This window comes from Streptomyces sp. QH1-20, assembly GCF_041283565.1.
GTDB lineage: Bacteria > Actinomycetota > Actinomycetes > Streptomycetales > Streptomycetaceae > Streptomyces > Streptomyces syringius.
The window spans coordinates 7544825-7602495 of record NZ_CP166299.1 but is presented as its reverse complement, the minus strand read 5'-3'; the positions used below and the strand labels follow the sequence as shown (position 1 = coordinate 7602495).

The window sequence follows — 57671 nt, the reverse complement described above, 5'->3', positions numbered from 1 at the left end:
CTGGACGGCGTCGGTGATCTCCAGCTCGCCCCGGTGGCTGGGTTCGATGGCGGCCACGGCCTCGTGGATCGCGGGGGTGAAGAAGTACACGCCGATCAACGCGAGGTCGCTGCGCGGTTCCGCGGGCTTCTCCACGAGACGGACGACCTCGCCGGCCGGCCCGAGTTCGGCCACCCCGAAGGCACGCGGGTCCGCGACCTTGCGGACGACGACCTGGGCGGCGGGACGGTGCTCGGCGAACTCCGCGGCGAGTTCGGTGATGCCGTCGGGAAGCATGTTGTCCCCGAGATACATCACGAAGTCGTCGGCACCGAGGAACGGCCGGGCCACCGAGACGGTGTGGGCGAGGCCGAGCGGCTCCTTCTGTTCGATGAAGGTCAGCCGCACGCCGAAGCGGGAACCGTCGCCGAGGACGGCCGCTATGTGCGGCCCCCGGTCGCCGACGATCACTCCCACCTCGGTGACGCCCAGCTCACGGATGGTCTCCAGCACATGCTCGAGCACGGGCTTGTTGGCGATGGGTATGAGCTGTTTCGGCATGGAGTAGCTGAACGGTCGCAGACGGGTTCCCGCCCCGCCCGACAACACCAGAGCCTTCACGGAGGATCCTTTCCTTGCGATGTTGAAGGGCTTCAGGCCTTGACCGCATTTCGACCGCACCGAACACCTCGGCAGCCGGCGCGAGCCCGGTGATGGCTTCGGACATCTCGCGACCGCCCACCGTGCGGCGCCCGGGGACGGCACCGCGTTCCGTTGATTTCCCGGTGGTGATCGTCATCGTGTCGTCCCTTCTTTCGACGGCTCTGGGCCACCGGGTCACATCGGCGCGACGGCCACCCCATTTCAGAGGATCGGGAGTGGGAAATTTGCTAGTTTCCGCGCCCGGCGGTCACGGATCCGCATACGGCCCGCCCGGCCGGGGGGTGCCCCCGGCCGGGCGGGCCGGCCACCGGATCACGGTGGCCGGCAGCGGGACCGACGGGACGTCAGGACAGGCCGAGCTCGTCGTCGAGGAGCGCGAACACCTCGTCGTCCGAGGCCGAGTCGATGTCGAACTCCTCCTCCTCGGCCCGTGCTTCGCCACGCAGGGACTCCCACTTGGCCCGGAGCACTTCAAGGCGCCCGGACACCTGCTGGTGGACCTGCGCGTCGACGTCCAGCTCCGCGATCGCCTTCTCCAGCGTGTCGAGCGCGCCGAGGATCGACGGTCCGGCGTCCCCTTCCGCCGCGAGCCGGGTGTGGAGGTAGCCCACGAGTTCGGCCGGGGTCGGGTAGTCGAACAGCAGCGTGGCCGGAAGCCGCAGCCCCGTGGCCTTGTTCATGCGGTTGCGGAACTCCACGGATGTGAGGGAGTCGAATCCCAGGTCCTGGAATTGGCGGGTGGAGGCGATCGCCTGCCCGTCCGCGTGTCCGAGGACCGCCGCGGCCTGGTCGCGGACCAGGTCCAGGAGGACGTCGCGGCGTTCGTCGTCGCTCAGTCCGCTCAGCCGCCGCGCGATCCCCCCGGCGGGGTCGGACACGGCCGTCACGGTCCTGCGCGCGGGGGTGTGGATCAGCCCGCGCAGCAGCGCCGGCGTCTCCCCCAGGGCACGCAGCGCCGGAAGGTCGAGCCGTACCGGCACCACCACGGGCTCCCCCGCGGCCAGTGCCTCGTCGAACAGCCCCACGCCCTGCTCGACCGACAGCGCCGGCATGCCGGAGCGGGCCAGTCGCCGCAGATCGGCGTCGTCGAGGGTGCCGGTCATGCCACCGGACTGTTCCCACGGGCCCCACACCAGCGACAGACCGGCCAGGCCCTCTTCACGGCGCCGCTGTACGAGCGCGTCGAGGAAGGCATTACCGGCCGCGTAGTTGCCCTGCCCCGCACCGCCGAACGTACCGGCGACCGAGGAGAACACCACGAAGGCGGCCAGATCCAGGTCACGGGTCAGCTCGTGCAGATTCCACACCGCGTCCACCTTCGGACGCAGCACCGCGGACACACGCTCGGGAGTCAGCGAGCCGATCACACCGTCGTCGAGCACACCCGCCGTGTGGACCACGGCCCGCAGCGGGTGGTCGCCGTCGACCGAGGCCAGCGCCCCGACCAGCGCGTCCCGGTCCGCCACGTCGCACGCGGCGACCGAGACGCTCGCACCCAGTCCTTCCAGCTCCGTGACCAGGTCCGTGGCGCCCTCGGCCCCCAGGCCCCGGCGGCTGACCAGCAGGAGCCGTCGTACGCCGTGCTCGGTCACCAGGTGGCGGGCCGTCACCGCGCCGAGACCGCCGGTACCACCGGTGATCATCACGGTGCCGTCCGTGTCCCACACGGCCTCGGGGGCCGTGTCCGACGCGGGCACGCGGGCCAGTCGCGCGGCCGTGACCTCACCCTCGCGCATGGCCAGCTGCGGCTCGTCGGAGGCCAATGCCTCCGCCAGCGGCAGGGACGCCACGTCCTCGGTGCCGAGGTCCAGCAGACCGAAGCAACCAGGGTTCTCCGACTGCGCCGAACGCACCAGTCCCCACACCGAAGCGGCGGCCAAGTCGGCACCGTTCACCGCACCACGCGTCACGAACACCAGACGCGAGCCCGCGAACCGCTCCTCCTCCAACCACCCCTGCAACTGACCCAACGTCCGGGCCACCAAATCGTGCACCGCGCCCACCGTGTCGTCGCCGACCACGGGGATCAGGACCACATCCGGCAGCGCCAGGCCGGAGGCCGTCAAGGACTCCAGGTCCGGGTGCAGGACGATGTCCGGCAGGGCCTGGCCCAGCCCGAACGTGTCCGGGCCGATCAGCGCCACCGTGTCCTTGCCCGTCGGCTCGGCCGCCCGTACCGGCGTCCAGTCGACCCGGAACATCGAGTCGCCGACCGGCTTTTCGGGGCCGCTCAGCTGCTCGGGCGTCACGGCACGGACCAGCAGTGAATCCACCGTCGCGACGGGGGCGCCCGAGGTGTCGGCGAGCGCGATGGAGATCGCGTTGTCGCCGGTCGGGGTCAACCGCACCCGGACGTCGGAGGCGCCGGTGGCGTGCAGGGACACGCCTTCCCATGAGAACGGCAGCCCGCCGCCGCCTTGCGTACCGCCGTCGGCGAGCAGGGAGGCGTGCATCGCGGCGTCGAGCAGCGCGGGGTGCAGACCGAACGTTCCCGCGTCGGCGGCCGCTGCCTCAGGGAGGCTCACCTCGGCGAAGACGTCACCATCACGTCGCCAGGCCGCCCGCAGCCCCTGGAATCCGGGACCGTACGCGAAGCCGATCTCGGCGAACCGGTTGTAGCAGCCTGTGAGTTCCACGGGCTCGGCGCCGGTCGGAGGCCATTCCGTGGCGTCGAAGCCGGCTCCGGTGGTGTCCGCGCCGGCGGTCAGCACACCCGTCGCGTGCCGTGTCCACGGCAGTTCCTCGCCGCTGTCGGGGCGGGAGTGGATGCCGAGCGTGCGGTTGCCGGACTCGTCGGGCCCGCCGACCCACAGCTGCAGCTGGACGCCACCCTGCTCGGGCAGGACCAGCGGTGCGGCCAGGGTCAGCTCGTCGATCCAGTCACAGCCGACCTCGTCACCGGCACGGATCGCCAGTTCCACCAACGCGGTACCAGGCAACAGAACCCTGCCCATCACCACATGATCCGCCAACCACGGATGCGACTGCACCGACAGACGACCGGTGAACAACACACCCTCACCACCAGCCAACTCCACCGCAGCACCCAACAACGGATGCCCGGCAGACCCCAGACCCACCGCACGCATATCACCCGGCGCACTCAACACACCCGCCGGCCAGAACCACTGGTGCTGGAAGGCGTAGGTGGGCAGATCCACCCGCTCGGCGCCGGTCCCGGCGAAGTACGCCGTCCAGTCGACCGGGACACCCTGGACATGCAGCCTGGCCAGGGCGGTGACGGCGGCCGTCTCCTCCGGACGGTCCTTGCGCAGAATGGGAACCGTCACGGTCTCCTCGGTCACCGATTCGGCGGCCATGGCGGACAGCACACCGTCCGGCCCCAGCTCCAGAAGCGTTCCGACACCCTCACCGACCAGGGTCCGTATCCCGTCGGCGAAGCGCACCGCCTCGCGGACGTGCCGCACCCAGTACTCCGGCGAGCACAGTTCGTCGGAGGTGGCGAGCCTGCCGGTGAGGTTGGAAACCACCGGCACCGACGGCGCGTTGAACGTCAGACCGTCGGCCACCGCACGGAAGTCGTCCAGCATCGGCCGCATCAGCGGCGAGTGGAAGGCGTGCGAGACCGGCAGCCGATGCGTCTTGCGGCCCTCGGCCGTCAGCTTGCCCGCGATGTCCAGCACCGCGTCCTCGGTACCCGAGACGACCACCGACGACGGGCCGTTGACCGCCGCGATCGACACCTCGTCGGTGAGAAGCGGCAGCACCTCGGCCTCGGTCGCCTGGACGGCCACCATCGCACCACCGGCGGGCAGCGCCTGCATCAAGCCGGCCCGTGCCGCGACCAGTCGGCCTGCGTCCTCCAGCGAGAACACCCCCGCGACATGCGCCGCGGCGATCTCACCGATGGAGTGACCGGCCACGAAGTCCGGGGTGATCCCGAGGGACTCCACCAGCCGGAACAGCGCCACCTCGACCGCGAACAACGCGGGCTGCGTGTAACCGGTGCGGTTCAGCTCGTCGGGGTCATCACCCCACATCACGTCCCGCAGAGGCCGGTCCAGGTGCCCGTCGAGCACCGACAGGGCCTTGTCCAGGGCGTCCGCGAAGACCGGGAACCGGGCGTACAGCTCACGCCCCATACCGATCCGCTGGCTGCCCTGTCCGGAGAACAGCACCGCCAGCGACCCCTCACCGGCCGCCGTGCCCCGGGCCGCCTCGATCACCTGGTCGTCGGTGGCCAGCAGCACCGTTCGGTGCTCGAACACCGAACGGGCGGTCACCAGCGAGAACCCGACGTCGACCGAAGCCGCCGCCGTGCCCTCCGCCACGAAGGACCGCAGCCGGTCCACCTGGGCGTCGAGCGCGGCCTCGGTCCTGGCGGACACGACCCACGGCACCACACCCGGCGAAACCACCGGCTCCCGCTTCGACACCTCGGCCGACGGGGCCTGCTCGACGATGACGTGCGCGTTGGTGCCGCTGATACCGAAGGACGAGATGCCCGCGCGGCGTGCGTGACCGGACTGCGGCCAGGCCGTGTTCTCCCGGAGCAGCTCCACCGCGCCGGCTTCCCAGTCCACGTGCGACGAAGGCTCCGTCACATGGAGGGTCTGCGGGAGGACACCCTCCCGCATCGCCATGACCATCTTGATGACACCGGCGACACCGGCCGCGGCCTGCGTGTGACCGATGTTGGACTTCACCGAACCGAGCAGCAGCGGACGCTCCTCGTCACGGTCCCGCCCGTACGTCGCCAGCAGCGCCTGCGCCTCGATCGGGTCACCCAGCGTCGTACCCGTACCGTGCGCCTCGACCGCGTCCACGTCCTCCGGGGACAGACCGCCGCTCGCGAGCGCCTGACGGATCACGCGCTGCTGCGAGGGACCGTTGGGAGCCGTCAGACCGTTCGACGCACCGTCCTGGTTGATGGCGCTACCGCGTACGACCGCGAGGATCTGGTGGCCGTTGCGCCGGGCGTCGGAGAGACGCTCCAGCACCAGCATGCCGACACCCTCGGACCAGCCGACACCATCGGCCGAGTCGGAGAACGCCTTGCACCGGCCGTCCGCCGACAGACCACGCTGACGCGAGAACTCGACGAACACCGACGGCGTCGACATGACCGTCACACCACCGGCCAGCGCCAACGAGCACTCACCACTGCGCAGAGCCTGCGCGGCGAGGTGAAGGGACACCAGCGACGACGAGCACGCCGTGTCGACCGTCACCGCCGGGCCTTCCAGCCCGAAGGTGTACGAGACGCGGCCCGAGGCCACACTGCCCGCGCTGCCCTGGCCCTGGTGGCCCTCGAACTCCTTGCCGTTCAGCGTGCTGCCGTAGTCGCTGTACATCACACCGGCGAACACACCGGTCTGGCTGCCGCGCAGCGACGCCGGATCGATACCGGCCCGCTCGAACGCCTCCCACGACGCCTCCAACAGCAACCGCTGCTGCGAGTCGGTGGCAAGCGCCTCACGCGGACTCATCCCGAAGAACTCCGGATCGAACTCACCCGCATCGTGCAGGAACCCGCCCGAGCGGGTGTACGACGTACCCGCGTGTCCCGGGTCCGCGTTGTAGAGACCGTCGACGTCCCACCCACGGTTGGTCGGGAAGCCGGACACCGCGTCGGCACCTTCGGAGACGAGCCGCCACAGGTCCTCCGGCGAGCTCACCCCACCCGGGTACCGGCACGCCATCCCCACGATCACCACGGGGTCGTCGCCCGCTGTCGTGCGCGACGGGACCGGTACGGCGACTGCCGCGTCCGAACCCAGCAGTTCGTCCTCGACGAAGGACGCCAGGGCCTGGACGCTCGGGTAGTCGAAGACCAGCGTCGCCGGCAGCCGGAGCCCGGTCACGGTGTTCAGCCGGTTGCGCAGCTCGACCGCCGTCAGCGAGTCGAAGCCGAGAGCACGGAACGCCCGCGACGGGTCGATCTCATGGCCACTGACATGCCCCAGCACGAGAGCCACCTGGCTCCGGACCAGGTCCAGCAGTGCCTCACGGCGCTCCTCGCCGCCCAGCCCGGACAGCCGCTGCACCAGACCGGTCGCCGTGCTCGAACCGGCCACCGCGGCCCGGCGGGAACGCACCCGCACCAGGCCCCGCAGCAGGGACGGCACCTCGCCCGAGGCACGCAGCACCGGCAGGTCGAGCCGCACCGGCACCACCACCGGGTCCGCACCGGCCAGAGCCGCGTCGAACAGCGCCAGGCCCTGCTCCACGGGCAACGCCGGCATCCCCGAGCGGGTCATGCGCTGGAGATCGGCCTCCGTGAGCGTGCCGGTCATACCACCGGACTGGTCCCACGGACCCCAGACCAGCGACAGCCCGGTCAGGCCCTCTTCGCGGCGCCGCTGTACGAGCGCGTCGAGGAAGGCGTTTCCGGCCGCGTAGTTGCCCTGACCCGCGCCACCGAACGTACCGGCGACGGACGAGAACACCACGAAGGCTGCCAGGTCGAGGTCGCGGGTCAGCTCGTGCAGATTCCATGCCGCGTCGACCTTCGGGCGCAGCACCGCGGACACACGCTCGGGAGTGAGCGAGCCGATCACACCGTCGTCCAGCACACCCGCCGCGTGCACCACAGCACTGATCGGGTGCTGAGCCAGAAGCTCGGCCACACCATCACGGTCAGCGATGTCACACGCCGCCACCACGGCCTCGGCACCCAACTCCGCCAGCTCCGCGACCAGACCCTCGACACCATCGGCGCCAAGTCCCCGACGGCTCACCAACAGCAGTCGCCGCACACCGTGTTCAGTCACGAGATGCCGCGCCACCAACGCGCCCAGACCTCCCGTACCACCCGTGACGAGCACCCGGCCCTCGGCGTCCCAGACCACCGTCTCGGAACCTGGCCCCGGCACCCGCGCCAGACGCGCGGCCGTGACCCCGCCCTCGCGCATGGCCAGCTGCGGCTCGTCGGAGGCCAATGCCTCCGCCAGCGGCAGGGACGCCACGTCCTCGGTGCCGAGGTCCAGCAGACCGAAGCAACCGGGGTTCTCCGACTGCGCCGAACGCACCAGGCCCCACACCGAAGCGGCGGCCAAGTCGGCACCGTTCACCGCGCCACGCGTCACGAACACCAGACGCGAGCCCGCGAACCGCTCCTCCTCCAACCACCCCTGCAACTGACCCAACGTCCGGGCCACCAAATCGTGGACCGCGCCCACCGTGTCGTCGCCGACCACGGGGATCAGGACCACATCCGGCAGCACCGTGGCGTCAGCCAACGACGCCAGGTCCGCATACAGAGCCACGTCCGGCAGGGCATCAGCCAGTCCGAACGCGTCCGGGCCCACCAGCGCCACCGACTCGACGGCCGGCGAAGCGGCTCCCCGCACCGGCGACCAGTCCACCCGGAACATCGCGTCCCCGACCGGCACCTCCGGGCCGCCCATCTGCTCGGCCGACACGGCACGGACCAGCAGCGAATCCACCGACGCGACCGGAGCACCCGCGGCGTCGGCGAGCGCGATGGACACCGCGCTCGCACCGGCCCGGGACAAGCGCACCCGTACGGCAGAGGCACCGGACGCGTGGAGCGAGACACCTTCCCACGAGAAGGGCAGGCCACCACGCTCGTCGGAATCGAGGCCGGTGAACACCGAAGCGTGCAGCGCGGCATCGAGCAGGGCGGGGTTCATGCCGAACCCGTCGGCCTCCCGGCTGTCCGCTTCCGGCAGCGCCACCTCGGCGAACACCTCGCCGTCACGCCGCCATGCCGCCCGCAGCCCCTGGAACTCCGGCCCGTACACGAAGCCGTCCTCGGCGCGGGCCTCGTAGAAGCCGGTCAGGTCCACCGGCTCGGCCCCGGCCGGGGGCCACACAGCGGCGTCGAAACCGATGTCGGCGGCCGTGTCCACGCCGGGGACCAGCACACCCATCGCATGCTGCGACCACGGCAGTTCCTCGCCGCCGTCAGGGCGGGAATGGACCGTGACCGCGCGCCGACCGGCTTCGTCGGCGACGCCCACGCGGACCTGCACCTGTACGGCGCCCGACTCGGGCAGGACCAGCGGTGCGGCCAGGGTCAGTTCGTCGATCCGGTCACAGCCGACCTCGTCACCGGCACGGATCGCCAGTTCCACCAACGCGGTACCGGGCAACAGAACCCTGCCCATCACCACATGATCCGCCAACCACGGATGCGACTGCACCGACAGACGACCGGTGAACAACACACCCTCACCACCGGCCAACTCCACCGCAGCACCCAACAACGGATGCCCGGCAGACCCCAGACCCACCGCACGCATATCACCCGGCGCACTCAACACACCCGCCGGCCAGAACCACTGACGCTGGAACGCGTACGTCGGCAGGTCGACCCGTCGGGCGCCCTCGAACACGGTCTCCCAGCTCACCGGGGTCCCGGTCACGTGGATGTGTGCGAGTGCCGTCATGGCCGCGAGCTCTTCGGGCCGGTCCTTGCGCAGGACCGGAACCGTGACCGTGCCGTCCGGCACCGAGTTCTGGGCCATGGCGGACAGCACACCGTCCGACCCCAGCTCCAGAAGCGTTCCGACACCCTCACCGACCAAGGTCCGCACCCCGTCGGCGAAACGCACCGCCTCGCGGACGTGCCGCACCCAGTACTCCGGCGAGCGCAGTTCTTCCGAAGTGGCCACCCGACCGGTCAGGTTCGAGACCACCGGCACCTCGGGGGCCTCGAACCGCAGGCCTTCGACCACCGCGCGGAAGTCGTCCAGCATCGGCTCCATCAGCGGCGAATGGAACGCGTGCGACACCGCCAGCCGGGACGTCTTACGACCGTCGGCGGACAGACGGCCCGCGATCTCCAGCACCGCGTTCTCGGCACCGGCGATGACCAGTGCGTTCGGACCGTTGACCGCCGCGATGGACACCTCGTCGGTCAGCAGCGGCAACACCTCCGCCTCGGTCGCCTGCACGGCCACCATCGCACCGCCCGCGGGCAGTGCCTGCATCAAACGGCCCCGCGCGGCGATGAGTCGGCAGGCATCCGGCAGCGACAGCACACCCGCCACATGGGCAGCGGCCACCTCACCAATGGAGTGGCCCGCCAGGAAGTCCGGCTTCACACCCCACGACCGCACCAGCCGGAACAACGCCACCTCGACCGCGAACAACGCCGGCTGGGTGAAACCGGTCTCGTTCAGCAGACGGGCGTCGTCACCCCACATCACCTCACGCAGCGAACCGTCCACCAGCGGCTCCAGCTCCGCGAGGACCTCGTCGAACGCCGCCGCGAACACCGGGAAACGCTCGTACAGCCCCCGGCCCATCCCCAGCCGCTGCGCACCCTGACCGGAGAACAGCAGCGCTGTCTTCCCGCCGGTGGGCGAACCTTCCAGCACCGCGGGGTCCGGTGCGCCGGCCGACAGGGCCGCCAGACCGCGTACCGCCTGCTCGTGGTCACCGGCGAGCACAACAGCCCGGTGCTCGAACACCGACCGGCTGGTGGCCAGCGAGAACCCGACGTCCACGGACCGGATCCCGCCGTCCCGCACAGCCGACAGCAAGCGATCGGCCTGTGCCCGCAGCGCCTCGGCCGTCCGTCCCGACAGGACCCACGGCACCACGCCGGACTCCGTCGTCGGCGACTCGTCCGGCCCGGCCTGAGGGGCGCCCGCCACGGGAGCCTGCTCCAGGACGACGTGCGCGTTGGTGCCGCTGATGCCGAACGACGACACAGCGGCCCGGCGCACCCGGCCGGACTCCGGCCATGCGGTGTTCTCCGTGAGGAGCTCGACCGCGCCTGCCTCCCACTCCACGTGCGAGGACGGGGTGTCGACGTGCAGGGTCTGTGGCAGAACACCCTGGCGCATGGCCATGACCATCTTGATGACACCGGCGACACCGGCTGCGGCCTGCGTGTGCCCGATGTTGGACTTCACCGAACCGAGCAGCAGCGGACGCTCCTCGTCACGGTCCCGGCCGTACGTCGCCAGCAGGGCCTGGGCCTCGATCGGGTCGCCCAGCGTCGTACCCGTACCGTGCGCCTCGACCGCGTCGACGTCGGCGGGCGAAAGACCACCGCTCGCGAGCGCCTGACGGATCACGCGCTGCTGCGAGGGACCGTTGGGAGCCGTCAGACCGTTCGACGCACCGTCCTGGTTGACCGCGCTGCCGCGTACGACCGCGAGGACCTGGTGGCCGTTGCGCTGGGCGTCGGAGAGACGCTCCAGCACCAGCATGCCGACACCCTCGGACCAGCCGACACCGTCGGCCGAGTCGGAGAAAGCCTTGCACCGGCCGTCCGCCGACAGACCGCGCTGACGCGAGAACTCGACGAACACCGACGGCGTCGACATGACCGTCACACCACCGGCCAGCGCCAACGAGCACTCACCACTGCGCAGAGCCTGCATCGCCCAGTGCATCGCGACCAGCGACGACGAGCACGCCGTGTCGACGGTCACCGCCGGGCCCTCAAGGCCCAGGGTGTACGACACGCGGCCGGAGGCCACGCTCGGCGAGGTGCCGCTGCCCTTGAAGCCCTCGAACTCGTCTCCGCCGAGAACGACGTTGTAGTCGTTGTACATGAGGCCGGCGAACACACCGGTCTGGCTGCCGCGCAGCGACGCCGGGTCGATACCGGCCCGCTCGAACGCCTCCCACGACGCCTCCAGCAGCAACCGCTGCTGCGAGTCCGTGGCCAGCGCCTCACGCGGACTCATCCCGAAGAACTCCGGATCGAACTCGCCCGCGTCATGCAGGAAACCACCGGAGCGCGTGTACGCGGTCCCCTGGTGATCCGGGTCCGGGTTGTACAGACCGTCGATGTTCCAGCCACGGTTGGTCGGGAAGCCGGACACCGCGTCGGCACCTTCGGAGACGAGCCGCCACAGGTCCTCCGGCGAGCTCACCCCACCCGGGTACCGGCACGCCATCCCGACGATGACCACCGGGTCGTCGGCCACCGGCGGCAGCGCCCGCACCGGCACCGCTGCCTCGGCGACGGCGCCGAACAGCTCGTCGAGCAGGTAGTCCGCCAGCACATCCGGCGTCGGGTAGTCGAACACCAGCGTGGCCGGCAGCCGCAGACCCGAGACCGTGCTCAAGCGGTTGCGCAGCTCGACCGCCGTCAGCGAGTCGAAGCCGAGGGCGCGGAACGCCCGTGCCGGATCGATCTCGTCGCCGCCGGCATGCCCCAGAACCAGGGCCACCTGGCTACGGACCAGGTCCAGCAGCACCTCACGCCGATCGGCTTCGTCGAGCCGACCCAGCCGCTGCACGAGACCCGCGGCGGCGCTCGAACCCGTCACCGCGGCCCGGCGGGAACGCACCCGCACCAGACCGCGCAGCAGGGACGGCACCTCGCCCAGGGCGCGCAGCACCGGCAGGTCGAGCCGCACCGGCACCACGACGGGCTCGTCGGCTGCCAGAGCGGTGTCGAACAGCGCCAGCCCCTGCTCGGCCGACAGTGCGGGCATACCCGCACGGGCCATGCGCTGGAGATCGGCCTCCGTGAGCGTGCCGGTCATACCGCCGGACTGGTCCCACGGACCCCACACCAACGAGACGCCCGGCAGGCCTTCCTGGCGGCGCCGCTGTACGAGCGCGTCGAGGAAAGCGTTTCCGGCGGCGTAGTTGGCCTGACCCGCGCCACCGAACGTACCGGCGACGGACGAGAACACCACGAAGGCGGCCAGATCCAGGTTGCGGGTCAGCTCGTGCAGATTCCATGCCGCGTCCGCCTTCGGACGCAGCACCGCCGACATCCGCTCCGGCGTCAGCGAGCCGATCACACCGTCGTCCAGCACACCCGCCGCGTGCACCACGGCACTGACCGGGTGCTGAGCGAGAAGCTCGGCCACACCATCACGGTCGGCGATGTCACACGCCGCCACCACGGCCTCGGCGCCCAACTCCGCCAGCTCCGCGACCAACTCCTCGACACCATCGGCGCCAAGTCCCCGACGGCTCACCAACAGCAGTCGCCGCACACCGTGTTCAGTCACGAGATGCCGCGCCACCAGCGCGCCCAGACCACCGGTACCACCGGTGACGAGCACCCGGCCCTCGGCGTCCCAGACCACCGCTTCGGAGCCCGTGCCCGGCACCCGCGCCAGACGCGCGGCCGTGACCTCACCCTCGCGAAGGGCCAACTGCGGCTCATCCACTCCAAGGGCTCGCGGCAGTGCGGCCAGGGACGCGTCGGCCGTGTCCAGGTCCACCAGGCCGAAGCGGCCCGGGTTCTCCGTCTGCGCCGAACGGACCAGGCCCCACACCGAGGCGGCGGCCAGGTCGGCACCGTTCACCGCGCCACGCGTCACGAACACCAGACGCGAGCCCGCGAACCGCTCCTCCTCCAGCCACCCCTGCAACTGACCCAACGTCCGGGCCACCAAATCGTGGACCGCGCCCACCGTGTCGTCGCCGACCACGGGGCTCAGGACCACATCCGGCAGCACCGTGGCGTCAGCCAACGACGCCAGGTCCGCATACAGAGCCACGTCCGGCAGGGCATCAACCAGTCCGAACGCGTCCGGGCCCACCAACGCCACCGATTCGACGGCCGGCGAAGCGGCTCCCCGCACCGGCGACCAGTCCACCCGGAACATCGAGTCCCGGGCCGGTGCCTGCGGGCCGCCCAACTGCTCGGCCGACACCGCGCGGACCAGCAGCGAATCCACCGACGCGACCGGAGCACCCGCAGCGTCGGCCATTGTGATCGCGAGAGCGTTCTCACCGGCCGGGGACAGCCGGACCCGCAGCGCCGAGGCACCGGAGGCGTACAGCGAGACGCCCTCCCACGAGAACGGCAGCCCGCCGCTCTCCGTGCCGGCGGCGGCCGGCAGTGCGGCGTGCAGGGCCGCGTCGAGCAGGGCGGGGTGCAGACCGAACCCGTCGGCGTCGCTCTCGACGCTCTCGGGCAGCCGCACCTCGGCGAAGATGTCCTCGCCCCGGCGCCATGCCGCCTCCAGGCCCTGGAAGGCCGGGCCGTACTGGAAGCCCTCCTCGGCGAACTGCTCGTAGCAGCCCGCCAGTTCCACCGGCTCGGCACCGGTCGGCGGCCACACCTCGGCGGCGAAACCGGCGTCGGCGACAGCCGGCCCGTCGGTCAGCACACCGGTGGCGTGCTGTGCCCAGGGCGCGTCGACCGCACCCTCGGGCCGCGAGTGGACCTCCACGACGCGCCTGCCCGACTCGTCGGGTGCGCCCACCGAGACCTGCACCTGCACCGCGCCCTGCTCGGGCAGGACCAGCGGGGCGGCCAGGGTCAGGTCCTCGATCCGGTCGCAGCCGACCTCGTCACCGGCACGGATCGCGAGCTCGACGAAGGCCGTACCCGGGAGCAGCACGCGTCCCATCACGGCGTGGTCGGCCAGCCACGGGTGCGACCGCACCGACAGGCGGCTGGTGAACAGCACCCCTTCGCCGACCGCGAGCTCCACCGAGCCGTTGAGCAGCGGGTGCCCGGCGGGCGTGAGGCCCACCGCGGTCGCGTCCACGACCGAGGTCACCGTGCCGGCCGGCCAGAACCACTGACGCTGGAAGGCGTACGTGGGCAGGTCGACCCGTCGGGCACCGGTTCCGGCGAAGAACGCCGACCAGTCGACCTGGACACCATGGACGTGCAGCCTGGCCAGAGCGGTGAGGGCGGTCGTCTCCTCCGGCCGTCCCTTGCGCAGGACCGGCACGACGGCAGTACTGTCCGGTACCGACTCGGCGGCCATCGCGGACAGCACACCGTCCGGACCCAACTCCAGAAGCGTGCCCACACCCTCAGCGACCAGGGTCCGCACACCGTCAGCGAAGCGGACCCCTTCACGGACGTGCCGCACCCAGTACTCCGGCGAGCAGATCTCCTCCGCAGCAGCCACCCGACCGGTGAGGTTCGAGACCACCGGCACCGACGGAGCGTTGAACGTCAGGCCGTCGACCACCGCCCGGAAGTCATCCAGCATCGGCTCCATCAGCGGCGAATGGAACGCGTGCGACACCGACAGCCGGGACGTCTTGCGCCCCTCGGCCGACAGACGACTGGCAATCTCCAGCACCGCGCCCTCGGCACCCGAGACGACCACCGACGACGGGCCGTTGACCGCCGCGATCGACACCTCGTCCGTGAGGAGCGGCAGCACCTCCGCCTCGGTCGCCTGGACAGCGACCATCGCACCGCCCGCAGGCAGCGCCTGCATCAAACGGCCCCGCGCCGCCACCAGTCGGCAGGCGTCCGGCAGCGAGAACACACCCGCCACGTGCGCGGCCGCCACCTCACCGATGGAGTGACCGGCCACGAACTCCGGGGTGATCCCCAGCGACTCCACCAGGCGGAACAGCGCCACCTCGATCGCGAACAACGCGGGCTGGGTGTGACCGGTTTCGTTCAGCGGACCGGCGTCGTCACCCCACATCACCTCCCGCAGCGAGCCCTCCACCAGCGGCTCCAGCTCGGCCAGGACGGCGTCCAGGGCCTCCGCGAACACCGGGAAACGCTCGTACAGTTCCCGGCCCATGCCCAGCCGCTGCGCGCCCTGTCCGGAGAACAGCACCGCCAGCGGCCCTTCGCCGGTGGCAACGCCGCGTGCCGTTTCGGTCAGGCCGCCCTCGTCCGAGGCCAGCAGCACCGCGCGGTGGTCGAACAGCGACCGGCCCGTGGCCAGCGAGAGCCCGACGTCGACCGGAGTCGCCGCCGTGTCGCCCGCCGCGAAGGTCCGCAGCCGGTCCAGCTGGGCGTCGAGCGCGGCCTCGGTCCTGGCGGACACGACCCACGGCACCACACCCGGCGCAACCGCCGGCGCCTCGCTCGGTTCCTTCACCGAGGGGGCCTGCTCGACGATGACGTGCGCGTTGGTACCGCTGATGCCGAACGACGACACACCCGCCCGGCGCACTCGATTCGCCTCGGGCCAGGCGGTGTTCTCCGTGAGGAGCTCGACCGCGCCCGCCTCCCAGTCCACGTGCGAGGACGGGGTGTCGGCGTACAGGGTCTGCGGCAGAACACCCTGCCGCATCGCCATGACCATTTTGATGACACCGGCGACGCCGGCCGCGGCCTGCGTGTGACCGATGTTGGACTTCACCGAACCGAGCAGCAGCGGACGCTCCTCGTCACGGTCCCGCCCGTACGTCGCCAGCAGCGCCTGCGCTTCGATCGGGTCACCCAGCGTCGTACCCGTACCGTGCGCTTCGACCGCGTCGACATCCTCCGGGGACAGCCCGCCGCTCGCGAGCGCCTGACGGATCACGCGCTGCTGCGAGGGACCGTTGGGAGCCGTCAGACCGTTGGACGCGCCGTCCTGGTTGACGGCCGAGCCGCGCAGCACGGCCAGCACGGGGTGGCCGTTGCGCCGGGCGTCGGACAGACGCTCAAGCACCAGCATGCCCACACCCTCCGACCAGCCCACACCATCGGCCGAGTCGGAGAAGGCCTTGCACCGGCCGTCGGCCGACAGACCACGCTGACGTGAGAACTCCACGAACGTGGTGGGCGTCGACATGACCGTCACACCGCCGGCCAGCGCCAGCGAGCACTCGCCGCCACGCAGGGCCTGCGCGGCCCAGTGCATCGCGACCAGCGACGACGAGCATGCCGTGTCGACCGTGACCGCCGGCCCCTCTAGGCCCAGGGTGTACGACACCCGGCCCGAGGCGACGCTCGCGGCGCTGCCGTTGCCGCGGAAGCCCTCGAACTCCTCCCCCGCCAGGGCCTTGCCGTAGTCGTTGTACATCACGCCGGCGAACACACCGGTCTGGCTGCCACGCAGCGACGCCGGGTCGATACCGGCCCGCTCGAACGCCTCCCACGACGCCTCCAGCAGCAGACGCTGCTGCGAGTCGGTGGCGAGGGCCTCGCGGGGGCTCATCCCGAAGAACTCCGGGTCGAACTCACCCGCGTCGTGCAGGAAACCGCCGGAGCGGGTGTACGACGTACCGGCGTGTTCCGGGTCCGGGTGGTAGAGACCGTCGACGTCCCAGCCGCGGTTGGCCGGGAAGTCGGTGATCGCGTCGGTGCCCTCGGTGACGAGCCGCCAGAGGTCCTCGGGCGAGCTCACCCCACCCGGGTACCGGCAGGCCATCCCGACCACGACGATCGGGTCGTCGGCCACCGCGGTCCGCGAGTGCCGCGGCACGACCGGCTCGGCGTCCGGTCCGCCCATCAACTCGTCGAGGATGTACGAAGCCAGGCTCCGCACGGACGGGTAGTCGAAGACGAGCGTGGCGGGCAGCCGCAGCCCGGTCGCGGTGTTCAGCCGGTTGCGCAGCTCGACCGCCGTCAGCGAGTCGAAGCCGAGGTCGCGGAACGCCCGTGCTGGGTCGACCTCGTCGCCCTTCGCGTGGCCGAGCACCAGGGCGACCTGGCCGCGTACCAGGTCCAGCAGCACCTCGTGCCGCTCGGTGCCGTCGAGGCGGCCCAGCCGCTGTACGAGGCCGGCGGCCGTGCCCGAGCCGGCCACGACGGCCCGGCGGGAACGGGTGCGGACCAGGCCGCGCAGCAGCGCGTGCACCTCGCCCTGGGCCCGCAGCGCGGGCAGGTCCAGCCGTACCGGGACCACCACGGGCGCGTCGGTGGCCAGGGCCGCGTCGAACAGCGTCACACCCTGTTCCGCCGACAGCGGCGGAACGCCGGAGCGCGCGAGGCGCTCCGCGTCCGCGTCGGCCAGGGTGCCGGTCATGCCGCCCGTCCGGTCCCAGGGGCCCCACGCCAGCGACACCCCGGGCAGCCCCTCGGCGCGCCGGTGTTCCATCAGTGCGTCCAGGAAGGCGTTTCCGGCCGCGTAGTTGCCCTGGCCGGCGCCGCCCAGGAGGCCGGACATCGAGGAGAACACCACGAACGCCGACAGATCGGCGTCGCGGGTCAGCTCGTGCAGGTTCCACACCGCGTCGACCTTGGGCCGCAGCACGGCGCTCAGTCGCTCGGGGGTCAGGGAGGCGATGACACCGTCGTCCAGGACGCCCGCGGTGTGCACGACCGCCGACACCGGGTGTGCGGCGAGGAGCGCGGCCAGCGCGTCGCGGTCGGCGACATCGCAGGCCACGACCTGGGCGTCGGCGCCGTGGGCCGCCAGTTCGGCGACCAGTTCGACCGTTTTGGCGCTCTCGCCGCCGCGCCGGCTGGCGAGCAGCAGCCGCCGCACGCCGCGCTCGGCGACCAGGTGGCGGGCGAGGACGGCGCCGAGGCCGCCCGTGCCGCCGGTGATCAGTACCGTGCCGTCCGGTCCCCACACGGGGCCCGCGTCGGGCCGGCCCGCGGTCAGGCGCGCCAGTCGGCCCGCCAGGACCTCGCCGTCGCGGACGGCCACCTGCGGCTCGTCCGCGCCGAGCGCCGCGGGCAGGAATTCCATGGACGACGCGTCGTCGAGGTCGACCAGGCCGAAGCAGCCGGGGTTCTCCGTCTGCGCCGAGCGCACCAGACCCCACACCGCCGCGGCGGCCGGGTCGGCGCCGCCGACCGCGCCGCGGGTGACGAACACCAGGCGGGAGCCGACGAACCTCTCCTCGGCCAGCCATTCCTGCAACCGGCCCAGGACCTGCGCGGTCATCTCGTGGGCGGCGGCCACGGGATCGGTGTCCGTGCGCCCGGCGACGCCCACCAGCACCACACCGGGTACCGGGGTGTCGGAGGCCACCAGCGACGCCGGATCGGGGTGTACCGCGACCTCCGTTCCGGTCGCCGTCAGTGCCTCGGCCAGGCCGAGGACGTCCGGTCCGACCACGGCCGCCGGCCGGTCGGCCACGGCCTCGGCCCGCACGGGAACCCAGTCGAGCCGGAACAGCGCGTTGCGGCTCAGTGCCGCCACGTCGCTGAGCTGCTCGCCCGAAACGGCCCGTACGAGCAGCGAGTCCACCGAGGCGACCGGCTCTCCGGAGGTGTCGGCCACGGCGATCGACACCGCGTCCGCACCGGAGCGGGAGAGTCGTACCCGCAGTGCCGACGCGCCGGTGGCGTGCAGCGTGACGCCTTCCCACGAGAACGGCAGCCCGCCCTCGCCGCCGTCGCCGGCGAGCAGGGAGGCGTGCAGGGCCGCGTCCAGCAGAGCGGGGTGCAGACCGTACGCGGCGGCGTCCGCCTGGACGTCGTCGGACAGTGCGACCTCGGCGAACACCTCGTCGCCGCGCCGCCACGCGGCCCGCAGGCCCCGGAACACCGGGCCGTACGCGAAGCCGACCTCGGCGAACCGCTCGTAGCAGCCCGCCGTGTCGAGCGGCTCGGCACCGGTCGGCGGCCACACCACGGCGTCGAAGTCGGTGCCGGCCGGCTGCGCACCACCGGCGAGCACACCCGAGGCGTGCTGCGACCAGGACTGTTCGTCGGCGCCCTCGGGCCGGGAGTGGACCGTGACGGTACGGCGGCCGGTGTCGTCGGCGACGCCGACCCGCAGCTGTACCTGCACGGCGCCGTGTTCCGGCAGCACCAGCGGTGCGGCCAGGGTCAGTTCCTCCACCCGGTCGCAGTCCACCTCGTCACCGGCGCGGATCGCCAGCTCCAGCAGGGCCGTTCCCGGCAGCAGGACGCGGCCCAGCACCGTGTGATCGGCCAGCCACGGGTGCGACTGGAGCGACAGACGGCCGGTGAACAGCACACCTTCGCCGTCCGCCAGCTCCACCGCGCCGTTGAGCAGCGGGTGGCCGACCGAGGTGAGGCCGACGGCGGCCGCGTTCGCCGCCCCGGCCGAGCCGGTCGGCCAGAACCACTGCCGCTGGAACGCGTACGTCGGCAGCTCCACCCGGCGGGCACCCGTCCCGGCGAAGAACCCGGCCCAGTCCACCGGGACCCCGGCGGTGTGCACACGGGCCAGTGCGGTGAGCGCGGCCGTTTCCTCAGGCCGCTTCCCGCGCAGTACGGGCACCACGGTCGCGGTCCCGTCGGACAGGGACTCCTGGGCCGTGGCGGAGAGCACACCGTCCGGGCCCAGTTCGAGGAAGGTCGTCACGCCGTGGTCGGCGAGCGTCCGCACGCCGTCGGCGAAGCGGACCGTTTCACGGACGTGCCGCACCCAGTACTCCGGGGAGCGCAGCTCCTGCGAAGTGGCGGGCCGGCCCGTGAGGTTGGAGACCACCGGGACGGAGGGTTCGGCGAACGACAGGCCGTCGACCACGGCCCGGAAGTCCTCGAGCATCGGTTCCATCAGCGGCGAGTGGAAGGCGTGCGACACCGACAGCCGCGAGGTCTTGCGGCCTTCCGTCGCGAGGCGGCCCGCGATGTCCAGCACCTCGGCCTCGTCACCGGCGATCACCACGGAGGAGGGGCCGTTGACCGCGGCGATCGACACCGTGTCGGTCAGCAGCGGCAGCACCTCGGCCTCGGTGGCCTGGACGGCCACCATCGCACCGCCCGCGGGCAGCGCCTGCATCAGCCGGCCGCGCGCGGCCACCAGACGGCACGCGTCCGGCAGGGACAGCACATCCGCCGCGTGAGCCGCGGCCAGCTCGCCGATGGAGTGCCCGGCCAGGAAGTCCGGCCGCACCCCCCACGAGCTGACCAGCCGGAACAGCGCCACCTCGACCGCGAACAACGCGGGCTGTGTGTGACCGGTCTCGTTCAGCGGACCGGCGTCGTCACCCCACATCACCTCCCGCAGCGAGCCCTCCACCAGCGGCTCCAGCTCGGCCAGGACGGCGTCCAGGGCCTCGGCGAAGACGGGGAAGCGCTCGTAGAGCTCGCGGCCCATGCCGATCCGCTGGCTGCCCTGCCCGGAGAAGAGGAACGCGAGCTTGCCGCCCGAGACCGAGCCGCTGATCGTCGCGGCACCGGGCTCGTCGACGGCCAGGGCCGCCAGCTCCCGCACCGCGTCCGCCAGGTCACCGGCCAGGACGACGGCCCGGTGTTCGAAGCCCGTGCGCTCGGTGGCGAGGGAGAAGGCCACATCGGCCGGGCGCGGCGCGGAGAGCGCCTGGACGTGCGACAGCAGGCGTGCCGCCTGGCCGCGCAGTGCCTCCGGTGTCTTGCCCGACAGCACCCACGGCACGAGGCCGAGCTCCGTCGCGGCGGTGTCGGAAGCGGCGTCGGGAACAGCGCCCTCGATGACGGTTTCGTCGGCGGTCGGGGGCTGCTCCAGGATCAGGTGCGCGTTGGTGCCGCTGATGCCGAACGACGAGATACCCGCGCGTCGCGCGCGGCCCGAGTCGGGCCACTCGACCGGCTCGGTGAGCAGTTCCACGGCGCCCGCCGACCAGTCGATGTGCGTCGAGGGCTCGGTGACGTGCAGGGTGCGCGGCAGCAGACCGTGCCGCATCGCCATCACCATCTTGATGACACCGGCGACACCGGCCGCGGCCTGGGAGTGACCGAGGTTCGACTTCACCGATCCGAGCCACAGCGGGCTGTCGGCGTCACGGTCCCGGCCGTAGGTCGCGAGGAGTGCCTGCGCCTCGATCGGGTCGCCGAGCTTGGTGCCGGTGCCGTGCGCCTCGACGGCGTCGACATCGGCCGGGGACAGCCCGCCGCTGGCCAGGGCCCGGCGGATCACCCGCTGCTGCGAGGGTCCGTTCGGAGCGGTCAGACCGTTGGACGCGCCGTCCTGGTTGACGGCGGAGCCGCGCAGCACGGCGAGCACGGGGTGACCGTTGCGCCGGGCGTCGGACAGTCGCTCCAGCACGACCATGCCCGCGCCCTCGGACCAGCCGACACCGTCGGCCGAGTCCGAGAACGCCTTGGACAGGCCGTCGGGTGCGAGACCGCGCTGGCGGGCGAACTCCACGAACGTCTCGGGGGTCGACATCACCGTCACACCACCGGCCACCGCGAGCGTGCACTCGCCGCTGCGCAGGGCCTGCGCGGCCAGGTGCATGGCCACCAGTGACGACGAGCACGCCGTGTCCACCGTGACCGCCGGGCCCTCGAAACCGAAGGTGTACGAGATGCGGCCGGAGGCCACGCTCAGGGCGCTGCCGTTGCCGCGGAAGCCCTCGAACTCCTCGCCCGCCAGCGTCGCGCCGTAGCCGTTGTGCATGGCACCGGCGAAGACACCGGTCTGGCTGCCGCGCAGCGTCACCGGGTCGATGCCGGCCCGCTCGACGGCCTCCCAGGAGAGTTCCAGCAGCAGCCGCTGCTGGATGTCCGTCGCCATCGCCTCGCGCGGGCTCATCCCGAAGAAGCCGGGGTCGAACTCGCCGGCGTCGTGCAGGAAGCCGCCGGACCGGGTGTACACGGTCCCCGTCCGCTCCGGGTCGGGGTCGTAGAGGGAGTCGAGGTCCCAGCCGCGGTTGGTCGGGAAGCCCGACATCGCGTGGCCGCCCTCGGAGACGAGCCGCCACAGGTCCTCGGGGGAGCTGACCCCTCCGGGGTAGCGGCAGCTCATGCCGACGACCACGATCGGGTCGTCCGCCTGGGTGACCGTTCGGGTGGGTTCCGCGAGGGCCGGCTCGGTGTCCGGGCCCGTCAGCTCCTCCAGCAGGTGGTCCGCCAGGACCCCGACGGTGGGGTAGTCGAAGACCATCGTGGCGGGCAGGCGCAGCCCGGTCGCGGTGTTCAGCTTGTTGCGCAGCTCGACGGCCGTGAGGGAGTCGAAGCCGAGGTCGCGGAACGCCCGCTCCGGGTCGACGTCGTCACCGCTCGCGTGACCGAGCACCAGGGCCGCCTGGGCGCGCACGAGGCCCAGCAGGGCTTCGAACCGTTCGGCCCGCTCCAGCCTGCTCAGCCGCTGCGGCAGGTCGGCCGTGGCGGCGGGCCCGGCCACCGCGGTGCGCCGGGAACGGTCACGGATCAGGCCGCGCAGCAGTGCGGGGGCCTCGCCGCGGGTGCGCAGCACCGGCAGGTCCAGCCGTACGGGGAGCACGGCGGGTTCGCCGGTGGCCAGGGCGGCGTCGAAGAGGGCCAGGCCCTCTTCCACCGACAGCAGCGGCATGCCCGCGTCGGCGGCGCGGCGGATGTCGCGGTCGTCCAGCGTGCTGGTCATGCCCGCGCCCTGGGCCCAGGCGCCCCAGGCCAGGGAGACCGCGGGCAGGCCCTGGGCGGCGCGGTGGTGGGCGAGCGCGTCCAGGAAGGCGTTGCCCGCCGCGTAGTTGCCCTGTCCCGCGCCACCGAACGTGCCGGACACGGACGAGAACGTCACGAAGGCGGCCAGGTCCAGATCGCGGGTCAGTTCGTGGAGGTGCCAGGCGGCGTCGACCTTCGGACGGAGCACCGTGGCCAGGCGCTCGGGGGTGAGCGAGGCGATGACTCCGTCGTCGAGGACACCCGCCGTGTGCACCACAGCGGTCAACGGGTGCTCGGCCGGGATCCCGGCGAGCAGACCCGCCACGGCGTCACGATCAGCGATGTCACTCGCGACGACCGTCACCTCGGCACCCTGGGACGTCAGCTCCTCACAAAGCTCCGCCGCACCCGGAGCGTCCGGGCCCCGACGGCTGACCAACAGCAGATGACGAACCGAACGCTCCGCGACCAGATGACGGGCCAGTTCCGCCGCGAGACCACCGGTACCACCGGTGATCAGCACCGTGCCGTCCGGCTCCCAGGCGCGGGGCAGGCTCAGCACGATCTTGCCGACGTGCTTGGCGAGGCTCATGTAGCGGAACGCGTCGCGTGCCCGCCGGATGTCCCAGGCCCTCACCGGCACCGGACGCAGCACGCCCGTGTCGAACAGCCCCATGAGGGCGTCCCACATCGGCTGGATGCGGGCAGGGTCCACCCATCCCAGGTCGAAGGACACGTAGCGGATGTCCCGCAGGTCCGCCGCGTCCCGGATATCGGTCTTGCCCATCTCGATGAAGCGGCCACCGGGGGTCAGCAGCCGCAGTGACGCGTCCACGAACTCCCCCGCCAGGGAGTTCAGGACGACATCGATACCGCCGTCGCCCGCGACGGCCGCGAACGTCTCCTCGAAGTCGGTGGTGCGCGAGGAGGCGATGTGGTCGTCGGCGACGCCCAGCGAACGCAGGACGTCCCACTTGCCCTCGCTCGCGGTGGCGAACACCTCGGCACCCAGGTGCCGGGCGATCTGGATCGCCGCCATGCCCGCACCACCCGCGCCGGCGTGGATCAGGACCTTCTCGCCCCGCCGCAGACCGGCCAGCTCGACCAGCCCGTAGTACGCGGTGAGGAACACGAGCGGTACCGACGCGGCCGTCTCCCACGACCAGGTGTCGGGCATGCGCACCAGACGCCGTTCGTCCGCCACGACCAGCGAGCCGAAGCCGCCGACCACCACGCCCATGACCCGGTCGCCGGGGCGCAGCCCCGTCACATCGGGACCGACCTCGAGGACGACGCCGGAGGACTCGGAGCCGAAGACGCCGGCGTCGCCGGGGTACATGTCCAGCGCGTTCAGTACGTCGCGGAAGTTCAGCCCGGCCGCCCGTACCCGGATCCGTACGTCGCGTCCGGTCAGCGGCTCCAGCACCTCGGGGCACGGGGCCAGTTCGAGGGCGTCCAGGCTGCCCTTCGCCCGGCTGCCCAGGCGCCACGGCCCGTCCGCCGGCGGGACCAGCCCGCCGCTCGACGCGGTACGGGCCAGCCGGGCCGCCAGGATCTCGCCGTCGCGGACGATCACCTGCGGCTCGTCCGTGCCGAGCGCGCGCGGCAGTTCGGCCGACGGCGACGCGGAGGCGTCCAGGTCGACCAGGCCGAAGCAGCCGGGGTTCTCCGTCTGCGCCGAACGCACCATGCCCCACACGGAGGCGGCGGCCAGGTCGGCGACGCCACCGGCGTCCACGGCCACGGCTCCCCGGGTCACGAACACCAGCCGCGAACCGCCGAACCGCTCGTCGGCCAGCCACTGCTGCAGCCGGCCCAGGGCCAGGGTCGTCGCGTCGTGCGTGGCGTCGATCACCGTCGCGTCGGCATCGCCGACGACGGGCACCAGGACGACGCCCGGCACGGGACCGTCCGAGGCCGCGAGCGCCCCCAGGTCCGCGTGCACCGCGACGTCGACGTCCGCGGCGCGCAGCGCCTCGGACAGGCCGAGGACATCGGCTCCGGCGACGGCCACCGGTCCCACGACCGCGACGTCGGCCGTTACCGGGGACCACTCCAGCCGGAAGAGGGAGTCCCGGTCCCGGGTGTCGGCCTCGGCGAGCTGGTCGGCCGAGATCTCCCGGGCCAGCAGCGAATCGACCGTGGCGACCGGAGCGCCCGAGGTGTCGGCGATGTCGATCGCCAGGGCGCCGTCCTCGGCGCGCGACAGCCTGACCCGCACGGCGGAGGCGCCGGAGGCGTGCAGCGACACGCCCTCCCACGAGAAGGGCACCGCCTGCCGCTCCGAGCCGAGCAGTCCGCCCGCGTGCAGCACCGCGTCGAGCAGCGCCGGGTGCAGACCGAACGCGTCCGCGGCTGCCTGCGCCGCGTCGGGCAGACCGACCTCGGCGAACACCTCGCCGTCGCGCAGCCACGCCGCCCGCAGCCCCTGGAACTCGGGTCCGTACGCGAACCCGTCCTCGGCGCGGGCCTCGTAGAAGCCGGTCAGGTCCACCGGCTCGGCCCCGGCCGGCGGCCACACCGTCGCGTCGAAGGCGGCATCGGCGGCACCGGCCCCGGGAACCAGCACACCCATCGCGTGCTGGGTCCACGGCACGTCCACCGCACCCTCGACCCGCGAGTACACGCCCACGGACCGGCGCCCGGCGTCGTCGGCCCCGCCGACCCGCACCTGGAGCTGGACCGCGCCGCGCTCGGGCAGGACGAGCGGCGCGGCGAGCGCCAGGTCCTCGATCCGGTCGCAGCCGACCTCGTCACCGGCACGGATCGCGAGCTCGACGAAGGCCGTACCCGGGAGGAGTACGCGTCCCATCACGGCGTGGTCGGCCAGCCACGGGTGCGACCGCACCGACAGGCGGTTGGTGAACAACGCGCCTTCACCGTCGGCCAGTTCCACGGCGGCGCCGAGCAGCGGGTGCCCGGGGGATGCCTGTCCCACGGCCCGCATGTCGCCGGGGTTGCTCAGCATCCCCGCAGGCCAGAACCGCTCGTGCTGGAAGGCGTAGGTGGGCAGGTCGACGCGGCGGGCGGCGGTACCGGCGAAGAACGCCTCCCAGTCGACCTGCACACCCTGGACATGCAGCCTGGCCAGGGCGGTGACCGCGGCCGTCTCCTCCGGCCGGTCCTTGCGCAGGACCGGAACCGTCACGGTCTCCTCGGCCACCGACTCGGCAGCCATCGCGGACAACACACCGTCCGGACCCAGCTCCAGAAGCGTTCCGACACCCTCGGCCACCAGGGTCCGCACCCCGTCGGCGAAGCGGACCGCTTCACGGACGTGCCGCACCCAGTACTCCGGCGAGCAGATCTCCTCCGCAGCAGCCACCCGGCCGGTCAGGTTCGAGACCACCGGCACCGACGGAACGTTGAACGACAGACCGTCGACCACCGCACGGAAGTCGTCCAGCATCGGCTCCATCAGCGGCGAGTGGAAGGCATGCGACACCGCCAGCCGTGACGTCTTGCGCCCCTCGGCCGACAGACGACTGGCGATCTCCAGCACCGCGTCCTCGGCACCCGAGACGACTACCGACGACGGGCCGTTGACCGCCGCGATCGACACCGTCTCGGTGAGGAACGGCAGCACCTCGTCCTCGGTTGCCTGGACAGCGACCATCGCACCACCCGAAGGCAGTGCCTGCATCAAACGGCCCCGAGCGGCAACGAGTCGGCACGCGTCCGGCAGCGACAGCACACCCGCCACATGGGCAGCGGCCACCTCACCAATGGAGTGCCCGGCCAGGAAGTCCGGCTTCACACCCCACGACCGCACCAGCCGGAACAACGCCACCTCGACCGCGAACAACGCCGGCTGGGTGAAACCGGTCTCGTTCAGCAGACGGGCGTCGTCACCCCACATCACCTCACGCAGCGAACCGTCCACCAGCGGCTCCAGCTCCGCGAGGACCTCGTCGAACGCCGCCGCGAACACCGGGAAACGCTCGTACAGCCCCCGGCCCATACCCAGCCGCTGCGCACCCTGACCCGAGAACACCACCGCCAACGGACGATCGACCGCCACACCCCGCGCCGCCTCGACCACACCGTCAGCCGAGGACACCAACACCGCACGGTGCCCGAACAGCGACCGTGAAGTCGCCAGGGAAAGGCCCAGGTCCACGGGCGCGATGTCGGCGCGCTCGGCCGCGAACGTCGTGATCCGGTCGAGCTGCGCGTCCAGCGCGGCCTCGGTCCGGCCCGACACCACCCACGGCACCACGTCCGGCGACACGGCCGGCTCCGGGGCCGGCGCGTCGGCGAGCGGTGCCTGCTCGACGATGACGTGGGCGTTCGTGCCGCTGATACCGAACGACGACACACCCGCCCGCCGTACCCGGCCCTCCGGCCAGGCCGTCTGCTCCGTCAGCAGCTCCACCGAGCCCGCCGACCACTCCACGTGTGTCGAGGGTTCCGTCACGTGCAGCGTGCGCGGCAGGATGCCCTGCCGCATGGCCATGACCATCTTGATGACACCGGCCACGCCGGCCGCGGCCTGCGTGTGACCGATGTTGGATTTCACCGAACCGAGGAGCAGCGGACGCTCCTCGTCACGGTCCCGGCCGTACGTCGCCAGCAGGGCCTGGGCCTCGATCGGGTCGCCCAGCGTCGTACCCGTACCGTGCGCCTCGACGGCGTCCACGTCGGTCGACGACAGATGACCGCTCGCCAGGGCCTGGCGGATGACGCGCTGCTGCGAGGGTCCGTTCGGGGCGGTCAGACCGTTCGAGGCGCCGTCCTGGTTGACGGCCGAGCCGCGCAGCACCGCGAGGACCTGGTGGCCGTTGCGCCGGGCGTCCGACAGACGCTCCAGCACCACCATGCCGACACCCTCGGACCAGCCGACACCGTCGGCCGAGTCGGAGAAGGCCTTGCACCGGCCGTCGGCGGCCAGGCCGCGCTGCCGCGAGAACTCCACGAAGGTGTTGGGGGTGGACATGACCGTCACACCACCGGCCAGCGCCAGCGAGCATTCGCCCGCGCGCAGGGCCTGGGCCGCCCAGTGCATCGCGACCAGCGACGACGAGCACGCCGTGTCGACGGTGACCGCCGGGCCCTCCAGCCCGAAGGTGTAGGACACGCGGCCGGAGGCGACGCTCGGCGCGCTGCCGTTGCCGCGGAAGCCCTCGAACTCCTCGCCCGTCAGGGCGTGGCCGTAGTCGTTGTACATCACGCCGGCGAAGACACCGGTCTGGCTGCCGCGCAGGCTCACCGGGTCGATCCCGGACCGCTCGATGGCCTCCCACGACGTCTCCAGAAGCAGGCGCTGCTGGGAGTCGGTGGCGAGGGCCTCACGCGGGCTCATCCCGAAGAACTCGGCGTCGAACTCGCCCGCGTCGTGCAGGAACCCGCCGTGCCGGACGTGGGTCCTGCCCGGGTGGTCCGGGTCGGGGTCGTACAGGCCGTCGATGTCCCAGCCGCGGTTGGTCGGGAAGCCGGAGACCGCGTCGGCGCCCTCGGTGACCATCCGCCACAGGTCCTCCGGCGAACCCACCTCACCCGGGTACCGGCACGCCATGCCGACGATCACGATCGGGTCGTCGGCGACGGGCGTCGTGGCCCGTACGGGTACGGGGGCGGCCACTTCCGCCTCGGCGCCGAACAGCTCGTCCAGCAGGTAGTCGGCCAGGACACCCGGGGTCGGGTAGTCGAAGACGAGGGTCGCGGGCAGTCGCAGGCCGGACGCGGTGTTGAGGCGGTTGCGCAGTTCGACCGCGGTCAGGGAGTCGAAGCCCAGGTCCTGGAACTGGCGGGCCACGTCGACGGAGCCCGCGCCGGCGTGCCCGAGCACCAGGGCCACCTGGCTTCGCACCAGGTCCAGCAGGACCTCGCGGCGCTCCTCACCGGTGAGGGGGACGAGTCGCTGCACCAGGGAGTCGACGGCGTTCGAGGACTGGGCGACGGCGCGGCGGGTGGGGACCCGGATGAGTCCGCGCAGCAGCGGGGGGATGTCGCCCTTGGCGCGCAGCGCCGGCAGGTCGAGGCGTACCGGCAGTGCCACGGGCTCCGTACCGGCCAGGGCCGCGTCGAAGAGGGCCACGCCCTGTTCGACGGAGAGGGGTGGCATGCCCAGTCTGGCGATGCGTTCCACGTCCACGTCGGTGAGCTCGCTCGTCATGCCCACCGACTGGGTCCAGGGGCCCCAGGCCAGGGACAGGCCGGGCAGGCCCGCGGCGCGGCGGTGGGCGGCGAGGGCGTCGAGGAAGGCGTTGCCCGCGGCGTAGTTGCCCTGTCCCGCGCTGCCGAGGGTGGCGGACACCGACGAGAACACGGCGAAGGCGGTCAGGTCCGCATCGCGGGTGAGCTCGTGCAGGTTCCACACCGCGTCGACCTTGGGCCGCAGCACGGCGCTCAGGCGCTCGGGGGTCAGGGAGCCGATGACGCCGTCGTCGACGACACCGGCGGTGTGCACGACAGCCCGTAGCGGGTGGGCGTCGTCGATGGTCTCCAGCAGCGCGGTCAGCGCGGCGCGGTCGGAGACGTCGCAGGCGGCGACGCGCACGTCGGCCTCCTGTGCCGTGAGCTCGGCGACCAGTTCCTCGGCGCCGGCGGCGGCGAGGCCCCGGCGGCTGACGAGCAGCAGTCGTCGGACACCGCGGTCGGCGACGAGGTGACGGGCCAGCACGGCGCCCAGGCCGCCGGTGCCGCCGGTGACCAGGACGGTCCCGTCGGCGTCCCAGACGGCCTCGGGGGCGGTGTCCGGCACCGAGAGGCGGGCCAGTCGGGCGGCCAGCGGCTGTCCGTCGCGGACCGCCAGCTGCGGCTCGTCGACGGCCAGCGCGGCCGGTACGGAGGTGAGTGAGGCGGCGGTGGTGTCGAGGTCCAGCAGGCCGAAGCGGCCGGGGTTCTCGGTCTGCGCGGAGCGCACCAGGCCCCACGCGGCGGCCGCGGCGAGGTCGGTGGGGGCGTCCGCGGCGACGGCCACCGCGCCGCGGGTCACGAAGACCAGGCGCGCGTCGGCGGACCGCTCGTCGGTCAGCCAGCGTTGCGCCAGGCCGAGGACGGAGCCGGTCACGGTGTGCGTCGCGGCGGCCTGCTCCGCGCCCGGCTCGCCGGTCACGGGGACGAGCACGACGTCGGGCACCGGGGTGCCCGCGGTGAACAGGGCGTCCAGGTCGGCGTACACGTCGGTGGTGGTGCCGGTGGCGCGGAGCGCCTCGGTCAGGGCGGCGGTGTCGGTACCGACGACGGCGACCGGTCCGGTGGCCGTCACGGGCTCGGCCCGTACGGCGGACCACTCCACGCGGAACAGGGAGTCCCGGCGCAGGGAGTCGGCCTCGGTCAGCTGCTCGGTGGGCACGCGGCGGGAGACCAGGGAATCGACGGAGGCGACGGGGCCGCCGGTGGTGTCCGCGACAGCGATCGACACCATGTCCTCGCCGGTGCGGGACAGTCTGGCCCGTACGGCCGAGGCCCCGGAGGCGTGCAGCGACACGCCCTCCCAGGAGAACGGCAGCCCGCCGTGGCTGATCGCGCCCAGGTCACCGAAGGCGGCGGCGTGCTGGGCGGCGTCGAGCAGCGCAGGGTGGAGTCCGAACGCGACCGCGTCGGCCTCCACGCCCTCGGGCAGGCTCACTTCGGCGAACACCTCGTCGCCGCGCCGCCATGCGGCCCGCAGGCCCCGGAACAGCGGTCCGTAGTCGAAGCCGATCCCGGAGAGGCGTTCGTAGCAGCCGTCCAGGTCCACCGGCTCGGCGCCCGCCGGCGGCCACACCGTGGCGTCGAAACCGGCCGTGGCCGTGCCGGTGCCGGGGGCGAGGACACCGGTGGCGTGCGCGGACCACGGGGCGTCGAGCGCTCCCTCGGCCCGCGAGTACATGCCCACGGTGCGGCGCCCGGCGTCGTCGGCCGAGCCGACCCGCACCTGGAACTGGATCGCGCCCTGTTCGGGCAGCACCAGCGGGGCGGCCAGCGCCAGCTCCTCGACCCGGTCGCAGCCGACCTCGTCACCGGCGCGGATCGCCAGTTCCACGAAGGCCGTGCCGGGCAGCAGCACCCGGCCCTGGACGACGTGGTCGGCCAGCCACGGGTGCGACTGGACCGACAGGCGGCTGGTGAACAGCGCGCCTTCGCCATTGGCCAGTTCCACCGCGGCACCGAGCAGGGGGTGCCCGGCGGAGGCCAGCCCGGCGGCACGCATGTCACCGGTGTTGCCGGCGCCCCCCGCGGGCCAGAAACGCTCGTTCTGGAACGGGTAGGTGGGCAGGTCCACCCGGCGGGCGCCGGTACCGGCGAAGAACGCCTGCCAGTTCACGCGGACGCCGCCCACGTGCAGCCGGGCCAGCGTCGTCACGGCCGCGGTCTCCTCGGGCCGGTCCTTGCGCAGGACGGGAACCACCACGGTGCCCTCGGGTACCGACTCGGCGGCCATCGCCGAGCAGACACCGTCCGGGCCGAGCTCCAGCAGAGTGCCCACGCCCTCGCCCACCAGGGCCCGGATCCCGTCGGCGAAGCGCACGGCCTCGCGGACGTGCCGCACCCAGTACTCCGGGGTGCGGATCTCCTCCGACGTGGCCGTGCGGCCCGTCAGGTTGGACACCACCGGGATCGACGGCGCCTGGAACGTCAAGCCGGTGACGACCGTGCGGAAGTCGTCGAGCATGGGCTCCATGAGCGGCGAGTGGAAAGCGTGCGACACCGACAGCCGCGACGTCTTACGTCCGTCGGCGGCGAGACGACCGGCGAGGTCGAGGACCGCGGCCTCCTCCCCCGCGACCACCACGGACGAGGGGCCGTTGACCGCCGCGATCGACACCTTCTCGGTCAGCAGCGGCAGCACCTCCGCCTCGGTCGCCTGGACGGCCACCATCGCACCACCGGACGGCAGGGCCTGCATCAAACGGCCCCGCGCCGCCACGAGACGGCAGGCGTCCTCCAGCGAGAACACCCCCGCCACATGCGCCGCGGCGATCTCACCGATGGAGTGACCGGCCACGAAGTCCGGAGTGATCCCGAGGGACTCCACCAGCCGGAACAGCGCCACCTCGACCGCGAACAACGCGGGTTGCGTAGAGCCCGTCCGGTTGAGCTCGTCCGCGTCGTCGCCCCACATCACCTCGCGCAGCGGACGGTCCAGGAGTGGGTCCAGCTCGGCGAGCACCGCGTCCAGTGCCTCGGCGAACACGGGGAAGCGGCCGTACAGTTCGCGGCCCATGCCGAGCCGCTGCGAGCCCTGGCCGGAGAACACCACCGCGAGCAGGCGCTCGTCCGCCGCGGCCACCCCGTGGGCGGCCTCGACGACGCCTTCGCCGGAGGCCAGCAGCACCGTGCTGTACTCGAACACCGACCGGCCGGCGAGCGAGAGGCCCACGTCGAGCGGTGTGGCGTCGGGGTGGTCCGACGCGAATGCCGTGATGCGGTCCAGTTGCGCGTCCAGCGCCGCCCGGGACCTGCCCGACAGCACCCACGGCACGACGCCCGGCGTCACCGTCGGCTCCTCGGCGGCCGGTGACTCGACGGCCGGTGCCTGCTCGACGATGAGGTGCGCGTTCGTGCCGCTGATGCCGAAGGACGAGATGCCCGCCCGGCGTACCCGGCCCGCGTCGGGCCACGGCACGGACTCCGTCAGGAGCTCCACCGAGCCCGCCGACCACTCCACGTGCGACGACCGCTGCGTCAGGTGCAGCGTCCGGGGCAGGACGCCGTTGCGGATCGCCATGACCATCTTGATCACACCGGCGACGCCCGAAGCGGCCTGGGCGTGACCGATGTTGGACTTCAGCGAACCGAGCAGCAGCGGGCGTTCCCGGTCCTGGCCGTAGGTGGCCAGCAGGGCCTGGGCCTCGATCGGGTCGCCGAGGGTCGTGCCGGTGCCATGGGCCTCCACCGCGTCCACGTCGGCGGGCGCGAGGTGCGCGTTCTCCAGGGCGGCACGGATCACGCGCTGCTGGGAGGGGCCGTTGGGGGCGGTCAGGCCGTTGGAGGCGCCGTCCTGGTTGACGGCGCTGCCGCGCAGCACCGCGAGCACCGGGTGGCCGTTGCGCTGGGCGTCGGAGAGGCGCTCCAGGATCAGGATGCCGGACCCCTCGCCCCAGCCCGTGCCGTCGGCTTCTTCGGAGAACGACTTGCACCGGCCGTCGGCGGCCAGGCCGTTCTGCGCGGTGAAGGAGACGAACGCGCCGGGCGTCGACATCACCGTCACACCGCCGGCGAGGGCGAGGTTGCACTCGCCGCCGCGCAGTGCCTGCGCGGCGAGGTGCAGGGCGACGAGCGAAGCGGAGCAGCCCGTGTCGACGGTAACGGCGGGGCCTTCGCAGCCGAGCGTGTAGGACAGCCGCCCGGAGATGACGCTTGCCGCGTGCCCGGTGGTGGAGTAGAGCTCGGCGTCCTCGTCGGAGGCGTTGATGACGGTGCTGTAGTCCTGGCCGGTGGTGCCGACGAACACACCCGTCTGGCTTTCCCGCAGGGACGCCGGGTCGATGCCGGCTCGCTCCAGCGCCTCCCAGGACACCTCCAGCAGCATGCGCTGCTGGGGGTCCATCGCCACCGCCTCGCGGGGGGATATGCCGAAGAAGCCGGGGTCGAACTCGGCCGCGTCGTAGACGAATCCGCCCTGCTGGGCGAGGCTGCGGCCAGGGCCGTCGCCCGCGAGGGCGCCCAGGTCCCAGCCCCGGTCGGTGGGGAAGTCGGTGATCGCGTCGCGGCCTTCGGCGACGAGTCGCCACAGGTCCTCCGGCGAGGTCACACCTCCCGGGAAGCGGCAGCCGATGCCGACGACCGCGATCGGTTCCACCGCCGACGCGACCAGCTGTTGGTTCTGTTGCCGCAGCCGCTCGATTTCCTTCAGGGACGACCGCAGCGCTTCGACGTATTGGTTGGTGGAGGTGTTCATCGTTCTTCTCCAGGTCGCTTTCAGTTCGTCGTGCTCTCGGTCGCCAGTCGCAGCAGGCTCTCGGCGTCCATGTCGTCGATCGACTCGATCGGTGACGCGGCGTCGGGCGTGGCGGTGGCGGTCTCGGCTTCTTCGTTGGCGAGCTGCAACACCATGTCGAGCAGGCCCGCCTTGCGGAGCCGGCCGATGGGGACGGTGGTGAGGGCCTCGCGGATGTGCGCGTCCGGGTCGTCCGTCTTCTGTGCCGGAGCTGTGTCCGGGAAGAGGTACGAGCGCAGGCACTGGGCTAGCGCGGTCGGCGTCGGGTAGTCGAACACCAGGGCGGCGGGCAGGGCCAGCCCGGTCGCCACCCGGAGCCGGTTGCGCAGCTCGATGGCGGTCACGGAGTCGAATCCGACGTCGCGGAAGGCCCGGTCGGCGGGGATGGCGTCGGCCGCTTCGTGGCCGAGGGTGGCGGACGCCTCGACGCGGACGACGTCGAGCAGGGCACGGCCGCGTTCGGCGTCGGACAGCGTTTCGAGCCGTCGGCGCAGCGCCGACTCGTCACCGTCGTCGGCGGCGGGGGCTTCCTGGGCGGACAGCACCGCGCGGACTTCGGGGATGCCGGACAGCAGGGGGCTGGGGCGGGTGGCGGTGAAGCTCGGGGTGAACAGGTCCCAGTCCATGTCCGTCACCGTGACCTGGGTGTCGTCGTCGGTGAGGCTCTGCTGGAGGGCGGCGATGGCCAGAGACGGCTCCATGGACATGACGCCGCGCCGGTTCAGCCGGTCGTGCACCTCGGCGACCGTGGCCATGCCGGCCTCGGCCCACGCTCCCCAGGAGACGGCCGTGGCGGTCAGGCCCCGGGCCCGGCGGTGCTCGGCGAGGGTGTCGAGGAAGGCGTTCGCTGCGGCGTAGCCCGCCTGTCCGCCGCTGCCCCAGATGCCGGCACCGGAGGAGAACAGGACGAACGCGTCGAGGTCGAGGTCCAAGGTGGCCTCGTGCAGGTGGAGGGCGGCGGTCAGCTTCGAGCGCAGGAGCGCGTCGAGCTGTTCCAGGGTGAGGGACTGCGCGTCGGCGTCGCCGTCGGCGACCCCGGCGGCGTGGACCACGGCCGTGAGGGGGAGCTCGGCGGGCAGGCCCGCCAGCAGTGCGCGCAGCGCGTCGCGGTCCGCGGCGTCGCAGGCCGCGATGGTGACCTTGGCGCCCAGGCCCTCGAGTTCGGCGCGAAGTGCGGCGGCGCCGGGGGCTTCGGGCCCGCGGCGGCTGGTGAGGACGACGTGCCGGGCGCCGCGCTCGATGATCCACCGGGCGACGCGGCCGCCGAGGCCGCCCGTGCCGCCGGTGATGAGCACGGTTCCCCGCTCCCACCAGCGCCGTTCGGGACGGTTGCCGCCGGGGGCGGCGTGGACGAGCCTGCGGCCGAAGACACCCGAGGCGCGGAGCGCCATCTGGTCCTCGCCGTCCGGTGCGGCCAGGACGGCGCGCAGGCGGGCGGCGGTGCGCGGGTCGACGGTGTCGGGGAGGTCGATCAGCCCGCCCCAGCGGCCGGGCTGTTCCAGGGCGGTGACGAGGCCGAGGCCCCACAGCGCGCCCTGGACGGGGTGGGTGACCTTGTCGTCACGGCCGACCGCGACGGCGTCCCGGGTAAGGCACCACAGCGGTGCCTGGATTCCCGCGTCACCCAGTGCCTGCACCAGGGTCAGCGTCATGGCCAGCCCGTCGGGCACCGAGGTGAAGCCCGTATGCCGCTCCTCGACGAGGCCCAGCAGCGAGACCACGCCCGTGAGAGCGGGGGTGCCCTCGGCGGTGGCGGCCAGGAGTGCGGTCAGGACGTCACGGTCGGTGTCCTCGACGTCGACGCGGACGGTGTCGGGGCCCAGGGCGTCGACGACGGCCGTGGCCCACGGGTCGTCGGCGCTGCGTGCCGGTGCGACCACCAGCCAGGTGCCGGCCGGGGTCGTGGCGCCGGGCTCGCGGAGCCGGGTCCAGTCCACCTTGTAGCGCAGGGCGTTGGCCGCGGAGGCCTGCCGGGACTTGGTCCGCCACGCCGAGAGGGCCGGCAGCAGCGCGCCCAGGGAGGAGAGTCCGGTATTCCCGTCGACGCCGAGTTCACCGGCCAGGGTGTCCAGGTCGCCGTTCTCGACGAGCCCCCAGAAAGCGGTGTCCGCTTCCGTGCCGGTGCCGGGTCCGCCCGGGGCGGGCAGCGCTGCCTCCGGCCAGTACCGGCGGCGCTGGAAGGCGTAGGTGGGCAGCTCGACGGGGGCCGGGGAAGGAGACGCGGGGAAGGCCGCGCGCCAGTCGACGGGCGCGCCCTGTACGTGTGCCTCGGCGAGGGAGGTCAGGAAGCGCTTGGTGTCGCCCTCGTCGCGGCGCAGCGATCCCAGCGCCACCGCGGACTCGATCTCGGCGGCCTCCGCGGTCTCCTGTACGGCCCCGGTCAGGACGGGGTGCGGGCTGGTCTCGACGAAGAGCCGGTGCCCGTCGGCGAGCAGCGCTCGCGTCGCCCGCTCCAGCTGTACGGTCTGCCGCAGGTTGGTGTACCAGTAGGTGCCGTCCATGGCGGGCGTATCGAGCCGCTCACCGGTGACGGTCGAGTAGAAGGGCACCTTCGGCGCCCTGGGGGTGACCGAGGCCAGCAGGCGCGCCAGCTCGTCCTGGATGAGCTCCACTTGCGAGCCGTGCGAGGCGTAGTCGACCGCGACCGTGCGGGCGCGGATCTTCTCGGTCGCGCACTGCTCCTTGAGCTCGGCGAGGGCTTCGGGGTCACCGGAGACGACGACGGAGGACGGGCCGTTCACGGCGGCCAGGGAGAGCCGGTCGCCCCACGGCTCCAGAAGCGCGGTCACCTGCTCGACGGAGGCGGACACGGACATCATGCCGCCCTTGCCGGACAGGGCCAGCAGGGCCTTGCTGCGCAGTGCCACGACGGCCGCGGCGTCCGGCAGGGACAGGGCGCCCGCGACGCACGCCGCGGCGATCTCGCCCTGCGAGTGGCCCATCACGGCGGCGGGTTCGACACCGTGCGAGCGCCACAGCGCGGACAGCGCCACCATCATCGAGAACAGCGCGGGCTGGACGACGTCGACGCGCTCCAGCATCGCGGGGTCACCGGAGCCCGCCAGGACCTCGCGCAGCGACCAGTCGATGTGCGGGGCGAGGGCCTCGGCGCAGTCGTCCACGGCGGACCGGAACACCTCGGAGGTCTCCAGCAGTTCACGGCCCATGCCCCACCACTGCGAGCCCTGGCCGGGGAAGACGAACACCGGACCGGCGTCACCGGCGGCGGCGACGCCGCGGACGACTCCAGGCGTGGTGCCGGCCGTCGCGAGTGCCTCCAGGCAGCGGGTGAAGTCCTCGTGCGTCTCACCGAGCAGCACCGCGCGGTGCTCCAGGCGGGGCCGGGTGGTGGCCAGCGACCAGCCGACGCTCACGGGCGGCAGTTCCGGGCTGTCGCCCACACGGGCGAGCAGCCGGGCGGCCTGGTCGCGCAGCGCGGCGTCGGACTTCGCGGAGACCAGCCAGGGCACGACGCCCGAGTGGTCGGCGGTGGGTTCGGCCCCGTCGGCCCCGGTGTCCGGTGCCTGTTCGAGGATCAGATGGGCGTTGGTGCCGCTGATGCCGAACGACGACACACCCGCCCGGCGGGTGCGTCCTTCCGCCTGCCATTTCTCGGTGTCGGTCAGCAGCTCCACCGCGCCCGAGGACCAGTCCACCCGTGACGAGGGCTCGCTCACGTTGACCGTCCTGGGCAGGACGCCTTCGCGCAGGGCCATGACCATCTTGATGACGCCCGCGACACCGGCGGCGGCCTGGGTGTGGCCGATGTTGGCCTTGAGGGAGCCCAGCCGCAGCGGTGTCTCCCGGTCCTGGCCGTAGGTGGCCAGCAGGGCCTGGGCCTCGATCGGGTCACCCAGCTTGGTGCCGGTGCCGTGTGCCTCGACCACGTCGACGTCGGCGGGCGAGACACCCGCGTTGGCGAGTGCCTGGCGGATGACGCGCTGCTGGGAGGGGCCGTTGGGGGCGGTCAGACCGTTGGACGCGCCGTCCTGGTTGATGGCCGAGCCGCGGACGACCGCGAGGACCCGGTGGCCGTTGCGGCGGGCGTCGGAGAGCCGCTCCAGCAGGACGAGGCCGACGCCCTCGGCGAGGGTCATGCCGTCCGCGTCGTCGGAGAACGGCTTGCAGTGGCCGTCGGTGGCCAGGGCCCGTTGCCGGCTGAAGCCGATGAAGGGGCTCGGGGTCGACATGACGGCGACACCGCCGGCGAGGGCGAGCGTGCTCTCGCCGTTGCGCAGCGACTGGCAGGCCAGGTGCAGGGCGACGAGCGACGAGGAGCAGGCCGTGTCGACCGTGACCGCCGGGCCCTCCAGGCCGAAGAGGTACGAGACACGGCCGGAGAGCACGCTGGACGCGGTGCCGGTGGCCATGTACGTCTCGGACTCGGCCGCGTTCGGGACCCCGGAGGTGTAGTCCTGGTAGGTCGCGCCGATGAACGTGCCGGTCGAGCTGCCCCGCAGCGAGTCGGGGTCGATCCCGGCGCGTTCGAGTGCCTCGTGCGCGGTCTCCAGCAGCAGCCGCTGCTGGGGGTCCATGGCGACCGCCTCACGGGGGGAGATGCCGAAGAAGGAGGCGTCGAACTCGGCGGCCTCGTGCAGGAACCCGCCCTGGACGCAGTACGTCCGGCCGTGCCGGTCGGGGTCGGGGTCGAAGAGCGCCTCGGCGTCCCAGCCGCGGTCGGCGGGGAACTCGGAGATCACGTCGGCGCCGTCGACGAGCAGCCGCCACAGGTCCTCGGGGGTGTGCGCGCCACCGGGGTAGCGGCAGCTCATCCCGACGATCGCGATCGGTTCGTCGGTCGCGGCGGCGGACACCACGGGAGCGGCGGTGGCGGCGGTGCCCGCGATCTCGTCGCGGAGGAACGCCGCCAGGGCGAGGGGGGTCGGGTAGTCGAAGACCAGGGTGCTGGGCAGCCGCAGCCCGGTGGCGGTCACCAGCCGATTGCGCAGGTCGACGGAGGTGACGGAGTCGAAGCCGACGTCGCGGAAGGCACGCCGTTCGGGGAAGGCCTCACCGGAGGCGTGGCCGAGGACGGTCGCGGCCTGGCCGCGGACCAGGTCCAGCAGCAGACGGTCCCGCTCGGCGGCGGGCAGGGCCCGCAGCCGGGCGGCGAACTCCCCTTCGGCGCCCGCGCTCACGGTCGCCGCCACGGGCTCGGTCAGCCGCTGTACCTCGGGCACCTCGTCGAACAGCGTCGTGGGCCGGCCGGACGTGAAGATCGGGTGGTAGACGTCCCAGTTGACGTCGGCGATGGCGAGTACCGTCTCGTCGTCGTCCAGGGCGCGCCGCATGCCGGCCAGCGCCGGGCCCGCGTCGATGAAGCCGAGGCCGCTGCGGCGGATCTGGTGCGGGTCGAGCTCCGCGGCCTCGGCGTCGTCGGGCCACTTCCCCCAGTGCAGGGACGTGGCGGTCAGGCCACGGGCGCGGCGGTGGTCGGCCAGCGCGCTCAGATAGGCGTTGCCCGCGCCGTACGCGGCGTGCCGGCCACTGCCCCACATGCCGGTGATGGAGGAGAAGAGGACGAACGCGTCGAGTTCCTCGTCGTCCAGCAGTTCGTCCAGATGCCGGGCACCGGCGACCTTGGCGTGCACGACCCTGGCGAACTCCTCCATGGTGGTCTCGGCCAGCGACTCCAGCTCGATGACCGCCGCGGCGTGCACGACCGTCCGTACGGCGCGCCCGTCGGCCTTGAGGCCCGACAGCAGCCCGGCGACCGCGTCGCGGTCGCTGATGTCGCAGGCGACCGCTTCGGCCGCGGTGTCCAGCTCGGCGATCAGCTCGGCGGCGCCGGGCGCGTCCGGGCCCCGGCGGCTGACCAGCACGAGGTGTTCGGCGCCCTGGGCTGCGAGCCACCGCGCGAGGTCCGGGGCCAGCGCCCCGGAGCCGCCGGTGATCAGCGTCGTGCCGTGCGGCTGCCAGCCGCGTCCCGCGCCCTGGCTGCCGGCGGCGGCCCGGACCACCCGCCGGGTGAAGACACCGGAGGACCGGATCGCGAGCTGGTCCTCACCGGTGGTGCCCGTGAGGAGGGCCGCGAGCCGTCGGCCGGCGCGCTCGTCGAGCGTTGCGGGCAGGTCGATCATGCCGCCCCAGCGCTGCGGGTGCTCCAGCGCCGCCGTCCAGCCCACGCCCTGCACCTGCGCCTGCACCGGGTTGGTGACCAGGTCCGAACGACCGGTCGACACCGCACCACGCGTCAGGCACCACAGCGGCGCGTCGATACCCGCGTCGCCAAGAGCCTGGACGAGCGCGACGGTCAGGGCGAGGCCGGAGGCCAGCGCCGGGTAGGCGGTGCTCGGTTGTTCCGCCGCCGCCAGCACGGAGACGATGCCCGCTACGTCGTGGGCGTCATCGAGCCGGCCCGCGAGGACGGTGCGGTCGACGCAGGACTCGTCCAGGACCAGACGGCGCACCTCGGCGCCCTGGCCGCCCAGCGCGGCCACCACGTCGTCGTCCGCGATGTCTTCAGCCGTGACCACCAGCCAGCTGCCCGACAGCGAGGCCTGCGGCACACCACTGAGCGGCGACCAGGCGACCCGGTAGCGCCACGCGTCCAGCGCCGACTGCTCACGCCGCTCACGGCGCCACGACGACAGGGCGGGCAGCACGGCGGCGAGGGAGTCCTCGTCGATGTGCAGACGGGAGGTGAGCGAGCCCAGGTCCTCCCGCTCCACGGCGGCCCAGAACTCGGCGTCGGCGGGGTCCGCCGCGGCGAGGAGTTCGACCTCGTGCGGCATGGCCCAGAGGCGTTCGTGCTGGAAGGCGTAGGTGGGCAGGTCCACCCGGCGGGCTCCGGTGCCGGTGTAGAGAGACCGCCAGTCGACCGGCACGCCCCGGACGTACACCTCGGCCAGCGAGGTCAGGAAGCGGTACAGGTCACCCTCGTAGCGGCGCAGGGTCCCGACCGCGACGGCGTGCCCGCCGGCGTCCTCGATGACGTCCTGGACGGCCATCGCCAGCACGGGGTGCGAGCTGACCTCCACGAACACACCGTGGTCCGCGTCGAGGAGCGTCCGTATGCCGGCTTCGAACTCGACGGTGTTGCGCAGGTTGCCGTACCAGTACTCGGCGTCCATACCGCTGGTGTCCAGCCACTCCCCCGACACCGTCGAGACGAAGGGCACCTCGGACTCGCGGGGCCGGATCGGTCCCAGCTCGGACAGCAGCTCCTCGTGGAGGTCCTCGACCTGCGCGGAGTGCGAGGCGTAGTCCACCGCGATCCGCCGCACCCGAACGCCTTCGTCGGTGAGCCGCGCGAACAACTCGTCCAGGCCCTCCGGGTCACCGGAGACCACCACCGAACGCGGCCCGTTGACGGCGGCGACGGACACCCGGCCCGCGAACGCACCCAACCGCTCCTCGACCTCGGCCACCGGCAGGCCGACGGACATCATCCCGCCACGGCCCGCCAGCCGACGACCGATCGCTTGGCTGCGCAGCGCCACCACCCGGGCGCCGTCCTCCAACGACAACGCACCCGACACCACCGCAGCGGCGATCTCACCCTGCGAGTGACCCACCACCGCGTCGGGAGACACACCGTGCGCCTGCCACAACGCCGCCAACGACACCATCACCGCGAACGACGCCGGCTGAATGACGTCGACCCGCTCCAGGGACGGCGCACCCGGCATCTGGCGCAGGACGTCCGTCAACGACCAGTCCACGAAGGCGCCCAGCGCCTCGGCGCACTCCGCCAGCCGCTCGGCGAAGACGGGCGACTCCTCCAGCAGGCGGGCGCCCATGCCCACCCACTGCGAACCCTGGCCCGGGAACACGAACACGGTCTTGCCGTCGATGTCCGCGACGCCCTGGACGACGGCGGCGGCGGTCTCCTCGGCCGCCAGGGCACCGAGGCCCTCCCGCAGGTCGTCCATGCCGGCGCCCACCATCACGGCGCGGTGTTCGAACAGCGACCGGGAGGCGAGGGAGTACCCCACGTCGACCGGGCGGAGGCCGGGTTCGGCGTCCAGCCGGGAGAGGAGGTTCGCGGCCTGGTCGCGCACGGCGGCCGGGGCCCGGCCGGAGAGCACCCAGGGGACCACGGTGGGGGTGGTGTCCGTGGCCGGCGGTTCCTCTGCGGCGGGCTCACCGTCCCGCGGCGCTTCCTCCAGCACCGCGTGGGCGTTCGTGCCACTGACGCCGAAGGACGACACCGCGCAGCGGCGCGGGCGGTCGCCCGCCGGCCACGCGACCGACTCGGTGAGCAGTTCCACGGCGCCCGCCGACCAGTCCACATGGGACGAGGCGGTGTCGCTGTGCAGGGTTTTGGGGAGGATGCCGTGGCGCATGGCCATGACCATCTTGATGACACCCGCGACACCCGCGGCGGCCTGCGTATGACCGATGTTCGACTTCAGCGAACCCAGCCGCAGCGGCACCTCACGACCCTGGCCATAGGTGGCCAGCAGTGCCTGCGCCTCGATCGGGTCACCCAGCTTCGTCCCCGTGCCGTGCGCCTCCACCGCGTCCACATCGGCCACCGACAGACCCGCGTTCGCCAGCGCCTGCCGGATCACCCGCTGCTGCGACGGACCGTTCGGCGCCGTCAGACCGTTCGACGCACCGTCCTGGTTCACCGCACTGCCACGCAGCACCGCCAGCACCGGATGACCGTTGCGCCGCGCGTCCGACAGCCGCTCGACGACGAGCGCGCCGACCCCTTCGGACCAGCCCGTGCCGTCGGCCGCGTCGGAGAACGCCTTGCAGCGGCCGTCGGGGGCCAGGCCGCCCTGCTTGCTGAACTCGACGAACACGGCGGGGTCGGACAGGACGGTGACGCCGCCGACGACGGCGAGCGAGCACTCGTCGTCGCGCAGCGACCGCATCGCCACGTGCAGGGCCACCAGCGAGGACGAGCAGGCGGTGTCGACGGTGAGCGCCGGGCCTTCGAGGCCCAGGGTGTAGGCGAGCCGTCCCGACAGGACGCTGGCCGCGGTGCCGGTCAGCGCGTGGCCGTCCAGCTCGCCCGTGGCCCGGGCCGTGCCCGGGTTCCAGTGGTACGAGCCGACGAAGACGCCCGCCTGGCTGCCGCGCAGTGACAGCGGGTCGATGCCGGCCCGCTCCAGGGCTTCCCAGGAGACCTCCAGCAGCAGCCGCTGCTGGGGGTCCATGCCCAGCGCCTCACGCGGGGAGATCCCGAAGAAGCCGGCGTCGAAGTCGCCCGCCTCGTAGAGGAAGCCGCCCTCGTGGGTCGCGCTGTGGCCCTCGCCGTCGCCGGTCAGCGCGGCCAGGTCCCAGCCGCGGTCGGCCGGGAAGGCCGAGATGGCGTCGCCCTCGGACGCGACCAGGTCCCACAGCCCCTCCGGCGAGCTGACCCCGCCGGGGAACCGGCAGCCCATGCCCACGATCGCGATCGGCTCGCGGCTCTTGGACTCCAGTTCGTCGATGCGCTGGCGCGCACGTCGGAGGTCCGCGGCGACTCGCCTCAAGTAGTCGACAACTTTGTCCTGCTGGTCTTCCTGCACCGGTCCGTCCTCATCCCGTTATGAACGAAAGCTGTCGATCTTTAAGCGATTTCGAATTCTTCGTCGATGATGTCGAGCAGTCTGTCGACCGACGCTGTCTTGATGTCCTCTTCGGAGTCCTCGGGTAGCCCCGCCGGTCCCGTCAATTCCCGCAAGACGACGACGAGTTGGTCCAGGCGCGCGGCGATCGCCGCGCGCTCGGCGTCCGTACCGTCCGCCGCCGCGGCCCGCACCACGGCCTCCAGCGTGTCGAGTTCCCGGAGAGCCGACTCCGGGGAGCCGTCCATGAGGCGCGCCAGCAGATGGTCGGCGACCGACGCCGGGGTCGGGCAGTCGAAGACGAGCGAGCCGGGCAGCCGCAGCCCGGTGACGGCGCTCAGCCGGTCACCGAGTTCGACCGCGGTCAGCGAGTCGAAGCCGAGCTCCTTGAAGATGTGGTGGGCGCCGACGCGCCCCACGCCGCTGTGCCCGAGCACGGCGGCGGCCTCGGAGCGCACGAGGTCGAGCAGGTACCCGGTGCGCCGGTCGGCGGGCATCGACTCCAGCCGCTCGCCGAGCGGCAGTGCACGGCCGACCGGTGCGGGCGCGGGCCGCGCCTCACCCGGGTCACCGTCGGCCGTCGTGTGCCGCAGGGTGGTGTCCGCCCCGATCGGCCAGAAGCGCTCGCGCTGGAAGGCGTACGTCGGCAGGTCCACCCGGTGGGCGGCCGTGCCCTCGAACATCCGCAGCCAGTCCACCGGCGCGCCGATGATGTGCAGCCGGCTCAGCGCGGTCAGCAGGGCGGTCTCCTCGCCGCGGTCGTCGCGCAGCGCGGGTACCACGGTGAGGTCCGCCGCGCCCAGGCAGTCCCTGGCCATGGCGGAGAGGATGCCGCCGGGGCCGAGTTCGAGGGTGACGCCCACGCCGGCCGTGTGCAGTGTCGTGATGCCGTCGGCGAAGCGGACGGCCCGGCGTACGTGCCGCACCCAGTACTCCGGTGAGCACAGTTCCTCGGGCTCGGCGACGCGGCCGGTGAGGTTGGAGACCACAGGCAGGTCCGGAGCGGAGAACGTCAGGCCTTCGAGGACCGCGCGGAACTCCTCGAGCATCGGTTCCATCAGCGGTGAGTGGGCGGCCATCGTCACCCGCAGCCGTGAGGTCTTGCGCCCGTCGGCCGCCAGTCGTCCCGCGATCTCCAGGACCGCGTCCTCGGTTCCCGAGACAACCACCGACGACGGGCCGTTGACCGCGGCGATCGACACCGTCTCGGTCAGCAGCGGCAGCACCTCGGCCTCGGTCGCCTGGACGGCCACCATCGCGCCGCGGTCCGCGACCTCCTGCATGAGCCGGCCGCGCTCGGCCACCAGCCGGCAGGCGTCCTCCAACGAGAACACACCGGCCACATGGGCGGCCGCCACCTCGCCGATGGAGTGGCCGGCCACGAACTCCGGTGTGACGCCGAAGGACTCCACCAGGCGGAACAGCGCCACCTCCACCGCGAACAGGGCGGTCTGGGTGTAGCCGGTGAGGTTCAGCTCCTCCGGGTCGTCGCCCCACATCACCTCCCGGAGCGGGCGCGGCAGATAGCGGTCCAGGACGGACAGCGCCTTGTCCAGGGCGTCGGCGAAGACGGGGAACCGGCCGTACAACTCCCGGCCCATGCCGAGGCGCTGGCTCCCCTGCCCCGGGAACAGCACCGCGAGGGCTCCCGTGCCGTCCGCCGTACCGCGTGCCGCGAGGGCGGTCTCGCCCCGTGTGGCGAGCAGCACCGCACGGTGCTCGAACACCGACCGGCCGGCCGCCAGGGAGAAGCCGACGTCCACCGGTGAGAGCCCGGCGTCGGCGGCCGCCAGCGGCTTGACGCGGTCCAGTTGGGCGTCGAGCGCCTCCTCGGTGCGGGCGGAGACCACCCAGGGCACCACGGTGGGCTCCGGGCCCGAGCCCGGCTCCCGTACCGGCTCGTCGACCGGCGGGGCCTGCTCCAGCACCGCGTGCGCGTTGGTGCCGCTGATGCCGAACGACGACACCCCGGCCCGGCGGGCGCGCCCCGTCTCCGGCCAGGGCACCGTGTCGGTGAGCAGCTCCACGGCGCCCGCCGACCAGTCCACCCGTGCGGTCGGCGTACCGACGTGCAGGGTCTTGGGGAGGACGCCGTGGCGCATGGCCATGACCATCTTGATGACACCCGCGACACCCGCCGCGGCCTGTGTATGACCGATGTTCGACTTCAGCGAACCCAGCCGCAGCGGCACCTCACGACCCTGGCCATAGGTGGCCAGCAGTGCCTGCGCCTCGATCGGGTCACCCAGCCGGGTGCCCGTGCCGTGCGCCTCCACCGCGTCCACATCGGCCACCGACAGACCCGCGTCGGCCAGCGCCTGCCGGATCACCCGCTGCTGCGACGGACCGTTCGGAGCCGTCAGACCGTTCGACGCACCGTCCTGGTTCACCGCACTGCCACGCAGCACCGCCAGCACCGGATGACCGTTGCGCCGCGCGTCCGACAGCCGTTCCAGCAGCACCATGCCGACGCCCTCGGCCCAGGCCGTGCCGTCCGCGTCGTCGGAGAACACCCGGCACCGCCCGTCGGGGGCCATGCCGCCCTGCCGGGAGTGCCCGACGAAGGCGGTCGGGGTGGACATGACCGTCACCCCGCCCGCCAGGGCGAGCGAGCACTCCCCCGCGCGCAGCGACCGGGCCGCCCAGTGCAGGGCCACCAGGGAGGAGGAGGCGGCCGTGTCCACGGTGATCGCCGGGCCCTCCAGTCCGAGGGTGTAGGCCACCCGGCCGGAGGCCACGGCCGGGGACAGTCCCGTCAGGGAGTGCCCTTCCAGGTCCTGGGCCGAGCGCTGGGTGACGAGCGCGTAGTCCTGGCCGTTCGTGCCGACGAAGACCCCGGTGCGGCTGCCGCGCAGGCTCACCGGGTCGATCCCGGCGTGTTCGACCGCCTCCCAGGACACCTCCAGCGTCAGACGCTGCTGCGGGTCCATGCCCAGCGCCTCCCGCGGGGAGATGCCGAAGAAGCCGGCGTCGAAGTCGGCCGCGTCGTAGAGGAAGCCGCCCTCCCGGGTGGCGCTGGAGCCCCGGCCGGTACCGGCGAGGGCCTCCAGGTCCCAGCCGCGGTCGGTGGGGAACGCGGAGATCACGTCCTGGCCGGAGGCGACCACGTCCCACAGGTCCGCGGCCGACCGCACGCCGCCGGGGTAGCGGCACGCCATGCCGACGATCACCACCGGGTCGCCGGCGTGCGCTCCGGCCCCCTGATCGCCCGCACCGCAGGACGCGCTGTCTGCTCCGCTCGTCATGACGCTGCACCACCCATGAGGAATGTCGGCTCGGATACTTCACTTCGAGCCGGATCGTATGGGCGGGAAGGCTGTAGATTTCCCTACAAGAAGAACGTGATTCCTCACCTGACGCCATGTCATATCCGGTACGGACGGCCGCGTCCGGTGCTCCGGCCGAGCCGTCGGCCGCGTAAGACTAGGGATTCTCTTCGACCTGGCGTGAGACCACGTAACTGTCACGCTTCTTACCGCACTCTTGTCCCTTGACGTCCCGGGCGGACGACGCCGGCCGTGGACGCGGGCATCGATCAAGACGCGGCCACGCGGCGACCGGCCGTGCGCACACCTGGCGCCGCGCTGCCGGGCCGCCACTTCTGGAGGGTTATTGTCATGGGCTCGACTCGGCGGCCGATTCTGTTTGTCAGTTATCCCGAAAGCGGACTGTTGAATCCGCTGCTCGTCCTGGCCGAGGAGCTGTCCCGCCGGGGAGTCGAGGACCTGTGGTTCGCGACGGACGAGAACCGGCGCTCGGAGATCGAGGCGCTCAAGGTGGACACCCCGGTGGAGTTCGCCTCCCTGGGCGAGGTGGTGTCCGAGATGTCGGCCGTCACCTGGGACGACAAGACGTACCGGGAAGTGACGCAGCGGTCGAGGTTCAAGGCGCACCGGGCGGTCATCAAGCACTCGTTCGCCCCCCGCTCGCGGGTGGAGAAGTACCGGGCGCTCGAGGCCGTGGTGGACGAGGTCAAGCCGGCGCTGATGGTCATCGAGAGCATGTGCCAGTACGCGTACGAGCTGGCGGTCACCAAGAAGATCCCGTTCGTGCTGGGCGTGCCGTTCCTGCCCAGCAATGTGCTGACCTCGCACGTGCCCTTCGCCAAGTCGTACACGCCGGCCCACTTCCCCGTGCCGCACACCGGGCTGCCGTTGGACATGACCCCCGTGCAGCGGGCGGCCAACCAGCTGTTCCGCCTGCGTACGCTGGGCCTGTTCCTGACCTCCGACATGCGCAGGATCGTGGAGGAGGACAACCAGGTCCGTGAGGAACTGGGCATCTCCCCCGAGGCGCGCGGGATGATGGTCCGGATCGACAAGTCCGAGCTGGTCCTGTGCTATTCGGTGCCCGAGCTGGACTACCCCTTCCCCGTGCCGCCCAAGATGCGGCTGGTCGGCACGATGGTGCCGCCGCTGCCCCAGGCGCCCGAGGACGACGGTCTCTCGGACTGGCTCGCGCACAACGACTCCGTGGTCTACATGGGGTTCGGCACGATCACCAGGCTGACGCGGGCGCACGTCGCGTCGCTGGTGGAGGTCGCACGGCGGATGAGCGACCGGCACCAGTTCCTGTGGAAGCTGCCCAAGGAGCAGCAGAAGCTGCTGCCCGCGGCGGAGCTGCTGCCGGACAATCTGCGGATCGTGGACTGGGTTCCCTCCCAGCTCGATGTGCTGGCCCACCCGAGCGTGAAGGTCTTCTTCACCCACGCGGGCGGCAACGGTTTCCACGAGGGCCTGTATTTCGGCAAGCCCCTGGTCGTGCGGCCGTTGTGGGTGGACTGCGACGACCAGGCCCGGCGGGGCCAGGACTTCGGGGTGAGCCTGAAGCTCGACCGCCCCGAGACCGTCGACGCGGACGACGTGGTCGACAAGCTGGCCAGGGTGCTCAGTGACCGTTCGTTCCGCGAGCGCGCCGAGCACTTCGGACAGATTCTGCGGGCGGCCGGCGGGCGGGGCGCCGCGGCCGATCTGATCCTTGGACTCCCCGCACTGGCAAAGGACTGAGCGAGGTTTCCATGGCATTCACGTATCCGGTTTCGCAGCCCTGGCTCAAGGGGCGGGAACTTTCCTATGTGACCGAGGCGATCAACGACGGCTGGATCTCGTCGCAGGGCCCGAAGGTCAAGGAATTCGAGAGTGAATTCGCGCGGTACAACGGTGTTGCGCACGGTGTCGCCTGTTCCTCCGGGACCACGGCGCTGACCCTCGCCCTGCGGGCGCTCGGGGTCGGCCCGGGCGACGAGGTGCTGATCCCCGAATTCACGATGATCGCGTCCGCGTGGTCGGCGACGTATCTGGGCGCGACCCCGGTGTTCGTGGACTGCGGGGACGACCTCAATATCGATGTCTCCCGCATCGAGGAGAAGATCACCCCGCGCACGAAGGTCATCATGCCGGTGCACATCTACGGGCGCCGGTGCGACATGGACGCGATCATGGAGCTGGCCCACGACTACAACCTGCGGGTCGTGGAGGACTCGGCGGAGGCGCACGGCGTACGGCCGGTCGGCGACATCGCCTGTTACTCGCTCTTCGCCAACAAGATCATTACCTCCGGCGAGGGCGGTATCTGCCTCACGAACGACCCCCGGCTGGCCGAGCAGATGGCTCATCTGCGGGGCATGGCCTTCAACAAGGCACACAACTTCCTGCACAAGAAGCTCGCCTACAACTTCCGTATGACCAACCTCCAGGCCGCCGTCGCACTGGCCCAGGTGGAGCAGCTCGACGAGATCCTGGCCACCCGCCGGGAGATAGAGAAGCGCTACGACGAGGGCCTGCGGGGCATCGAGGGGATCACCCTGATGCCCCCGCGGGACGTGCTGTGGATGTACGACCTGCGTGCCGAGCGCCGTGAGGAGCTGCGCGCGTTCCTGGCCGACGCCTCCATCGAGACCCGGGTGTTCTTCAAGCCGATGAGCATGCAACCCGGCTATCTCGACCCGGTCTGGCCGACGCTGAACGCGACCCGGTTCAGCGAGGACGGCTTCTACCTGCCGACCCACACGGGCCTGACCGAGGACGACCAGAACTACATCATCGGGAAGATCCGCGAGTTCTACGACGCGCGCTGACCCGGTCCGTGGGGGTGGCCGGCGGCCGCCCCCACGGCAACCCACTGCCCACGACTGGGACGTTTCGACCCTCAGGGAACTGCACACATGACTACCACCGATTCGAACCTGGTCGGCTTCCCGTTGCGGCGGCCCGGCCGGCCCTATCCGCCGGAGGAGTACGCGGGCCTGCGCAAGCGCGAGGGGCTCGTCCGCTCGACGCTGCCCACCGGCGCGTCGGTCTGGCTGGTGACCCGGCACGAAGAGGTCCGGGCCGTGCTCACCGACCCCCGGATCAGCTCCAATCCCTCGCACCCGGGCTTCCCCCGTCCGGCGAAGACCGGTGGGGTGCCGGCCCAGGACCAGGTGCCCGGCTGGTTCGTGGCCCTGGACCCGCCGGAGCACACCCGGTTCCGCAAGACGCTGATCCCGGAATTCACCGTCCGCCGTATCAGGGAGATGCGGCCGGTGATCCAGGCGATCGTCGACGAGCGCATCGACGCCATGCTCGCCGGAGGCAACTCCGCCGATCTCATCTCGGACTTCGCGCTGCCGGTGCCGTCGCTGGTGATCTCCAGGCTGCTGGGGGTACCGAAGGCCGACTGCGACTTCTTCGAGGCCCAGACCCGGGTGCTGGTCACCCTGACCTCGACGGACGAGCAGCGGGAGGCGGCCACCAAGGCGCTGCTGCGCTATCTCAACCGGCTGATCGCGCTCAAGTCGAAGCGGCCGGGTGACGACCTGATGAGCCGGCTGCTGGCGGACGGCAAGCTGACCCCGCAGGAACTGTCGGGCGTGGGGATGCTGTTGCTCATCGCCGGCCACGAGACGACGGCGAACAACATCGGGCTCGGCGCGGTGACGCTGCTGATGAACCCGCAGTGGATCGGCGACGACCGGGCGGTGGAGGAGCTGCTGCGCTACTACTCCGTGGCCGACCTGGTGGCCTTCCGGGTGGCCGTCGAGGACGTGGAGATCGGCGGGCAGCTCATCAAGGCGGGCGAGGGCATCGTCCCGCTCGTCGCCGCGGCCAACCACGACGAGACCGTCTTCGAGTGCCCGCACCAGTTCGATCCCAGCCGGTCCGCGCGCCACCACGTGGCGTTCGGCTACGGGGTGCACCAGTGCCTGGGGCAGAACCTGGTCCGGGTCGAGATGGAGCTCGCCTACCGGTCGCTGTTCGAGCGGATCCCGACGCTGGAGCTCGCGGTGCCGGTCGAGGAGCTGCCGCTGAAGTACGACGGCGTGCTGTTCGGGCTGCACGCACTGCCCGTGCGCTGGTAGCGGCGGGGCGCTCGCCCGTGGGTCGGACAGGGGACTCGGACTCCCCCGTCCGACCCGTGATGTACCGGGCACGCGAGAAGGTATCGATTCGCCGATTCGCCGATGGAGGAAATGATGGTTCGTATCAGCGTGGACATCGACAGCTGTATCGGGGCCGGGCAGTGCGTGCTGTCGGCGCCGGAGGTCTTCGACCAGGACGACGACGGGATCGTCATGGTCCTCGACGGGGAGCCGGGTGAGCCGGTGGCGGAGGACGTGCGGCTGGCGGGCAGGATCTGCCCGTCCCAGGCGATCACCGTGCACGAGGACTGAGCCGCGGTACGTACCGGTGGCACGAAACGGGCCCCGCCCCCACCTGATGGTGGGGGCGGGGCCCGTTTCCCGTCCCGTTCACGTCCCGGGCGGGGTCGTCACCACCGCATGGGCAGTTCGGTGAGACCGCCCGAGAGGCGTCCGCCCAGCACCTGGAGGTCCTCCACCGGCAGGTCGAGCCGGAGCCCGGGCAGCCGGGTGAAGAGCAGGGTGTACATCGTCCGCAGCTCCAGCCGGGCCAGCGGGGCGCCGACGCAGTGCCACATGCCGTGGCCGAACGTCAGGTGCGGGTTGGGCGAGCGGGTGATGTCGAAGCGCTCCGGCTCGTCGAAGACCTGCTCGTCGAAGTTGGGGAGGGTGAAGTCGAGCAGAACGAGATCGCCCGCCTCGATGGTGACCTCGCCGATCTCGACGTCGGCGCTGGCGTACCGCGGCAGCACCGAACCACCGGCCTTGGCCGTCCGCAGGATCTCCTCGACGGCGGCGGCCATGACGCGCGGGTCCCCCAGCGCGGCCTGCCGCGCGTCGGGGTTGGTGGCGAGCAGCACCACGCCGAGGTCGACGTGGCTCGCGACGGCGTCCAGCCCGGCGAACAGCAGCCCCGCGGCCATGGGCCCGACCTTCTCGGCCGGGGCCCCGGTCTCGCACAGCCGGGACATCACGTCGTCGCCGGGGTCCGCCTTTTTACGGCCCGCCAGCTCCACCAGGTAGGCGAAGAGGGCCTGCTGGCCCTCCATGACCCGCTGTGGGTCGTCCACCCCGGCCATGCCGGACAGCAGCTCCACCAGGCGCGCCCGGTCCTCGGGCGGCACCCCGATGAGTTCGCAGAGCACCATCAGGGAGTACGGCAGGGACAGCTGTCCGTGCAGATCGGCCGGCTGCCCCTGGGCGATGAACCCCTCCAGCACACCCTCCGCGATGGCCTCCACACGGGGTTTCAGGTCGCGGACGCGCTTGGCGGAGAAGTTCGGTGTGAGCAGCGTGCGGGTCTCGGCGTGCAGCTTGCGCGCGCTCTCGGGGTCGGCGTCGGTGATCAGCATGTCCAGGAACGGGTTCCTGACGTACCGCGGGGCGTTGGCCGGGTCGGGGTGCGAGCGGCCGAGACGCTCGTCGAGCAGGAGTTGCTTGAGCTCGGCGTGCCGGGTCACGAGCCAGGCCTCGTCGCCTGCGGGGGTCTTGACCCGGCAGACCGGGCTTCGGGCCTGGAGGCCGCGCAGCAGCGGGCTCAGTCTCAGTACGGCAGGCGGGTCGGCGGTGATCTCGGGCAGTTCGTAGGACGTGGTCATGGAGCCTCCTTCTGACGGTTGGACGAGGGGGGCGTGGCGTGGCCGCCCCGGTTTCCGGGGGCGGCCACACCACGTACGGGGTCCCGGTGACCGGGTGGGGTCACGCGTCGGCGGCCGGCAGGGCCCGGACCCACTCCTCGATCGCCCGCGCCGTCAGTGCCGAGTGCTCCTTGGCGAGCGACAGGTGGTCGGCCTCGATCGTGCGCACCTCGTCCACGGGCACCGAGGAGGTGTCGAAGATGAGGCCGTTGCAGGGCAGCGTGCACTTGACCAGGAGCTTCGGAGCGGTGGTGGGGGGCGCTTCGATGCTGGTCATGGCCATGAACCAGTGGGCCATGGCGGACATCCGCGCGCTGTTGAGGTTGACCGACGGGGAGTCGACGTCGGCCAGGTAGAAGCGCATGGTCCGGTCGAGGTCGTTTCCTTCACCCTGCTCGTAGCGAACGCTCGGGGTGTCCAGCAGGACGACCGCCTCGGGGCGGACCCCCCAGGTCTCCTCCAGCACACCCGCGGCCTGGTAGGCGAGCGAGCCGCCGGAGGAGTGGCCGACCAGGACGAACGGCTCGCCGTCACTGGCGTGCAGGGCGCTCTCCGCGACGATCCTGCCCGCGGCCTCGCTGGTGGCGGGCAGCGGTTCGCCGGGAGCGAATCCCATGAGCGGGAGCGCGGAGACATGCCGCTTGCCCCGGAAGTGCGCCGCGATGCGGGCGTACTGGTGCACGCCCCCGGTGGCACCCGGTGCGCTGACGAAGACCAGACGGGGGCTGCTCGGTCCCTCGGCCAGGGTGACCGGAGCGGACAGCTCCTCCAGCTCGGCCGGGCTCTCGAAGGTGGGCCGGGTGTTGGCGACCGCCCTCAGCAGACGCATGGCCTCGACCAGCTTGCCGGCCTTCGCCGCGTTGAAGAACAGTCCTTCCACGGTGTCGTCCGCGTGATGGGCCGTTCGCACGCCACCGGCCGCCGTGGGCGCGGCCTTCGGATCGTGTTGGTTCACGAACTCGGTGTGCAGCCACGCGGCGAGCTTGGCGGGCGTCTCGTTGTCGAACACCACCGAGGACGGCAGTCGCATGCCGAGCACGTCGGCGAGCTGGTTGCGGAGTCCGACGGAGGCCAAGGAGTCGAAGCCGAGTTCGAGGAAGCGGCGCTCCGGGTTGATCGCGCTCGCGTCCCGGTGGCCGAGCAGACCGGCGGCGTACCCCGTCACCACCTCCATGAAGAGGCTCGCCTGCGCCGCGGTTTCGAGTCCTCGCAGCCGCTCCCGCAGGGTGACGGCGGACCTGTCCCCCGCCGTGGCCGTACGACGCGCGGCCGGGACCAGGTCCCGCCACAGGGCCGGCAGCGCCTGCTGCACCTGGAGTCCCGCGATGTTGACGCGGGCCGGGACGACGGGCGTCTCCGACCGGCCGATCGCGGCGTCGAACAGGGCCAGACCCTGTTCCATGGACAACGGCGGCATACCGGACCGGGACATCCGATCCATGTCCGCCTTGTCCAAGGAGCCGGTCATCCCGCTGCCCTCGGCCCAGGGGCCCCAGGCCAGCGAGGTGCCCGGCAGGCCCAGCCCCCTGCGGTGCCGGACCAGGGCGTCCAGGAACGCGTTGGCCGCGGCGTAGTTGCCCTGTCCCGGGGCGCCCAGCACACCGGAGACGGACGAGTACAGCACGAACGCCGACAGATCCAGCCCGCGCGTCGCCTCGTGCAGGTGCCACGCCGCGTCCACCTTCGGCCGCAGTACCCGCTCCATGAGCTCGGGCGTCAACGACCCCAGCATCGCGTCGTCCAGGACACCGGCGGTGTGCACCACGGCCGTGAGCGGGTGCTCGGCCGGTACGGCCGCCACCAGCGCGGACACCGCGTCCCGGTCGGCCACGTCGCACGCGGCGACGAAGACCTCGGCGCCCAGCGCACCCAGCTCCGCCCGCAGTTCCGCGACGCCCGGCGCCGCTTCGCCGCGACGGCTGACCAACAGCAGTCGCTTCACTCCGTGTTCGGCCGCCAGGTGGCGTGCCAGGCCGCTGCCGAGGCCACCCGTACCACCGGTGATCAGCACCGTCCCATGACCGGACCACGGCCCGCCACCGTCCGCCACCGACCCTGCCGGATCCTCGGGCAGCCGTGCCATGCGGGCCGCGCGGACGGTGTTCGCCCGCACCACCAGTTGCTGCTCGTCCAGGGTGATCAGGCCGGGCAGCTCCGCGGCCGAGACGAACGCGTCGTCCAGGTCCACCAGCAGGAAGCTGCCGGGGTTCTCGGTCTGGGCGGAGCGCACCAGACCCCATACCGCGGCCGCGGCCAGGTCCTGGACGTCCTCGCCGTCGAGGGCGATCGCGCCCCGGGTCACGAACACGAGCCGCGAGTTCGCGAGCCGCTCGTCCGCCAGCCATTCCTGCAGCAGTCCCAGCACCCAGGTCGTCAACGCGCGCACCGACGCGGGCCCGGCGTCCGCCGCGTCACCCGCGACGGGCACCAGGAAGACGTCCGGTGCGACGCCGTTGTCGCCGACCGCCCCGGCCAGGGTGTCCCCGTACCCGGTGATGGACTCGTCGGCCCGGTGCATCGCGTAGGCGAGATCGAGTTCATCGGCACCGACGACGGCCCAACGCGTGCCCGCCGCGGACGCGGCACCCGCCGGGACCTTGGCCCACTCGACACCGAACAGCGACGCCTGGCCGCCCGTCGCCGTGACCGCCACCCGCTGTTCGCCGGTCAGCGGACGCAACGTCAGCGACTTGGCCGAGACGACCGGGGCACCCGAGGTGTCGACGGCGGTGAACGACAGGGAGTCCCCGTCGGTGGCGGTCAGTCTGACGCGGAGCGCCGAGGCACCGGAGGCGTGCAGGGTGAGCCCGCCCCACGCACCGGCTACGACCCCGCCGTCGGTGTCACCGGCGGCCAGCAGGCCGGCCGCCCGGACGACACCGTCCAGCAGCGCCGGGTGCATCGCGAACGCCCCGGTGGACGCCGGCTCGTGAGGGAGCGTCACTTCCGCGAACCACTCCCCGTCACGGCGCCACGCGGCCCGCAGCCCCTGGAACACCGGTCCGTAGGCCAGCCCGGCCCGGTCGAGTCGCGGATACAGGTCGGTGAGGTCGACCGGCTGCGCACCCGTGGGGGGCCACACACCGTCGTCGAGCCCGTCGGCCCCCTCGGTCCCGTCCGTCGGCTCACCGGCGACGAGCACACCGTGGGCGTGCGACGTCCAGTCGCCGTCCACGGTGTCCGTGGGCCGGGAGTGGACGGTGACCGCGCGCCGGCCGGACTCGTCCGCCCCGCCGACGCGGACCTGGACCGAGACCGCTCCCCGCTCGCCGAGGACCAGCGGGGCGTCCAGGGTCAGCTCCGCCACCCGGTCGCAACCCGCCTGGTCCCCGGCCCGGACGGCCAGTTCGACGAACGCCGCCCCGGGCAGGGTGATCCGGCCCATGACCCGGTGGTCGGCCAGCCAGGGGTGCGTGACCACCGACAGCGTTCCGGTCAGGACCAGTTCGTCGGAGCCCGCCACGGACATCACCGCGCCCAGCAGCGGATGCTCGGCGGGTACCAGCCCGAGACCCGCGGCGTCACCGCCACGCGCCGAGACCGTCGGCCAGAACCGCTCGCGCTGGAACGCGTACGTCGGCAGGTCCACGCGACGGGCGTCCGTGCCCCGGAAGAACACGTCCCAGTCCACCGTGACGCCGCCGGCGTGCAGCTCGGCCAGGGCGGTGACGACGGTGAGTTCCTCGGAACGGTTCCTGCGCATCGCGGGTACGACGGTCACCGCCTCGTCCGCCAGCGTCTCCTGGGCCAGGGCCGACAGCACGGCGTCCGGGCCCAGCTCGACGAAGGTGGTCACGCCCTGCTTGAGGAGCGTCCGCGTGCCGTCGGCGAATCGCACCGCCTCGCGTACGTGCCGCACCCAGTAGTCGACCGAGCACAGCTCCTCGGCCTCCGCCACGTCACCGGTGAGGTGGGAGACGACGGGAATGGCCGGCGCCTGGGGCGACAGGTCCCGCATGACGGCGCGGAAGTCGTCCAGCATCGCGTCCATCAGCGGTGAGTGGGAGGCGATGCTGATCGACAGCCGGGACGTCTTGCGGCCCCGGGCCGACAGCCGGGCCGCGGCCTCCAGTGCCGCGTCCTCGTCGCCGGAGATCACCACGGACGACGGGCCGTTGACCGCGGCGATCGACAGCCGGTCGGACAGCAGCGGCAGGACCTCCTCCTCGGAGGCCTGCAGTGCCACCATCGCCCCGCCCGCCGGCAGCGCCTGCATCAGCCCCGCGCGGGCCGCCACCAGCCGACAGGCGTCCTCCAGCGAGAACACCCCCGCCACGTGGGCGGCCGCGACCTCGCCGATGGAGTGGCCCGCCACGAAGTCGGGGGTCACGCCCCACGATTCCAGCAGCCGGAACAGTGCCACCTCGACGGCGAACAGTGCCGGCTGGGTGAAGCCGGTCCGGTTCAGCGGCTCCGGGTCGTCGGCCCACATCACCTCCCGCAGCGGGCGCTCCAGCGCCGGGTCCAGCCGGGCGAGAACGGCGTCCAATGTCTCGGCGAAGACCGGGAAGCGCTCGTACAGCTCCCGGCCCATGCCGATCCGCTGGCTGCCCTGCCCGGAGAAGAGGAACGCGAGCTTTCCCCCCGAGACCACGCCGTGGACCACCGCGGCCGTCGGCTCGCCGGCGGCCAGTGCCGTCACGGCGTCCACCGCTTCCGCCAGGTCGGCGGCCGGTACGACGGCCCGGTGCTCGAAGGCCGTCCGGCCCGTCGCGAGCGAGAAGCCGACATCCGCGGGCCGTGCCTCGGGGTGCTCCTCGAGCCACGACAGCAGCCGGGCCGCCTGCCCGCGCAGCGCCTCGGGGGACTTGCCCGACAGGGTCCACGGCACCACGCCGGGCTCCAGGGCGCCGTCGATCTCGGTGTCCTCGGCCGGCGGGGCCTGCTCGAGGATCACGTGCGCGTTCGTGCCGCTGATGCCGAACGACGACACACCGGCACGTCGCGCGCGGCCCGTCTCCGGCCATGCCCTGCTGTCCGTCAGCAGCTCCACCGCACCGGCGTCCCAGTCCACGTGCGAGGACGGCGTGTCCAGGTGCAGACTGCGGGGCAGCACTCCGTGCCGTATCGCCATGACCGTCTTGATCACACCGGCGACGCCGGCGGCGGCCTGCGTGTGGCCGATGTTCGACTTCAGCGAGCCCAGCAGCAGCGGACGCTCCCGGTCCTGACCGTAGGTGGTCAGGAGTGCCTGCGCCTCGATCGGGTCACCCAGGGTGGTGCCCGTGCCGTGTGCCTCGACCGCGTCCACGTCGGCCGGGGACAGCCCGCCGCTGGCCAGCGCCTGGCGGATCACCCGCTGCTGCGAGGGACCATTGGGAGCCGTCAGGCCGTTGGACGCGCCGTCCTGGTTCACGGCGCTGCCGCGCAGCACCGCGAGGACCGGGTGGCCGTTGCGCCGGGCGTCGGAGAGCCGCTCCACCAGCAGCATGCCGGCCCCTTCCGACCAGGCCGTGCCGTTCGCGGCGTCGGAGAAGGACTTGCAGCGCCCGTCGGGTGCGAGGCCGCCCTGCTGGCTGAAGCCGGCGAAGTTCGCGGAGGTCGCCATCACCGTCGCGCCACCGGCCAGTGCCAGCGAGCACTCACCATTGCGCAGCGCCTGCGCAGCGAGGTGCAGCGAGACCAGCGACGAGGAGCAGGCCGTGTCCACGGTCACCGCGGGTCCTTCGAGCCCGAGGGTGAAGGACAGCCTGCCCGACAGGACGCTCGCCGCCAGACCGGTACCGGCGTAGCCGCCCATGTCGTCCTGCGATGCCAGCACCAGGTGGACGTAGTCCTGGTCGCTGGTACCCACGAAGACACCGGTCCTGCTGCCCCGCAGCGAGACCGGGTCGATCCCCGCGCGTTCCATCGCTTCCCAGGA

10 protein-coding genes (2 of these 10 running past the window's edge) are annotated in these 57671 nt (G+C 72.4%); 4 read left to right on the top strand and 6 right to left on the bottom strand.

Annotated elements, in window-relative coordinates:
• The 4 genes from AB8O64_RS33535 to AB8O64_RS33520 all read right to left on the bottom strand — a co-directional run.
• A protein-coding gene (locus tag AB8O64_RS33535) for a glucose-1-phosphate thymidylyltransferase (RefSeq protein WP_370423435.1) crosses the window boundary here: on the bottom strand, nucleotides 1-600 show its 5' portion. It extends 468 nt beyond the left edge of the window; only the first 600 of its 1068 coding nucleotides appear in the window; the start codon lies at nucleotides 598-600; its stop codon lies off the left edge, out of view.
• A 386-nt stretch (nucleotides 601-986) separates the two neighbouring features.
• A complete protein-coding gene (locus AB8O64_RS33530; protein WP_370423434.1) occupies nucleotides 987-33290 on the bottom strand; it encodes an SDR family NAD(P)-dependent oxidoreductase in 32304 nt (10767 codons plus the stop codon).
• A 20-nt stretch (nucleotides 33291-33310) separates the two neighbouring features.
• Nucleotides 33311-42793 carry a type I polyketide synthase gene (locus AB8O64_RS33525; RefSeq protein ID WP_370423433.1) on the bottom strand — a complete coding sequence of 3161 codons (9483 nt, stop codon included), beginning with the start codon at nucleotides 42791-42793 and terminating at the stop codon, nucleotides 33311-33313.
• Between the two features lie 41 nt (nucleotides 42794-42834).
• Nucleotides 42835-45966, bottom strand: coding sequence for a type I polyketide synthase (locus tag AB8O64_RS33520; protein ID WP_370424050.1), 3132 nt, complete (start codon nucleotides 45964-45966; stop codon nucleotides 42835-42837).
• 483 nt (nucleotides 45967-46449) lie between these two features.
• Here AB8O64_RS33520 and AB8O64_RS33515 point away from each other — a divergent pair, with 483 nt between their 5' ends.
• From AB8O64_RS33515 to AB8O64_RS33500, 4 genes are all read left to right on the top strand, one after another.
• A complete protein-coding gene (locus AB8O64_RS33515; RefSeq protein WP_370423432.1) occupies nucleotides 46450-47838 on the top strand; it encodes a glycosyltransferase in 1389 nt (462 codons plus the stop codon).
• A gap of 11 nt (nucleotides 47839-47849) precedes the next feature.
• Complete coding sequence (locus AB8O64_RS33510) at nucleotides 47850-48908, top strand: DegT/DnrJ/EryC1/StrS family aminotransferase (protein ID WP_370423431.1); 1059 nt, start codon at nucleotides 47850-47852, stop codon at nucleotides 48906-48908.
• Nucleotides 48909-48995: 87 nt separating this feature from the next.
• Nucleotides 48996-50171, top strand: a complete 1176-nt coding sequence (locus tag AB8O64_RS33505; RefSeq protein ID WP_356456599.1) for a cytochrome P450 — start codon at nucleotides 48996-48998, stop codon at nucleotides 50169-50171.
• Nucleotides 50172-50285: 114 nt separating this feature from the next.
• A complete protein-coding gene (locus AB8O64_RS33500) occupies nucleotides 50286-50483 on the top strand; it encodes a ferredoxin (RefSeq protein ID WP_130881864.1) in 198 nt (65 codons plus the stop codon).
• 98 nt (nucleotides 50484-50581) lie between these two features.
• Here the strand turns inward: AB8O64_RS33500 and AB8O64_RS33495 are convergent, their stop codons facing one another.
• Complete coding sequence (locus tag AB8O64_RS33495) at nucleotides 50582-51769, bottom strand: cytochrome P450 (RefSeq protein ID WP_370423430.1); 1188 nt, start codon at nucleotides 51767-51769, stop codon at nucleotides 50582-50584.
• A gap of 100 nt (nucleotides 51770-51869) precedes the next feature.
• Nucleotides 51870-57671, bottom strand: partial view of a type I polyketide synthase gene (locus tag AB8O64_RS33490; RefSeq protein ID WP_370423429.1) — the 3' portion only. It continues 381 nt past the right edge of the window; 5802 of the gene's 6183 nt are visible here — the last part of the coding sequence; the start codon falls outside the window, past its right edge — the gene reads right to left on this strand; the stop codon is at nucleotides 51870-51872.

Coding starts and splice junctions, on each gene's coding strand:
- AB8O64_RS33515 (WP_370423432.1), top strand. CDS start 46,450: ATGGGCTCGACTCGGCGGCCGATTCTGTTTGTCAGTTATCCCGAAAGC.
- AB8O64_RS33510 (WP_370423431.1), top strand. CDS start 47,850: ATGGCATTCACGTATCCGGTTTCGCAGCCCTGGCTCAAGGGGCGGGAA.
- AB8O64_RS33495 (WP_370423430.1), bottom strand. CDS start 51,769: ATGACCACGTCCTACGAACTGCCCGAGATCACCGCCGACCCGCCTGCC.
- AB8O64_RS33500 (WP_130881864.1), top strand. CDS start 50,286: ATGGTTCGTATCAGCGTGGACATCGACAGCTGTATCGGGGCCGGGCAG.
- AB8O64_RS33505 (WP_356456599.1), top strand. CDS start 48,996: ATGACTACCACCGATTCGAACCTGGTCGGCTTCCCGTTGCGGCGGCCC.
- AB8O64_RS33530 (WP_370423434.1), bottom strand. CDS start 33,290: ATGAACACCTCCACCAACCAATACGTCGAAGCGCTGCGGTCGTCCCTG.